Origin of the sequence: Asticcacaulis aquihabitans (assembly GCF_032490435.1) — a bacterium.
Lineage (GTDB): Bacteria > Pseudomonadota > Alphaproteobacteria > Caulobacterales > Caulobacteraceae > Asticcacaulis.
In genome coordinates this window covers 575,066-632,312 of record NZ_JAVGWM010000004.1, presented here as the reverse complement: position 1 = coordinate 632,312, position 57,247 = coordinate 575,066, and the positions used below count along the sequence as shown (strand labels likewise).

The 57,247-nt window shown below is 60.6% G+C and carries 56 protein-coding genes (2 of these 56 cut by a window edge); 28 read left to right on the top strand and 28 right to left on the bottom strand.

Going from position 1 to position 57,247, the window contains the following annotated elements; all coding sequences use genetic code 11:
• The 17 genes from RCJ00_RS17270 to dgcA all read left to right on the top strand — a co-directional run.
• Positions 1-636: the 3' portion of a TPM domain-containing protein gene (locus tag RCJ00_RS17270; RefSeq protein ID WP_316223501.1), read on the top strand. It extends 171 nt beyond the left edge of the window; 636 of the gene's 807 nt are visible here — the last part of the coding sequence; its start codon lies off the left edge, out of view; it ends in the stop codon at positions 634-636.
• Between the two features lie 2 nt (positions 637-638).
• Positions 639-1,340: a TPM domain-containing protein gene (locus RCJ00_RS17265; RefSeq protein WP_316223500.1), complete on the top strand. Its 702-nt coding sequence runs from the start codon at positions 639-641 to the stop codon at positions 1,338-1,340.
• A 113-nt stretch (positions 1,341-1,453) separates the two neighbouring features.
• A complete protein-coding gene (locus tag RCJ00_RS17260; protein WP_316223499.1) occupies positions 1,454-2,692 on the top strand; it encodes an Hsp70 family protein in 1,239 nt (412 codons plus the stop codon).
• Positions 2,693-2,749: 57 nt separating this feature from the next.
• Complete coding sequence (locus RCJ00_RS17255; RefSeq protein WP_316223498.1) at positions 2,750-3,322, top strand: YcxB family protein; 573 nt, start codon at positions 2,750-2,752, stop codon at positions 3,320-3,322.
• Between the two features lie 79 nt (positions 3,323-3,401).
• Complete coding sequence (locus RCJ00_RS17250) at positions 3,402-3,707, top strand: YerC/YecD family TrpR-related protein (RefSeq protein ID WP_316223496.1); 306 nt, start codon at positions 3,402-3,404, stop codon at positions 3,705-3,707.
• A complete protein-coding gene (gene hisG, locus RCJ00_RS17245) occupies positions 3,704-4,585 on the top strand; it encodes an ATP phosphoribosyltransferase (RefSeq protein WP_316223495.1) in 882 nt (293 codons plus the stop codon). The genes RCJ00_RS17250 and hisG overlap by 4 nt, the downstream gene beginning before the upstream one ends.
• A 29-nt stretch (positions 4,586-4,614) precedes the next feature.
• Entirely contained in the window at positions 4,615-5,913 is a 1,299-nt protein-coding gene (hisD, locus tag RCJ00_RS17240) for a histidinol dehydrogenase (RefSeq protein WP_316223494.1), read from the top strand.
• Position 5,914: 1 nt separating this feature from the next.
• Positions 5,915-7,399, top strand: a complete 1,485-nt coding sequence (gene hisB / locus RCJ00_RS17235) for an imidazoleglycerol-phosphate dehydratase HisB (RefSeq protein ID WP_316223493.1) — start codon at positions 5,915-5,917, stop codon at positions 7,397-7,399.
• Positions 7,396-7,983: an imidazole glycerol phosphate synthase subunit HisH gene (gene hisH, locus RCJ00_RS17230; RefSeq protein WP_316223492.1), complete on the top strand. Its 588-nt coding sequence runs from the start codon at positions 7,396-7,398 to the stop codon at positions 7,981-7,983. The genes hisB and hisH overlap by 4 nt, the downstream gene beginning before the upstream one ends.
• 39 nt (positions 7,984-8,022) lie before the next feature.
• Positions 8,023-8,754, top strand: coding sequence for a 1-(5-phosphoribosyl)-5-[(5-phosphoribosylamino)methylideneamino]imidazole-4-carboxamide isomerase (gene hisA, locus RCJ00_RS17225; protein ID WP_316223491.1), 732 nt, complete (start codon positions 8,023-8,025; stop codon positions 8,752-8,754).
• 26 nt (positions 8,755-8,780) lie between these two features.
• Positions 8,781-9,548 (top strand): imidazole glycerol phosphate synthase subunit HisF, encoded by a 768-nt coding sequence (hisF, locus tag RCJ00_RS17220; protein ID WP_316223490.1) that lies wholly within the window; start codon positions 8,781-8,783, stop codon positions 9,546-9,548.
• 115 nt (positions 9,549-9,663) lie between these two features.
• Positions 9,664-10,308 (top strand): bifunctional phosphoribosyl-AMP cyclohydrolase/phosphoribosyl-ATP diphosphatase HisIE, encoded by a 645-nt coding sequence (hisIE, locus tag RCJ00_RS17215; protein WP_316223489.1) that lies wholly within the window; start codon positions 9,664-9,666, stop codon positions 10,306-10,308.
• A 59-nt stretch (positions 10,309-10,367) separates the two neighbouring features.
• Complete coding sequence (locus RCJ00_RS17210; protein WP_316223488.1) at positions 10,368-10,898, top strand: DUF805 domain-containing protein; 531 nt, start codon at positions 10,368-10,370, stop codon at positions 10,896-10,898.
• Between the two features lie 83 nt (positions 10,899-10,981).
• Positions 10,982-11,446 (top strand): DUF805 domain-containing protein, encoded by a 465-nt coding sequence (locus tag RCJ00_RS17205; RefSeq protein WP_316223487.1) that lies wholly within the window; start codon positions 10,982-10,984, stop codon positions 11,444-11,446.
• A gap of 29 nt (positions 11,447-11,475) precedes the next feature.
• On the top strand, positions 11,476-11,739 hold the full coding sequence (locus tag RCJ00_RS17200) for a hypothetical protein (RefSeq protein ID WP_316223486.1): 264 nt from the start codon (positions 11,476-11,478) through the stop codon (positions 11,737-11,739).
• Between the two features lie 137 nt (positions 11,740-11,876).
• Positions 11,877-14,645: a tipN gene (locus RCJ00_RS17195; protein WP_316223485.1), complete on the top strand. Its 2,769-nt coding sequence runs from the start codon at positions 11,877-11,879 to the stop codon at positions 14,643-14,645.
• A gap of 144 nt (positions 14,646-14,789) precedes the next feature.
• Positions 14,790-15,767 (top strand): N-acetyl-D-Glu racemase DgcA, encoded by a 978-nt coding sequence (dgcA, locus tag RCJ00_RS17190; protein ID WP_316223484.1) that lies wholly within the window; start codon positions 14,790-14,792, stop codon positions 15,765-15,767.
• On the opposite strand, the gene RCJ00_RS17185 is transcribed toward dgcA, so the two are convergent.
• Complete coding sequence (locus tag RCJ00_RS17185) at positions 15,730-16,974, bottom strand: MFS transporter (RefSeq protein WP_316223482.1); 1,245 nt, start codon at positions 16,972-16,974, stop codon at positions 15,730-15,732. The two genes, dgcA and RCJ00_RS17185, sit on opposite strands and share 38 nt — an antisense overlap.
• 50 nt (positions 16,975-17,024) lie before the next feature.
• Here RCJ00_RS17185 and pip point away from each other — a divergent pair, with 50 nt between their 5' ends.
• Positions 17,025-18,029, top strand: coding sequence for a prolyl aminopeptidase (gene pip, locus RCJ00_RS17180; RefSeq protein ID WP_411267559.1), 1,005 nt, complete (start codon positions 17,025-17,027; stop codon positions 18,027-18,029).
• A gap of 23 nt (positions 18,030-18,052) precedes the next feature.
• Here the strand turns inward: pip and RCJ00_RS17175 are convergent, their stop codons facing one another.
• From RCJ00_RS17175 to RCJ00_RS17140, 8 genes are all read right to left on the bottom strand, one after another.
• Positions 18,053-18,274, bottom strand: a complete 222-nt coding sequence (locus RCJ00_RS17175) for a hypothetical protein (protein ID WP_316223478.1) — start codon at positions 18,272-18,274, stop codon at positions 18,053-18,055.
• 66 nt (positions 18,275-18,340) lie between these two features.
• The gene (rodA, locus tag RCJ00_RS17170; RefSeq protein ID WP_316223477.1) at positions 18,341-19,504 is read right to left on the bottom strand and encodes a rod shape-determining protein RodA; all 1,164 of its coding nucleotides are present in this window, start codon (positions 19,502-19,504) and stop codon (positions 18,341-18,343) included.
• A gap of 8 nt (positions 19,505-19,512) precedes the next feature.
• Complete coding sequence (gene mrdA / locus RCJ00_RS17165) at positions 19,513-21,516, bottom strand: penicillin-binding protein 2 (RefSeq protein ID WP_316223475.1); 2,004 nt, start codon at positions 21,514-21,516, stop codon at positions 19,513-19,515.
• 1 nt (position 21,517) lies between these two features.
• Complete coding sequence (gene mrdA / locus RCJ00_RS17160; RefSeq protein ID WP_316223474.1) at positions 21,518-23,509, bottom strand: penicillin-binding protein 2; 1,992 nt, start codon at positions 23,507-23,509, stop codon at positions 21,518-21,520.
• Between the two features lie 8 nt (positions 23,510-23,517).
• Positions 23,518-24,087: a hypothetical protein gene (locus RCJ00_RS17155; protein ID WP_316223473.1), complete on the bottom strand. Its 570-nt coding sequence runs from the start codon at positions 24,085-24,087 to the stop codon at positions 23,518-23,520.
• 14 nt (positions 24,088-24,101) lie between these two features.
• The gene (gene mreC, locus RCJ00_RS17150; RefSeq protein WP_316223472.1) at positions 24,102-25,298 is read right to left on the bottom strand and encodes a rod shape-determining protein MreC; all 1,197 of its coding nucleotides are present in this window, start codon (positions 25,296-25,298) and stop codon (positions 24,102-24,104) included.
• 77 nt (positions 25,299-25,375) lie between these two features.
• Complete coding sequence (locus RCJ00_RS17145) at positions 25,376-26,419, bottom strand: rod shape-determining protein (RefSeq protein WP_018081200.1); 1,044 nt, start codon at positions 26,417-26,419, stop codon at positions 25,376-25,378.
• Between the two features lie 308 nt (positions 26,420-26,727).
• The gene (locus tag RCJ00_RS17140; RefSeq protein WP_316223470.1) at positions 26,728-27,417 is read right to left on the bottom strand and encodes a TVP38/TMEM64 family protein; all 690 of its coding nucleotides are present in this window, start codon (positions 27,415-27,417) and stop codon (positions 26,728-26,730) included.
• A 294-nt stretch (positions 27,418-27,711) separates the two neighbouring features.
• Between RCJ00_RS17140 and RCJ00_RS17135 the strand changes: the two genes are divergently transcribed.
• Both RCJ00_RS17135 and RCJ00_RS17130 read left to right on the top strand, forming a co-directional pair.
• Entirely contained in the window at positions 27,712-28,920 is a 1,209-nt protein-coding gene (locus RCJ00_RS17135) for a pyridoxal phosphate-dependent aminotransferase (RefSeq protein ID WP_316223469.1), read from the top strand.
• Positions 28,921-29,081: 161 nt separating this feature from the next.
• Positions 29,082-30,221: a glycosyltransferase family 4 protein gene (locus RCJ00_RS17130; RefSeq protein WP_316223467.1), complete on the top strand. Its 1,140-nt coding sequence runs from the start codon at positions 29,082-29,084 to the stop codon at positions 30,219-30,221.
• Here the strand turns inward: RCJ00_RS17130 and RCJ00_RS17125 are convergent.
• The 5 genes from RCJ00_RS17125 to RCJ00_RS17110 form a co-directional block, all read right to left on the bottom strand.
• A complete protein-coding gene (locus tag RCJ00_RS17125) occupies positions 30,200-30,718 on the bottom strand; it encodes a GNAT family N-acetyltransferase (protein ID WP_316223466.1) in 519 nt (172 codons plus the stop codon). The two genes, RCJ00_RS17130 and RCJ00_RS17125, sit on opposite strands and share 22 nt — an antisense overlap.
• A complete protein-coding gene (gene arfB / locus RCJ00_RS17120; protein ID WP_316223465.1) occupies positions 30,708-31,139 on the bottom strand; it encodes an alternative ribosome rescue aminoacyl-tRNA hydrolase ArfB in 432 nt (143 codons plus the stop codon). The genes RCJ00_RS17125 and arfB overlap by 11 nt, the downstream gene beginning before the upstream one ends.
• 72 nt (positions 31,140-31,211) lie before the next feature.
• On the bottom strand, positions 31,212-31,394 hold the full coding sequence (locus RCJ00_RS20675) for a DUF2459 domain-containing protein (protein ID WP_411267558.1): 183 nt from the start codon (positions 31,392-31,394) through the stop codon (positions 31,212-31,214).
• A complete protein-coding gene (locus RCJ00_RS17115; RefSeq protein ID WP_316223464.1) occupies positions 31,366-31,917 on the bottom strand; it encodes a DUF2459 domain-containing protein in 552 nt (183 codons plus the stop codon). Before RCJ00_RS17115 ends, RCJ00_RS20675 begins: the two co-directional genes overlap by 29 nt.
• A gap of 85 nt (positions 31,918-32,002) precedes the next feature.
• A complete protein-coding gene (locus tag RCJ00_RS17110; RefSeq protein ID WP_316223462.1) occupies positions 32,003-32,464 on the bottom strand; it encodes a Dps family protein in 462 nt (153 codons plus the stop codon).
• A 282-nt stretch (positions 32,465-32,746) separates the two neighbouring features.
• On the opposite strand from RCJ00_RS17110, the gene nadA reads away from it, so the two are divergent.
• The 3 genes from nadA to nadC are packed head-to-tail and all read left to right on the top strand — an operon-like array spanning position 32,747 to position 36,286.
• A complete protein-coding gene (gene nadA / locus RCJ00_RS17105) occupies positions 32,747-33,850 on the top strand; it encodes a quinolinate synthase NadA (RefSeq protein WP_411267553.1) in 1,104 nt (367 codons plus the stop codon).
• 34 nt (positions 33,851-33,884) lie between these two features.
• Positions 33,885-35,453 carry an L-aspartate oxidase gene (locus tag RCJ00_RS17100; protein WP_316223459.1) on the top strand — a complete coding sequence of 523 codons (1,569 nt, stop codon included), beginning with the start codon at positions 33,885-33,887 and terminating at the stop codon, positions 35,451-35,453.
• Entirely contained in the window at positions 35,423-36,286 is an 864-nt protein-coding gene (nadC, locus tag RCJ00_RS17095) for a carboxylating nicotinate-nucleotide diphosphorylase (protein WP_316223458.1), read from the top strand. The genes RCJ00_RS17100 and nadC overlap by 31 nt, the downstream gene beginning before the upstream one ends.
• A 17-nt stretch (positions 36,287-36,303) precedes the next feature.
• On the opposite strand, the gene RCJ00_RS17090 is transcribed toward nadC, so the two are convergent.
• From RCJ00_RS17090 to uvrC, 6 genes are all read right to left on the bottom strand, one after another.
• Positions 36,304-37,428, bottom strand: coding sequence for an acyltransferase family protein (locus tag RCJ00_RS17090; protein ID WP_316223456.1), 1,125 nt, complete (start codon positions 37,426-37,428; stop codon positions 36,304-36,306).
• A gap of 59 nt (positions 37,429-37,487) precedes the next feature.
• Positions 37,488-38,480, bottom strand: coding sequence for an HlyD family secretion protein (locus tag RCJ00_RS17085; protein WP_316223454.1), 993 nt, complete (start codon positions 38,478-38,480; stop codon positions 37,488-37,490).
• Positions 38,481-38,502: 22 nt separating this feature from the next.
• Positions 38,503-39,219 carry an ABC transporter ATP-binding protein gene (locus RCJ00_RS17080; RefSeq protein ID WP_316223453.1) on the bottom strand — a complete coding sequence of 239 codons (717 nt, stop codon included), beginning with the start codon at positions 39,217-39,219 and terminating at the stop codon, positions 38,503-38,505.
• The gene (locus RCJ00_RS17075) at positions 39,216-40,352 is read right to left on the bottom strand and encodes an ABC transporter permease (RefSeq protein ID WP_316223452.1); all 1,137 of its coding nucleotides are present in this window, start codon (positions 40,350-40,352) and stop codon (positions 39,216-39,218) included. The genes RCJ00_RS17080 and RCJ00_RS17075 overlap by 4 nt, the downstream gene beginning before the upstream one ends.
• A 183-nt stretch (positions 40,353-40,535) precedes the next feature.
• Positions 40,536-41,156: a CDP-diacylglycerol--glycerol-3-phosphate 3-phosphatidyltransferase gene (gene pgsA / locus RCJ00_RS17070; RefSeq protein ID WP_316223450.1), complete on the bottom strand. Its 621-nt coding sequence runs from the start codon at positions 41,154-41,156 to the stop codon at positions 40,536-40,538.
• Between the two features lie 114 nt (positions 41,157-41,270).
• On the bottom strand, positions 41,271-43,193 hold the full coding sequence (gene uvrC, locus RCJ00_RS17065; protein WP_316223448.1) for an excinuclease ABC subunit UvrC: 1,923 nt from the start codon (positions 43,191-43,193) through the stop codon (positions 41,271-41,273).
• 250 nt (positions 43,194-43,443) lie between these two features.
• Here uvrC and RCJ00_RS17060 point away from each other — a divergent pair, with 250 nt between their 5' ends.
• Complete coding sequence (locus RCJ00_RS17060) at positions 43,444-44,631, top strand: acyltransferase family protein (protein WP_316223447.1); 1,188 nt, start codon at positions 43,444-43,446, stop codon at positions 44,629-44,631.
• Between the two features lie 23 nt (positions 44,632-44,654).
• Here the strand turns inward: RCJ00_RS17060 and RCJ00_RS17055 are convergent, their stop codons facing one another.
• Positions 44,655-45,128 carry an NUDIX domain-containing protein gene (locus tag RCJ00_RS17055; protein WP_316223446.1) on the bottom strand — a complete coding sequence of 158 codons (474 nt, stop codon included), beginning with the start codon at positions 45,126-45,128 and terminating at the stop codon, positions 44,655-44,657.
• Between the two features lie 210 nt (positions 45,129-45,338).
• Between RCJ00_RS17055 and RCJ00_RS17050 the strand changes: the two genes are divergently transcribed.
• Positions 45,339-46,091, top strand: a complete 753-nt coding sequence (locus tag RCJ00_RS17050; protein WP_316223445.1) for an SDR family oxidoreductase — start codon at positions 45,339-45,341, stop codon at positions 46,089-46,091.
• An 18-nt stretch (positions 46,092-46,109) separates the two neighbouring features.
• On the opposite strand, the gene RCJ00_RS17045 is transcribed toward RCJ00_RS17050, so the two are convergent.
• Genes RCJ00_RS17045 through RCJ00_RS17035 form a run of 3 tightly spaced genes read right to left on the bottom strand, consistent with a single transcriptional unit; the run spans position 46,110 to position 49,911 of the window.
• Positions 46,110-47,633, bottom strand: a complete 1,524-nt coding sequence (locus RCJ00_RS17045; protein WP_316223444.1) for a helicase HerA-like domain-containing protein — start codon at positions 47,631-47,633, stop codon at positions 46,110-46,112.
• Between the two features lie 34 nt (positions 47,634-47,667).
• Positions 47,668-48,858, bottom strand: coding sequence for an acyltransferase family protein (locus RCJ00_RS17040; RefSeq protein ID WP_316223443.1), 1,191 nt, complete (start codon positions 48,856-48,858; stop codon positions 47,668-47,670).
• A gap of 15 nt (positions 48,859-48,873) precedes the next feature.
• Entirely contained in the window at positions 48,874-49,911 is a 1,038-nt protein-coding gene (locus RCJ00_RS17035) for a polyprenyl synthetase family protein (RefSeq protein WP_316223441.1), read from the bottom strand.
• A gap of 210 nt (positions 49,912-50,121) precedes the next feature.
• Between RCJ00_RS17035 and RCJ00_RS17030 the strand changes: the two genes are divergently transcribed.
• Positions 50,122-50,883 (top strand): tRNA1(Val) (adenine(37)-N6)-methyltransferase, encoded by a 762-nt coding sequence (locus RCJ00_RS17030; protein WP_316223439.1) that lies wholly within the window; start codon positions 50,122-50,124, stop codon positions 50,881-50,883.
• On the opposite strand, the gene RCJ00_RS17025 is transcribed toward RCJ00_RS17030, so the two are convergent.
• Together RCJ00_RS17025 and ilvC are read right to left on the bottom strand one after the other, a co-directional pair.
• Positions 50,849-52,711 (bottom strand): acyltransferase family protein, encoded by a 1,863-nt coding sequence (locus RCJ00_RS17025; protein WP_316223438.1) that lies wholly within the window; start codon positions 52,709-52,711, stop codon positions 50,849-50,851. The two genes, RCJ00_RS17030 and RCJ00_RS17025, sit on opposite strands and share 35 nt — an antisense overlap.
• 72 nt (positions 52,712-52,783) lie before the next feature.
• Positions 52,784-53,779 carry a ketol-acid reductoisomerase gene (gene ilvC, locus RCJ00_RS17020; RefSeq protein WP_316223437.1) on the bottom strand — a complete coding sequence of 332 codons (996 nt, stop codon included), beginning with the start codon at positions 53,777-53,779 and terminating at the stop codon, positions 52,784-52,786.
• A gap of 58 nt (positions 53,780-53,837) precedes the next feature.
• Between ilvC and RCJ00_RS17015 the strand changes: the two genes are divergently transcribed.
• Positions 53,838-54,659, top strand: coding sequence for a thymidylate synthase (locus RCJ00_RS17015; protein ID WP_316223436.1), 822 nt, complete (start codon positions 53,838-53,840; stop codon positions 54,657-54,659).
• Positions 54,659-55,177 carry a dihydrofolate reductase gene (locus tag RCJ00_RS17010; RefSeq protein WP_316223633.1) on the top strand — a complete coding sequence of 173 codons (519 nt, stop codon included), beginning with the start codon at positions 54,659-54,661 and terminating at the stop codon, positions 55,175-55,177. Before RCJ00_RS17015 ends, RCJ00_RS17010 begins: the two co-directional genes overlap by 1 nt.
• 12 nt (positions 55,178-55,189) lie before the next feature.
• Here the strand turns inward: RCJ00_RS17010 and RCJ00_RS17005 are convergent, their stop codons facing one another.
• Together RCJ00_RS17005 and RCJ00_RS17000 are read right to left on the bottom strand one after the other, a co-directional pair.
• Complete coding sequence (locus RCJ00_RS17005) at positions 55,190-56,476, bottom strand: hypothetical protein (RefSeq protein ID WP_316223435.1); 1,287 nt, start codon at positions 56,474-56,476, stop codon at positions 55,190-55,192.
• A gap of 144 nt (positions 56,477-56,620) precedes the next feature.
• Positions 56,621-57,247, bottom strand: the 3' portion of a protein-coding gene (locus tag RCJ00_RS17000) for an NADH:flavin oxidoreductase (protein ID WP_316223433.1). Its footprint extends 468 nt past the window's final position; the window shows 627 of its 1,095 coding nt (coding positions 469-1,095); its start codon lies off the right edge, out of view; its stop codon occupies positions 56,621-56,623.

Here is a 57,247-nt window from a genome sequence, read left to right as displayed (position 1 = left end):
AAAGGCCTGGAGGACGCCACTACCGATCAGGTGGTTATCGTCACCGTGCCGGACCTTCAGGGCTATGAGATCTCCGACTACGGCTATCAGCTGGGCCGTCACTGGGCCATCGGCCAATCCGGCAAGGTTCAGGCCAGCAATGGCCAGACCTATAAGGACAACGGCATTCTGCTGATTGTCGCGCCGAACGAACGCAAGGTCCGGATCGAGGTGGGCTACGGCTTGGAACCGGTCATGACCGACGCCCTGTCGTCAATCATCATTCAACGGGCCATCCTGCCGCAATTCAAGACGGGAAACTACGAAGCCGGTATCGTTGCCGGTACGGACCAGATCATCGCCCAGTTGTCGCAGGATCGCGGCGTCGCCATCCAGAAGGCGCAGGCGGCACAGAGCGAGGTCAAAAAAGAGATCAAGGGCTTCCCCCTGCCCGTCATTATCTTCATCATTATCCTGATTGTCATGTTCTCGCGCGGCTGGCTGCCCTGGTTCCTGCTCGGCAGCCTCCTGGGCGGTGGTGGTCGCGGCGGCGGTGACTGGGGCGGTGGTGGTGGCTGGTCCGGCGGCGGTGGCGGTGGCGGTTTCAGTGGTGGCGGCGGCAGCTTCGGCGGCGGCGGCTCATCAGGAGGATGGTAGGCATGGGCACTTTGAAAATCGATCATGCGCGCATCAATGCGGCCATCGCGCGTGCTGAAGAAACCACCTCCGGCGAAATCACCTGCGTGATCAAAGCGAAATCGCTCGACTATGCCGAAACGCCTCTCGCCTGGGGTTTCGGTATCGCACTCGTGACCCCATTCATTTTGGCCCTGTTCGGCATAAATATCGAAGACACGATTTCCGCGCACCTGCCCTCGGCCATAGCCGGGTGGGAAGCGTCCCATGCCGGGTTGGCCGACTATAATCACCTCCAGGCCCTGGCCATCTACAGCCTGATCCAGGTCGCCATCTTCCTGATCGTCTATGCCATCATCCGGTTTTCGCCGCTAAAGCTGCTGCTTACGCCCAAGGCGACCAAGCACCGGCGCGCCCATGAAAAGGCGAAGGAGCAGTTCTATGCGCGCGGCCTCCATCTCACCACCGGCCAGACCGGCGTGATGATCTTCTGTGCGCTTGAAGAACATTTCGTAGAGGTCATCGCCGACCAAGGTATATACAGCAAGGTCGATCCGTCCGTCTGGAACGAAACCATCGACGTGCTGCTGAAACATATCCAGTCAGGCGATCTGACCACGGCCTTCGAAGCCGCCGTGGAAAAATGCGGCGCTGCCCTGTCCGCTCATTTTCCGCCGGATGAAAACAATCCCAACGAACTGCCGGACGTATTGATCGAGATTTAAAGCGCGAGGCGATCGAGCAGGCAGAGTCCCTGAACCTCATTTTGCGCGTTTTAACACTGGTGTTGCCGGCCAAAGGCGGTTAAAGACGCCGCCCCTCCCCGGAAAGCAGTCTTATGTCTCTCTATTGCGGTATCGATTTCGGTACGTCCAACTCCGCCGTATGCGTCGGCGATGGCGCGGATTTGCGCCTAGTGCCCATCGAAGGCGACGCCGTGACCCTGCCGTCGGCGGTATTCTTCAACTTCGAGACCGAAACCGTAAGCATTGGCCGCGAAGCCATCGCGCAATATCTCGACGGCTATGAGGGCCGGTTGATGCGCGCTCTGAAATCGATCCTGGGGTCGTCACTGATCAAGGAGACGACGCAGATTGGATCGGGGCGCAAGGACTTCCGCGCCATTATCGGCCTCTATATCGCCGAGCTGAAGCGCCGGGCCGACGCCTTTGCCGGCAGCCCGATCACCGAGGTCGTGTTGGGTCGCCCGGTGCACTTCGTCGATGGCGACCCGGATGCCGATGCCCGTGCCGAAGCCGAGTTGCGCGGCATCGCGCAGGCGCAAGGATTTAAGACCATATCGTTCGAGTTCGAGCCCCTGGCGGCGGCGCGCGACTATGCCGAAGGTCTGAACCGGGAGGATATCGTTCTGGTCGTCGATATCGGCGGCGGCACGTCGGATTTTTCCGTGCTGCGCCTGGGGCCTGGGACGCGCGAGATCCTTGCCAATGCCGGCGTTCATATCGGCGGGACCGATTTCGATACCCGCCTGAGCCTCGATACCGCCATGCGCGACCTGGGTTTCCGCGGCAAGTACAAGACCGGCCTGGAATTTCCGACTCAGCCCTATTTCCAGTTGGCGACCTGGCACCTGATCAATTTTCTCTATACCCAAAAATCCATGACCTCCCTGCGCCAGATTCATTATCTGTCAGGCGAGCGCGAAAAGACAGGCCGTCTTCTGGAGGTCATCGAAAAGCAGGCCGGTCACGACATCGCTAACCGCATCGAAAAGGCCAAGATTGCCTTGTCGGATGCATCAACTACCATTGCTGACTTCACCGCCATCGATCCTGACTGGCGGCTTGAGATCAGCCGCGACACCTTGACGGCCAGCGTTGAAAAGGACGTGTCGAAGGTGGTCGCTGTGGCGCTGGAAACCGTGACGACGCGCGCCGGTCTGGAGGCTGACGCGGTGCAGACCCTGTTCATGACCGGCGGGTCGACCGCCCTGCCCGGCTTCGAAGCCGCCATGCAAGCCGCCTTTCCCAAGGCACGCATGACCTATGGCGACCGCTTCTCGTCGGTAGCCAGTGGCCTGGGGCTGGCGGCGCGCGAACGACATAGCTCGACCTAGGCCATCGCGGCGGGCAAGACGATTGACGGTCGCGAAGCGCTGCCACACATAGACGATATGGATTTAAGCACAAACGATTTTCGTATCGGGTTTGGCGCCCAGTCGGCCTTTTTCGCCGCCTGGCTCAGAAAGAACGGATTCGGCAAGACCGCCCGCCGGCGGTTTCTCGCCTATACCGGGATCGTCACCCTGCTGATGGTGTTTGGCATCGGGGCCAATGTACCCGGCCTTCAGTCAATTACTTATACCGTCGTATTTGTATACATTCTCCTGTTTATCGTCAGCCTGATCATCGGCGCCCTGTTCGCCGCCATCATGATCTTCCTGATAGGGCCGATCGTTGTGTGGGTGTGGATGGCCGTCAGCTATCTGATCGGGCCGTGGCCGAAACGCACGCAGCGTCTGCGCCTGACGGACACCCGCGTCATCAAGCAGGTCGGCGAAAGCGAATACAGTCTGACCTGGAAAGAGGTGTTCGACCTGGTTGAAACGCGCAAGACGCTGCTGATCTTTACCCAGCGGAACTGCGCCCTGATTGTACCGAAACTGGCCTTCGATACGCCCGAAGCGAGTCAGGCCTTCGTGGCCTACGCCAAGGCGCGTTGGATGGACGCCAAAAGCGTCTTCTGACGAAAAACTTGAAAATCCGCCTTGCATCGCCACATGTGTTACTGTATCAGCACGATAACACACTACTACGGTAGAACAGATGGCGATCGACGGCAAAATCAGCAAGCAGGATTCCGACGCCCTGGCACAAGCCCTGCTGGGCCTGGAAACGATCGAGGAGGTCAAGGCCTTTCTCGACGACCTGTGCACCCCGTCGGAACTGCGCGCCTTTGCCGAACGGTTCAAGGTCGCGCGGTTGCTCGACGATGGCCAGTTGTCTTACCGCGACATTTCCGAACGCACCGGCGCTTCGACCACCACCGTCACCCGCGTCGCGCGTTTCCTGCGGGAAATGCCGCATCAAGGCTACCGGCTGGTGCTGGACAGATTGAAAGACAAGACATGACCGACCCCCGCCTTCGCATCGCCGTTCAAAAATCCGGCCGTCTGGCCGACCGCTCGCTCGAACTGATCGGCGGCGCGGGCCTGCGCGTCATGAAGGGCGCCAACGAATTGCTGTACCGGATCGAGAACCAGCCGATCGACCTGCTACGCGTGCGTGACGACGACATCCCGACCTTCGTCGCCGACGGCGTGGCCGAGTTGGGCATTGTCGGCTACAACGTTCTGGCTGAACACTTCCCGGATCGCGATCTGGAAGAGATGATCGTGATGCGCCTAGGCTTCGGGTCATGCACGCTGAAGATCGCCGTCCCCAACGAAGCGACCTATGACGGTCCGGCCTGGCTGAACGGTAAGCGGATCGCCACCTCCTACCCCAACATCCTTGGCAAGTGGCTGAAAGACAACGGCGTCCAGGCGGAAATCGTGGAAATGCGCGGCGCGGTCGAAGTCGCTCCCCGCATGAAGATCGCCCAGGCCATCTGCGACCTGGTGTCGACCGGCGCCACGCTTGAAGCCAATGGCATGAAGGCGACTGATCTGGTGCTGAAATCCGAAGCCGTGCTGATCAAGGCGCCGCATGCCCCGCCGGCCGAACTGGCCCACACCTATGACATGCTGCTGCGCCGTTTCGACGGGGTGACTGCCTCCACCGGCGCCAAATACGTCATGCTGAACGCGCCGCGCGTACACCTCGACGAAATCATCCAGATGATCCCCGGCGCCGATGCGCCGACCATCATGCAACTGGCTGGACGCGAAGATGTGGTGGCCGTCCATGCGGTCTGTCAGGAAAACGTCTTCTGGGACACGCTGGACAAACTCAAGGCGGCGGGCGCTTCGGCGATCCTGGTCCTGCCTATTGAAAAAATGATGAAATAAAGGACGCCCTGACGGGCAACTGTGCGTACATGAAAACCTTTGTCTGGAAAGAGTTGAGCGCGGCGGACCGCAAGCGCGCCCTGGCCCGGCCGGAAAACCGGCGCGACGCCCGCGTGATTGATACCGTCAAGGCGATCTTCGACGACGTGGCGGCACGCGGCTTTGCCGCCGTCTCAGATTGGGCCGTCAAGCTGGACGGTCACGCGCCGATCGAAATCGCGCTCGGTACCAAAACCGTAGACGCGGCCCGCGCGCAATTGAGCGCCGAAGACCTGGCCGCCATGGAACTGGCGGTTGAAAATGTCCGTGCCTTTCAACAGGCCGAACTGCCCCAGGCCGGACCGCAGATCGCGCCCAAGCCCGGCCTCAGCCTGCAACGGGTTTACCGTCCGATCACCACGGCGGGCCTATATGTGCCCGGCGGCACGGCCCCCCTGTTTTCGACCCTTATCATGACCGCCGTGCCTGCCTTGGTCGCCGGTGTGCCCAACCGCATCTGTGTCACCCCCCCGGCAAAGGACGGGTCACTGCACCCGATGATGATCGCGGCCGGTGGCGCGTCAGGGCTTGGCTCGATCTGGCGTGTCGGCGGGGCACATGCCATCGCCGCCTTAACCTTCGGGGTACTCGGTGACTATCCGGCCGCCGACAAGCTGTACGGCCCCGGCAATGCCTATGTCGCCGAGGCCAAGCGCTACGCCACCGAACTGTCGGGCGGGCCGGCCATCGACATGCCCGCCGGGCCATCTGAGCTGCTGGTCATCGCCGACGACACCGCCAATGCCAAGCTGGTCGCCGCCGACCTGCTCAGCCAGGCCGAGCACGACAAGGACGCTCAGGTCATCCTGGTTGCCCTGTCCGCCGCCATCGCCCAGCAGATCGCCACCGAGGTGGCCGCCCAGGTCGAACGTCTGCCGCGCGCGGCCATCGCCAAGGCGTCGTTGGAAGAGGCGCGCCTGTTTATCGTCCCCTCACTGGAAGAGGCCGCCGAGGTGTCGAACCTCTACGGTCCGGAACACCTGGCCATCCAGGTTGCCGACGTCGATGCCGTCATCCCGTTGTTGACCGCCGCCGGCACCATATTCGCCGGAACCTACGCCGCCGAAACCTTCGGCGACTATGCGGCGGGCCCCAGCCACGTCCTGCCAACCGACGGCGCCGCCCGCGCCTGGGATGGCATCACCGTCCGTTCCTTCCTCACCAGCTTCGTCGTCCAGCGCGCCACCCGCGAAGGCGCCGCCGCCATCGCTCCGGCCGCCGCCCGGCTGGCGCGGCTCGAAGGCCTTGAAGCCCACGCCCTGGCGGCCGATTTCCGATTGGAAGTTTAAGATGTTCAACTCACCCTTTTCGTCGCTGAATGCTTCGGGCGCGGGACTGGAATCCCTGCCGCCGTCGCTGGAACCGCTGCGGGAACGCATGGCGGATTTCTACGGCGTAGAGCCCCATCAGTTGATGGTGACCCGCGGCGCATCGCACGCCATGGAAATCCTCATGCGTCGCCTGCGCGTGCACGGCCACGAATTTTTGTGGGCCAATGGCGACCACTATCTGGAAGACCTGTGTTCGGTCTATAACCTGTCCATCCGCAAGCCCCCTGAAACCGGCCCCCTGACCAAGGGCGGCGGGTTCTATCTGGTGCACAACCCGCGCCAGACGGATGGCAAGGCCTGGGATGTCCAGGCGGCGCGCAGCCTGGCGGTCGATCTGTTTCCGACCCTTCTTGTTATCGACGAAAGCTATTTCGACGCCTGCACCGCGCAAAGCCTGGTCGAACTGGCGGTCAATGAACCCAATGTCGTTGTGCTGAAAAGCCTGTCCTATCTGTTCGGGATGGCCGGCGCGCGCGTAGGCGCCCTGATTTCCAATACCAAGACCTTGCAAGGACTGCTGAAATTCTGCGAGCCGCATCCGCTGCCGACCCCTAGCGTCCGTGCCGCCGAGGCCGCCCTGTCGCCGTCGCGCGCGCTCAGCGTCCAGTCGCGGGTTGATCTCATCCGCACCGAGCAGGCACGTCTGCGCGAGGCGCTCAGCCGGTCGAGACATCTCGACAGCTTCGATCTCAATGACGGGCCGTTCATGCTGTTGCGGCCAAAGGCCATGCTGCCAACCCAGACGGCGTTGAAACGGCTTGGGCTGTCCCCACAGGTCACGCCAACCGGGCTTTTGATCGCGCTCGGCGACATTGCCACCAACAACCGTATCCTGCGCGCGCTCGATGTCGCGCCCGCCGACAAGGCGCCGCGCGTCGGGGAAATCCTGCGCGACACCAAGGAAACGCGGATATCGGCGCTGGTCAATCTCGACCAGCCAAAGCCGGTCAAGGTCAATACCGGCATCGGTTTCTTCGACCATATGCTGGATCAGGTCGCGACGCACGGCGGCTTCTCGCTGCAATTGGCGTGTGAAGGCGATCTCGAAATCGATGGCCACCACACGGTCGAGGACTGCATGCTGGCCTTCGGTCAGGCGTTGAAAATCGCACTCGGCGACCGCGTTGGCATGGCGCGTTTCGGCTTCGTCCTGCCCATGGATGAAACCGAGGCCAAGGTCAGCGTCGATCTTGGCGGACGGCCCTTCTGCGTCTTCAAGGGCGAGTTCCAGTCCACGCACATCGGCGATTACCAGACCGAGATGACGGCGCACGCCTTCCGGTCGCTATCGGAAACCTTGGGCGCGTCGATCCATGTCGAGGTGACGGGTGGCAATGATCACCACAAGACGGAAGCCTGCTTCAAGGCCCTGGGCCGCGCCCTGCGTCAGGCGACGCGCATCGAAGGCGACGCCCTGCCGTCGACCAAGGGTATGCTGGCATGATCACCGTCATTGAAATCGGCTGCGCCAATACCGCGTCGGTCCTTTTCGCCCTGGAACGCCTGGGCGCGGATGCCCGCCTGTCGTCCGATCCGGCCGAAATCGCCGCGGCGTCGAAGGTGGTGCTGCCTGGCGTCGGGGCGGCGGGTTTCGCGATGTCGCGCATCCGCGAGCTGGATCTTTACGATGCCATTCGCGGCCTCACTGTGCCGCTTCTCGGCGTTTGCCTTGGCCAGCAACTCCTCTTCGAAGGGTCACAGGAAGGCGATGTCGAATGCCTGGGTTTGATCCCCGGACAGGTGACGCGCATGGAGGCCAGTCATGATCTGGTCGTGCCACACATGGGCTGGAACCAGCTTGAAGCAATCCGGGACGATGCCCTGACGGAGGGCGTGCGCGCCGGCGATTTCGCCTATTTCGTCCATAGCTTCGCCTGCCCGGTCAACGACTTCACCCTGGCGACCACCACCTATGGCCAGCCGTTCGCCGCCATGGTGCGCAAGGATAATGTCTGGGGCTGCCAGTTCCACCCGGAACGGTCGTCCATCGTCGGTGCCGACATATTGAAAAATTTCGTCACCCTGTAAATTTAGGCTTCCCCTTCGGGAGGTGAATTCGAGACTGCTATGATTTTGTACCCCGCCATCGACCTGATCAACGGCGAATGCGTCCGCCTCGCCCAGGGGCGTTTCGACGCCGTGACCAAATACGACTCCGATCCGTTCAAGCGGCTGGCCCTGTTCAATGAAGAATTCGCCCAATGGGTCCACATTGTCGATCTGGACGGCGCGAAGGCGGGGTCACCGCAGCAACATGAACTGATTGGGCGGCTGGCCCAGGCCTCGCGCGCCAAGATCCAGACCGGCGGCGGTGTACGCACACGCGCCCACGTCCAAACCCTGCTCGACGAAGGCGTATCGGCGGTGGTCGTCGGCTCTGCGGCGGTCAAGAACCCGGAAGAGGTGCGCGGCTGGCTTCGCGATTTCGGCAAGGACCGCATTACCCTGGCCATCGACGTCTTGCCGACCCCGGACGGCGATTTCGACGCCGCCCTGCATGGCTGGGTCGAAGGATCCGGTATTTCCCTATGGGATGTGCTGGACTATTACCCGTTCGGCACGGCGCAGCGCATATTGGTGACCGATGTATCGCGCGACGGCATGTTGATGGGTCCGAATATGGACCTGATGCGCGCCCTGAGGCAGAAACGGCCAGACCTCGAAATTCAAGCCTCCGGCGGCGTGCGTTCGGTGGAAGATCTCTATGACCTGAAGGCGCTGGGCGTGCACGGCGCCATTGTCGGCAAGGCCATCTATGAGGGCTTGATCGATCTGAAGGCGGCGCTCAATGTCGGATAATAACAGCCTCCTGGAAAGCTCCCCTTATGCTGGCTAGACGCATCATTCCCTGTCTCGACGTCAAGGACGGCAAGGTCGTCAAGGGCGTGCAATTCGTCGGCCATGAAGTCCTCGGCGATGCCGTCGATATGGCCCTGCGCTATCGCGATGAAGGCGCCGACGAACTGGTGCTATACGACATCACCGCATCGTCGGAAGGCCGCACCGTCGATTACAACTGGGTCAGTGAAATCGCCCGCGCGCTCGATATTCCGTTCTGCGTCGCCGGCGGGATCCGGTCGGCCGAACAGGCGGTGAAATGCCTGAATAGCGGCGCTGACAAGGTGTCGATCAATTCGCCGGCGCTGGAACGGCCAGACCTGATCAATGAACTGGCCGAAATGGCCGGGTCGCAATGCGTCGTCGTCGGCATCGACAGCCGCGAAATGGACGGCGACTACTATGTTCACCAGTATTCCGGCGATCCGGACAAGATCCGTCAGGCCGGACGCCGGACGCTGGACTGGGTGGTCGAAGCACGCAATCGCGGCGCCGGTGAGATCGTGCTCAACTGCATGAACCAGGACGGGGTGCGCAAGGGCTACGACCTTCACCAGCTTCGATTGGTACGCGATCTGCTTGATATTCCGCTGGTCGCCTCCGGCGGCGCCGGGGCGCCCGAGCATTTCACGGAGGTGTTTACCGAAGCCGATGTGTCCGGTGCGCTGGCCGCTAGCGTTTTTCACAAGAAAATCATTGCTATCCCCGACCTGAAGCGTGATCTTCAGCGGGCGGGTATCGCTGTCAGAATTTAGGCCTGCCAGATTTAGGGCCATTAGACCTTAGCATTGTAAAAAACCGCCGCCATCATCGCCGCCTTGGCCTTCCGTGGAAGTGTAGAGCGGCACTCAAGTCCACAATGAGATGTAAATGCCCGAAGACCACAAATTGCCCAACGCCTTGACCGTCAAGGACATCGACCAGATCGATTTCGCGAAGGACAATGGCCTGGTCCCGGCTATCGTCCAACATGCAGACACCCTGCAGGTGCTAATGCTAGGCTATATGAACGCGGACGCTCTCAAGGCCACCTTACAGGGTGGATTGGTGACCTTCTGGTCGCGGTCGAAGAACCGCCTCTGGCGAAAGGGCGAGACCTCCGGCGACACGCTGGAGTTGGTCAGCGTAACCACCGACTGTGACGAAGATGCGCTGCTTGTCATGGCACGCCCGAACGGACCGACGTGCCATACCAAGACGACGTCATGCTTTGGCATGGAAACGGCGCCGGGCATCGGTTTCCTGGGCCAGCTGGCCGGTGTGGTGCGTGACCGCGCCAAGGAGTCGCCGGCGGACAGCTATACGGCCCGCCTGATGCACAAGGGCATCGCCAAGATCGCTCAGAAGGTCGGCGAAGAGGGACTGGAAACCGCTTTGGCCGGTCGCGCCGGCGATCTCGATGAACTGCATAACGAAGCTGCCGACCTGTTGTACCATCTGGAAGTCCTGCTGATGGCGCGCGACACCCGGCTTGAAAACGTGCTGGACATCCTGCGCGAACGGCATAAAGGCTGATTTACAGATCACGCATTTTGTGATCAGCTAGACCGCATATATTTCGGGATGTTTAGGCCGTGGCTAAAAACAAATTCCTTGTCGGCGCCAATGCCTTGTTTTCACCTCACGGCCGGATCAACCGTCTTCAATTTTCCCTCAATTTCTGGGTCTGCCAGGTCCTGACCTTTTTGCTGTTGCTCGGCGTCGTAATGCTGGCCGATGTTTTGAGTGACGATCTCATGGCCCATATTGACGGTCCGGTCACCTGGCTGACCATGGTGCTGATCGTCCTCATCTATTACGCGTGTTTTTGCCTGATGGCGCAACGGCTGCACGACACCGGCCTAACGGCGTGGCTGGCCTTGGTGCTTTTTGCCGGTATCGTTCCCAATCTGATTGCTTTTGTCGGCCGTGACACCATCGACTACGACCCCTTCCTCGCAGACACGCTGAGCCTGGTCGCCGGCCTGGGGAACATCCTGACCCTGTTCATGGGAATCGGCCTGAGCGTGTGGCCAGGCCAGGCGGGGGACAATAAATACGGGCCGTCGCCCAACGCCCTGCCACAATCCGATGCGCCACAATCCGAAACATCAAGAGATGTGTAGCCCTTGTCTCATTCTGATTGGATCTGATCGGCGCTCTAAGTCTGTTGCTTTAATGCGTTTTAATCCGCTCCGGGGACGTTTCAATGATCGCTTCTCTGTTTTCACCCCGCGGGCGCATCAGCGGTACGCAGTTCTTTAGCTATATCGCCATCGACATGCTCGCCATGCTGGTGATCGGTTTTGGCTTGGGAACGGTACCGTCGCTCGACGCGCCGCTGGTCCTTAGCGTTATATGGGCGCTCCAGGCGTGGCCGCTCGCCTGCCTGTTCATCCGACGTCTGCACGATACGGGTCGTTCGGCGGCCTGGCTGTGGCTGCTGGCGCCGCAGGCCGCCATGGCGGTCACCTCGCTTATCATGGGCGGCTACATGCCGGGCTTTATTCTTCAGGTCATGAACGCGGTGGGCATAGTAGCCAACCTGCTGTGCTGGGCTCTCATCTTCTTTCTGGCGCTGAAGACAGGTCAGTTGGACGACAACCGCTATGGGCCGGACCCGCACGGGAAACGTGGCGATTTTGCCGCAAAGACCGATGAATTTGCCCGCTGAGCCGCGTTTCGTTTGCAACAGAGACGCGAATGCATCATGGTTACTTTGCCGCGTTTTTGGCGAGTGTCGTCTGTTCCGCCATCTGTCCGAAAGCCCGTCCCGTGTCCGTGTTGCTCGACATGCTCACAAGCTTGATCGCCGCCCTGATTTCGGCGGCCTTTCTGCACTTCGGCGGCGCACAGGAAACCACCCCGCGTGACCGGGCGGATTTCACCCAGGACCGGTCAGATCCGGCCAAGGCTACACCGGACGACGCCGCCCCCCCTTCGAAAGCGCCCCGCGAGACAGAGTGAAATTCTCCGTCGTCCGACAAAAAGCTTTGCTATAAGCGTAAGTTGGCGATAACTTTCTCCTGCTGGGAGAAAGCCTAGACCTCTCTCACAACTCATGCCGTCTGGCCGTAGAAAACCGGCTTCAGGATACCTGTTGAATGAAACCACGCCGCCCCCCGCTGAATCTGTCCGAGCCGCGTCTCAAAGCCCTGAGCCGCAAGATCGAAGAGTCGTCGGACAAGGAAGACGCGGTCGACGTACCCGCAGCCCCGGTTGACGACATTCTGGAAGCCCCGCTGACCACGGCAGTTCCCGTCATGGAAACCGCCACGCCCGAGCGCGAACCAGAACCACAACCCGAAACGGCAGCAGAATCGATGCCCGAATCGGCGATCGAAGCCGACCCGAAGGCAGCCCCTGTGGCCGAGGTTCCCGACGACGTGCCGGAAGACGTCTTAGCCGAATTGACCCTGCCGCCCGACCCCACCCCGCCCGTCAAGTTCGGCACCTATAATCCCAAGGCGCGCGAGGCCGTCGAAGGCGTAGAAAAAAAGGATCACAAGGCGGGCAAACAGGTCAGGAAAACCGAGGTCAAGGCCGAAAAAATCCAGACGCGCCGGGGTATGCCACCCGTCCTATTTTGGGGCCTGACGGCGTTCATCTCGCTTCTGTGGGCCTGCGGCCTTATTGCCTTCTCGCTCGGGGCACAGAGCGGTTTGACCGCGATGATCTATGAGCCTTTCAAGCTCGTCGTGCTTGTGTTTCTCGGCCTGTTTCCGGCAGGTCTCGTCTTCGCCTCCGCCTATGCGCTGCGCAATGCCGCTGCCCTGTCGCGTCAGGCTCAGCGCACCGCCGAGCTGGCTGACGCCATGCTGGCACCGGCGTCAGCCGCTGCGTCCCAGACCGGTGAACTGGTCGATTCGCTACGCGCTCAGGTCGATCACGCCGTCCGGGCCGTGCGTCTGGCGCACGCCGACATCACCGAGTTGTCGGCCCGCCTGAAGGCGGAAACCGACCGTCTGCACGACGCGGCTGGTGTCGCCCGCGCCACGACGCAGAGTGTTACGCAGTCATTGCAGGGCGAACGCGAAGCCCTGGCTGCCCTCAGCCATAGCCTGGGCCAGCAAGCGAGCGGCATCGTTGACGCCGTTGATCGCCAGGCGCGCATGGTGGCCGACGCCTCCGATCTGGCCCAGACGCAATTGCGCGAAGCCGAAGCCAGCCTGGCCGCCAGCACCGGTGCCATGGTCAATGCCGCCGCCGATATTTCCGATGCGGCCAAGACCGCCAGTGAAGATCTCGACCGCCAGACCATCCGTCTGGAGACTGCCGGTTCCGGCGTGTCCGACCAGATCCGCACGGTCGAAGAAAGCCTGTCGCAACAACGCGCCGGCCTTGTTTCGGCGGCCCTGTCCCTGCGCGCCGATCAGGAAGACTTCGCTGTCCACATCGAAAACCAGCGCGCGCAATTGACCGAAGCCTTGTCGATCACTCGCGTCGCCACTGTCGATCTTGGCGAAACCTCGGCGCGCGGTATCGACGTGCTGCGCGACATCGTCGTGTCGGCCCAGGAACATTTCCGCGCCATCAATGGGGCCGCGGAAAATGAGCGCACTGTTTTCGAAACGCGTATCCATGCCACATTGTCGAACATATCGATGATGGCGGCGGATGCCCGTGACGATCTGGTTGAGGAAACCAAGCGGTCACTGGAACAGCTTAATACCGCCGCCACGGAAGCCAAGCGCGCCGCCGATCAGGCCGCCCAGACGGCGCAAATGCGCGTCGATCGTCTCAATGAATCGATTTTTGAGGCCAGCAAGAAGGCCGACGAGGTGTTCGATGCCCGCTTTGCGGCCGCCCGCCGGCTGATCGAAGAATCGTCCGACCTCATCGGCGAAGCCGGCGACAAGACGGCACAAAAGCTTGATGCCAGTTTCGAGCATACCCGCGCCACCATCGCCGAGGTGAACAATGCCCTTAACGAGCTGACCAGCGGGGCCGAGCAGCTTCCCGCCATAGCCCAGGCGCGCCTGGTGGAAATCCGCAAGAGCGTCGAAGACGGCATCAGCGCCATGATGGACGCTGCCCGCCGTGCCGCGCAGGAAACCGAAGCTGTCGATACGGCCTTCCAGGAACGGGTAAAGCGCAATTACGATATGCTGACCGAAGCCGTGCGGCTGATGGGCGTTATTTCCGGCGACCAGCCCCTGCCGCCGCATGTCCAACCCACGCCACCACCGGCCCCGCGCTATGGTGAGCGCGACCGCAGCGCCTATGCGCGTGAAACCCCGTCCCCGACGCCCGCTCCGGCGCCGCAAACCGTCTCTCAGCCCGCGCCCACACCGCGCTTGCGCCTGACGCCGCTCAATGCCCAGACCAGCGAAACGCGGCCCTCCCCCGGGCCGATCACACCGCCGGCGCCGCCTCCGGCAAAGCCCGCGCGCGCACCGGCAAACGAAGGCTGGTCGTGGCGCGATCTGCTCAACGGCATGGAAGGCCGCGAAGTCCCGCCGACGCAGGTAACCGCCAGTGCCGCCACCATCCAGCCGCCGTCCGACCCGGAGTTCGATAGCCTGGATGACCTTATGGTGGCCGAAGTGAACGCCATGGGGGTTGACGCCACCTCCCTGCTCAGCCGCACCCGGATCGAAGAAACCATCGGCGCCATCATGGCCGAGGACAATGAAGGCGCGCGCATGGTCGTCCGACGCGTCGCGCCCGCCGCCATCCGCCGTCTCAGCCGCCGGCTGTTGTCCGACGCCCAGTTGCGTCAGCAGGCCAACGACTTCGCAACCTTCTATGACCAGCAGATCAATATGGCGCTGATGTCCAAGGATGTGACCCGGGCCTTGAACGAGGTCTTGTCCACCGATTCCGGTCGCGCCTACTTGTTGATCGACGCCGCGATCAGCGACCTGATTTAGTAGATGTTTTCAGCTCAAATGCCGCATGGCTAGCGCAAACGCGCGCGGCGGGCGGTCGCCCTCTGCCAACGGCCAATGAGGCAGACTCAATGGCCGTTGGTATAATTTTTTGTTTTAACGCACTTTCAGAAAGCGCCCTGCCCCATGCACCTGTCGGTACGCGAAGACGTCTTTCCGATCGCCGGGCGCTTTACCATCGCGCGCGGTTCCAAGACTGAGGCGCATGTCATCTATGCCGAACTGCGGGACCAGGGCCGGACAGGCCACGGGGAGAGCGTGCCTTACGCCCGTTACGGCGAAAGCATCGTGCAGGCGCTGGCCGATATAGAGCAGGTGCGCCCGCGCATCGAGGGGGGCTTGAGTTTCAGCGACCTCCATGACCTCCTGCCGGCGGGAGCGGCACGCAACGCCATAGACTGCGCGCTATGGGATCTCAATGCCAAACTGACCGGTATTCCGGCGTGGAAAACGGCCGGCCTGCGACGATTGGATCCCCTGAAGACCGCCTATACACTCAGCCTGGACACACCCGAAGCCATGGGGGCGCAGGCCGCCGCCAATGCGCGCCGCCCCTTGCTCAAGCTGAAGATCGGTGGCCCCGACGACATCGACCGCGTAGAGGCCGTGCGCCAACACGCCCCGAAGGCGCGCCTGATCGTCGACGGTAATGAAGGGCTGTCGTTCGACGATCTCACAAGGCTGGCGCCGGACCTAAAGGCGCTTGGGGTCCAGTTGATCGAACAGCCGCTGAAGGTGTCGGAAGACGAACAACTGCTTGGCTATACGTCACCGGTCGCCTTGTGCGCCGACGAAAGCCTGCATACGCGCATGGACCTGGATCGGTGCGCCCGGCTGTACAGTTGCGTCAATATCAAGCTGGACAAGACCGGCGGGCTGACCGAAGCCTTGGCGCTCAAGGCGGAGGCTCAGGCCGCGGGGCTGGGGATTATGGTCGGCTGCATGGTCGCCACGTCGCTATCCATGGCCCCGGCCATGCTGGTGGCGCAGGGCGCAGATTTCGTTGATCTGGATGGACCTCTGCTCCTGGCCAGGGACCGCGAACATGGCCTGGAGATTACCGGCTCTATCCTGCATCCCCCGGCGCCGGAACTGTGGGGTTGATCGCCATTAGCCGGTCTCGCTGGCTGTACATCCATAGGGCGCTGAGCAATCCGATGCCAGCGACCCCGGCCATGACGCCATATCCGCGCGCGGCAAACACCTGATAGATGGCGCCGGACGCCAGGGTGCCGATCCCCATCATGACCCCGCTGGCGTAGGCGGCGTTCATCGTCTGGGCCAGGCCTTCATATCCCTTTGGCGTCAGGCGGTGAATCAACTCTAGCCCGGCCAAATATGTCGCGGCGAACGACAGGGCGTGCAGCGCCTGGAGCGGATATAGCACCCAAAGCGGCGGCGACATCGCCATGATGCCCCAGCGCATGACGGCAAACAGGCCCGCCAGCACCAGCATCCGCCACGGCCCTACCTGGCGGCGGATGCCTTCGCCCAGCCACATGAAGGCGACTTCGGCCACCACGCCGACGGCCCATAGGTAGCCACAGGTTCCGGAAGACAAGCCCCGTTCCTTCCAAATGATGGTCGAAAAGGCATAATAGAAGCTATGTGACGCCTGAAGGCAGCCAACGGCGATCATCAGCCAGAGAAACCCTTCGTCGCGCATCAGGACGCGTAACCGCTGCCAACCGGTCTGGCGTGGCGTATCGACATGATGGATGTCAGGCCGCACCTGATCGCCCAGGAGATAACGCCCGCCGATGGCTGTGAGCGTGGCCGCAACGACGATCCAGACCAGGATGCTGTCCGGCGGCAAGATCAATAGGACATAGCCCAGGACGATATTGGTTAAGATAAAGGCGGAAGACCCTACGGCGCGCGGTATGGCATAGGTGAAGTGTTCCCGCCGCGACAATTGCAGGGTCATGGCGTCGATGAGCGGCGACACACTGGCCATGCAGGTATAGCCCAGCGTGAACAGGACGAGATAGGCGGCAAACCGCATGGGCGGCACCAACGTGCCTAGGCTCATCAGGGCGTAGAAACAGGCCCCACTCAGGGCCAGAACGACCAGGGGCGTCCGGTACAAGCGAAAGCTGTCGGCCCACAGACCGCTGATCGGCCCGGACAAGGCGCGCAACAACAGGGGAACGGCCAGTATGATGCCGATTTGCCCGGCCGACATGCCATGCGTTTTCAGCCACAGGGGCATGAACGGCAGGGACGCACCCGTTCCGGCATACAGCAAGGCGTAGAACACCGCCTGACGGCGTGGCGTGCTCAGTGTTAAGGGGGTTGTGAGCGGGGGCATTTTAAGTCTTAGTATTAGACGACATTTTTTGCCATTCGAACTCACTTATGATGACCGATTCTGTACTTTCAGCGAAACTGGCACCGGCACGCGGCCTATACCCGGATATCGAGCCCTATGATAGCGGCCATATGCCGACCGGTGGCAAACATCGCATCTATTATGAACAATCGGGCAATCCGGCGGGTATTCCCGTCGTCGTTCTGCATGGCGGCCCCGGTGGCGGCTGTTCCCCGAACCTGCGGTGTTATTTCAATCCCGACGGTTACCGCATTATCCTGTTCGATCAGCGGGGTTGCGGAAAATCGACGCCGCACGCGTCGCAGGATATCTCTCTGGAAGACAACACCACCTGGCATCTGGTCGATGATATCGAAGCCTTGCGACAAAAGCTCGGTATCGAAAAATGGGTTGTCTTCGGCGGCTCGTGGGGTTCCACCCTGTCCCTCGCCTACGCGCTCACGCACCCGCAACGGGTGATGGGGCTTATCCTGCGCGGCATCTTCCTGGTCCGCCAGACGGAGCTCGACTGGTTCTACCAAGACGGCGCCAGCCACATCTATCCCGATATCTGGGAACGCTTTGTCGCGCCGATTCCGGCTGAGGAACGCGGCAATCTGCTGAACGCCTACATCAAGCGGCTCAATGGCGCGGACCGTGCGACCCAAGTGCGCTGCGCCCTGGCGTGGAGCGGTTGGGAGGGCGATACCCTCTCCATAGAAGGGCCGAGCGACAGCGCCACCAAGTTTTCAGATCCCGAATTCGCGCTGGCCTTTGCCCGCATCGAAAGCTGGTATTTCAAGAATGGCGGATTCTTCGAGCATGAAAACTGGGTGATCGACAATATCGATCGTATCCGCGACATTCCCGGCTGGATCGTCCAGGGCCGTTTCGACGTTGTGACCCCCATGGCGACGGCGTGGGAATTGCATCGCGCCTGGCCGGAAGCCCGCTTCAATCTGGTCAAGAAGGCCGGACATTCGTCCAGCGATCCTGGCATTCTGGAAGGTCTGGTGGCCGCCGCCGATGATGCGCTGGCCGTGTTAGGACGCTAATACTCTGGGCTTTAACCGGTGAATTAGGGTGTAACCGCCGGTGCCGTACGGCCGTTGAGCGCACCATTGGCGACACCATCGGCGGCCACCGGCTTGTCTCCATCCGCGCCCGGGCGATCATGCGGTCCTTGCGGGCTCAGGAAAAAAACGGCGCACGCGACGACGAGCAAGACGAGCAGAACGACCGCAGCCCACAGGGAGCGTCGGCTTTCCGTCTTGCTGACCGGGGGTTCGCGCGTCGTCATGAACCAAATATACCAAGCCGGAAATAAGAAATCGGCATGGGAATGCCCTGGATCGCCTATGCGCCCCTATTCGAAGCGTTGGAAGATGGACGCCTGACGCGGCAGTTCCTGATAGCGGTGCACCTTGACACCAAGCACGAGACCGAAGCCCGTCATAACCATCAGCATGGCCGACCCGCCATAGGACACCAGAGGCATCGGCACACCGACGACCGGAAACAACCCCATAACCATCGCGCCATTGATCAAGACGTACAGGGCGAAGGTGGCCGTGGCCCCCGCCGCCGCCAGCCGACCGAAATGCGAATGCGACAAGGAGGCCATGCGCAGCGCCATCAGGATGATCGCGCCGTAGAGCAGGAAAATCATAAAACCGCCCGCGAACCCGAGTTCTTCGCATACGGCCGCCATGATGAAGTCGGTATGCTTTTCCGGCAGGAAGTTAAGCTGGGATTGCGAGCCCAGCCCCAGCCCCTTGCCCAACAGGCCGCCCGACCCCATCGCGATCTTCGACTGCAGGATGTGATAACCGGAACCGGACGGGTCTTCTTCGGGATTGAGGAAGGTCAGGATGCGTTGACGCTGATATTCATGCAGCACGAATTCGAACGCCAGAGGAATAGCGACCGCCGCCGCAGCCGCACCCGCGGCGATAACTTTCCAGTTCAGGCCGGCCAGGATCATGACCGCCAGGCCCGTCAACGAAATCAGAACCGCCGTGCCAAGGTCGGGTTGGTGCATGACCAGCACCGCCGGCACGCCGATCATGGCGGCGGGAATCAATAGCTTCCAAGACCAATTGGCGTCCTTCGCCGAACATTCATGGTAAAAACGCGCCAATGCCAAAACAATGGCCAGCTTCATGAACTCAGACGGCTGAAAACCAAATCCGCCAACGGATAGCCAACGCTGGGCGCCCATGCGGACATCACCGACCGCTTCGACCGCGACCAGTAAAAGCAGGGAGGCGCCATAAAACCAATAGGCCCCCATCAGCCAGACGCGCAGGTCAACCAGGGCCAGCAACAGCATAAAGGCCATGCAGGCGCAGAAGGTGACAAGCTGCTTAAACGCCCACGGTTCCCATTTCATGCCGCCAACGCTGTAAAGCAGCAGAATGCCAATACCGGTCAGAGTGGCCAGCAGGCCAACAAAGACCCAGTCGATCTGCGCCAGCTTGCTGTCGTAGCGTTCGCGTTGTCCGGGACGTGAAAGGGCGGAATCGACCATGCCTATACCTAAACGCTTTTGTGGCCGGTAGCGGCCGGCGACGGCACCACATCCGGATTGCCATTGGGGGGAATGCCGTCGGTCGATGTATCCGCCGGCAGCGGCTTATCGACCAGGTCGGCGGGATTTATGCTGACGATACGCTTCTGGGTTTCGGGGTCCTTGAGCAGAGCCAGCCGCATGATTTCACGCGCTTTGGGTGCAGCGGAGGCGGCACCGAAGCCGCCATGCTGCACCAAGACACTCATGGCGAAACGCGGCGCGTCGGCCGGGGCAAAAGCGACGAACCAGGCATGGTCGCGCAATTTCCAATCGCCCACGGCGCCGTGCGCCCCGCGACCGCCTTTGTAATCATAGGCCTGGGCCGTGCCGGTCTTACCGGCCATCATGATCGGTCCCAAATCAAGCTTGCCGGTGCGAGCGGCGGTGCCGCTAGTGACCACGTCGGCCATGGCGGCACGGACGAAATCGATGTGCGCCGGATCGGCCGGCAGGTCGGGAAATTCCTTGACCACGCGGTCAACGCCCCCCACCGACTTGACCAATTGCGGCGTCAAGGCCTTGCGGCCGTTGGCCAGGCGCGCCACCATGACGCATAGTTGCAAAGGATTGAGGTTGGTATAGCCCTGCCCGATGCCCATCGACGGCGTTTCACCGGGGAACCATTTGGTGTTGGCCGGATTGCGCTTGGCGAAATACTTTTTCTTCCACGCCGAGTCAGGGACTATGCCCGCCTTCTGACCGGAAATGCCGATATCGAAGATGTCGCCTAAGCCGAACTTGCGCGCCATGGCGGCAATCTTGTCCGGCCCTACGCTCAGCGCGCACTGATAGAAATAGATGTCGCACGAGGTGACGATCGCCTGATGCAGGTTGAGCGCCCCATGAGCGTCGTCACAGCCCCAGACGCGCCCGCCCCACGGCCAGTGCCGGTTACAGACATGGATGGTATTGGGGTCGTAACCATTTTCGAGCGCCGCCAGGGCGACCATGGTCTTGAAGGTCGAGCCCGGCGGAAAGGTCGAGGAGAGCGCCTTATCGAGCAACGGGATATGATCGTAATCGGCCAACAGCTTATAGGCCTTGGACGAAATGCCCGAAACGAACAGATTGGGGTCGAAACCGGGAGACGACGTCATGCACAGGACTTCGCCGGTGCGCACATCCATCATCACGGCCGAGCCGGATTCCTGGCCGAAGACCTCGACCGCGCGCGACTGAATATCGGCGTCCAAGGTCAGGACGATATCCTTGCCAGGGACGGGTGCTATATTCCCTTCCTCGTCATCAGCAACCACCTTGCCGCGGGAATCGACCTCGACCTTGCGTCCGCCGGGCGTGCCGCGCAGGTCTTTGTCGAACGCCTTTTCGATCCCCTGCTTGCCGATGCGGAAGCTGGGGTGGTGCAGCAGGTTGAAATCGGTCTGGCTGACGCCGGTTTCATCGGTCAGATCCCTCTGCGAAATCTTCGACACGTAGCCCACGACATGCGAAAACGCACCGCCATAATAGTAGGCGCGCACTTCATCCATGTCCGCCACAATTCCCGGAATATCGTTGGCGTACAGGCTGACGTGAGAAAAATCCTCCCAGCTCAGATCGGAGGCGATGACTGTCGGCACCGAGCGCTGATTCTGGTTGATATCGCGCAGGATACGGCGGCGCGAGGACAGGGTCTGCGGCAGGACATAGGACACTTCGTCCAGCGTATCGTCGATGTTCTTGACCTCGTTGGTCTCGATCATCACGCGAAATGAGGGACGGTTGCCGGCGATCAGCTTGCCGTTACGGTCGTAGATATTGCCGCGCGGCGGCGGGATCAGGCGAAAATTGAACTGGTTGGCAGCCGCCAGCTTCGAATACTTGCTGCCCTGCAAAATCTGAAGATGCGCCAGACGACCGGTCAGGGCGAACATGCCGAAAGCGACAAATCCGCCCATGAGGAAGACCCGCCGGGTAAACATACCCTGGCGTTCGTTCACATCGGTAAATACTAGGGAGGGCTCGGCCATGTCAGTCCGACCTTATATTGTCGGCCAGAGGCTCCGGCGCAAGGGCGTCGACCTCGGGATCTACGGCGCCAGCCTTGAGCGCTGCCGTATCGACGGCCGTGCTGACCGGGCCGATGATGCGTTTCTGAATTTCCGGGTCCTTCATCAGCGCCAGTCGCATGATCTCACGCGCCTTGGGTGCGGCGAACTTGCCGCCGGCGACGCCGTGTTCGACCACCACGGCCAGGGCATATTTCGGCGCATCGGACGGCGCGAAACAAACGAAAAGCCCGTGATCCTTATACTTCCATTCCGCCGCCTTGCGCGTGCCGGATCCGTATGACCGGACTTGGGCAGTGCCGGTCTTGCCCGACATCTTGATATTGGGGCCAAGATCGAGCTGTGATTGCCGGAAGGCCGTGCCGTCGCTGTCATTGGACACCATATACATACCGTCGCGCGCGATCTGGATATGCGATTCCGGAATCCCCAGATCGCGGAAGCGGCTCATATGGTCTTCGAGTTCGCTGCCGACCTTACGGACCAGATAGGGTTCCACCGCCTTCTTGCCGTTGGCGATGCGCGCGATATAGGTGGCCAGTTGAATGGCTGAGACGTTGACATAGCCTTGCCCGATCGACACCGACACGGTTTCGCCGGGGTGCCAGGTCGGGTCCTTTTTGAAGGCACGCGCCTTGTAGGCCGTATCGGGGATAAGGCCCTTCTTCTGCCCTTCGATGCCAAGATCGGGAAAGGTCTGTTCGAAACCGAGCATACGCGCCGTCCGCGCGATACCGTTGACGCCGGCGCGATTGCACAGGGTATAGAAGTAGACGTCGCAGGAATGTTTCAGCGCGCCCCTCATATCGACGGAGCCGTGCCCGCCCGGCTTCCAGCAACGGAAACTGCTGTTACCCATGCGGTACACGCCGGTGCAGGTCACACGTTCGGACGGATTGACACCCGCGGCCAATAAGGCAATCGCCGTATTCATCTTGAACGTCGAGCCCGGTGCATAGGTCGAGCCGACCGCCTTGTCCAGCAAGGGCAGGCGTTCATATTCGGCCAGCAGGCGATAGGCCGGGCCGGAAATGCCGGAAACGAACAGGTTGGGGTCGAAACCGGGCGACGATGTCATGCACAGGACTTCGCCCGTATGGCAGTTCATCATAATCGCTGAGCCGGAGTCTTCGCCGAACACCTCGACGGCGCGGCTCTGGATGTCGGCATCGAGCGTGAGCACAATATCCTTGCCCTCTACGGCCGGGCGCGAGCCTTCATTGTCTTCTGCCACCACCTTGCCGCGCGCGTCGACTTCGATCTTCTTGCCGCCCGCCTGGCCGCGCAACTGCACGTCATAGGTCTTTTCAATGCCGCTCTTGCCGATACGAAACCCGGGATGCAGAAGCAGCTTGTCGGGTTTTCCGCCTGTCTGTTCGACTTCGCGTGCCAATTCCTTGGCGTTGATCTTGTTGACGTAGCCGACGACATGGGAAAAGGCACCGCCATAATAATAGGTGCGCATTTCGTCCATGTCCGCCACCACGCCGGGGATATCATTGGCGTAGAGGCTGATCTTGGCGAAATCCTCCCAGGCCAGATCGGCGGCGACAATGGTGGGTACGAACCGCTGGGACTGGTTTATGTCACGCAGGATGCGGCGGCGCTGTGACAGGGTCTGCGGTAGAACGTAAGCAATCTGATCGAGCGTATCGTCGATATTCTTGATCAGGTTGGCTTCGATCATGACACGGAACGACGGGCGGTTGCCGGCAATGACCTTGCCATTGCGATCGAGGATTTCGCCACGCGGCGGCGGCTCGATGCGGTAATTGTACTGGTTGGCGGCGGCCAGCATCTTGTACTTTTCACCCTGCACCCCTTGAAGGTGAACCAGACGACCGGTCAGTGCGAATAGCCCAAACGCCGTCACCCCGCCCATCAGGAAGATGCGGCGGTGGAAGGCCCCTTGACGTTCATTGACATCCGTAAAGACGATAGACGGGTCGGCCATCTTTCACCTCACTGGAACCTGACATCGGCATGGACATATTTTTCCAGCAGATACAGGACGAAGGGGAAAAGCAGCGTGGTTGCGAAGGCCTGTTCGACGACGCCCCACAGACGCGGCCAAACGCCGGTGTCGACCAAGGTCAGCAGGACGCACAGGCTGAAAAAGAGACCTTCCGTCAACAGGAAGATGCCGAAGACGACGATCCATTCCTGGCCGACAATATAGGTTCGCGCCGTTACCAGTGCGCCATAGACCAGCATCAGGCTGATCGTCCAGAAGCCGAGGGACGCACCCCAAAACATATCCAGAAAAAGGCCAAGCACGCCGAGCACCAGGGGCGCGAAGTAGGAGGGGCGGATCAGAGGCCAGGCAAAGGCCAGAATTAGCGGCGACACCGGCTCAGGCAAATAAAAACCAAAGGGTTGAAACGCCGCCGCCAAGGCCAGGGTAAGGCCGATGCTCATCAGAGCGGGCGCCAGAATCCAGTCCCAGGGGCCGACAATCTTGGACGCCATGCCACTGCGCAGGCCGCGATTGATAGCCGCGCCGCTGATGCCGCGTCTCTTAGGGCCCAGCATGCCGGGGACCTTCATTATTGTTGCCCTTCGGCGGCCGGACTCGTGGTCTGAGTCGTGGCCGGCGGAACGAACGGCCTGAGCTCCGGCGTCGGCGCGGCGCTGTTGCTTGCGCCAGCTGGTTTGGGGGCAGCAGGCTTCGGCGCCGCTGGTTTCGGTGCGACGGGCTTGGGCTTGGTGGCCGACGCCGCACTGCTTGAGGCGGCGCCCGTGGTTGTCACGGCGGCCGAAGACGACGCGGATGATCCAGAAGCGGAGGACGATCCGGAAGCCGAGGATGCCGGGGCCGACGCACCCACCGGCTGAGCGGGCGGCGGCAGAACATCGCTGACCGCCGGGGTGCGCAGCAGGGTGTCGCCGTTAGGCAGTTGTGAGAAGTCCTTGAACAACAGGACCTTGACGAAATCGATCGGGGCACGGTTCGAATAAAGACGCACACGCCAGACGCCATCGACCCCCTTGACCGCTTCGCCCACCGGCAGTCCGCGTGGGAAGATACCGCCGTCGCCGGACGACAGGATCTGATCCCCCACCTTCACCGAATCCTTGCCGCGCACGAAATCGAGCTTGGGGTAGCCGCCGCCATCGCCATTCATCATGGCGCGCGCATCGGAACGCAAAATCATTACAGGTACGTGGCTGGTCACATCGGTGACCATCAATACGCGGCTGACATCGGCGGAAACACCGACAATGCGCCCGACCAGACCGTGTTCGGTGATGACCGGGTTGCCGAAACCGATCTTCTTGTTCGAGCCGGCGTCAATCAGGCGATTATTGGCGAACGGCCCACGCGAAACGGCGACCGAACGGGCGGCGACGGTTTCGACGGGGGGCTCGGTGCGCAGGTTGAGCAGTTTTTCATAGCGGGCATTGATATCCGCCAGTTCAACCATGCGGTCATGGTCCTGCTGAAGCTGGGCCACCTTCTTTTTCAGGCTGCGGTTTTCGCGCACAGCGAAGAAGTAGTCGTCCAGCCAGTTGGTGCCATCGCCGATTTTGTGCACCGGATAGGACAACGCCTTGTCCGGCAGGCTGGCAACCGTATCGAAACCCGCGCGGTTCGTGTATGCGCCCGGCTCGACATCGTCACGACGGTCACCCAGGAACATAAGCGCGGCGACGATACAGACAACCGCAACAACACCCATCACGGCCCAGGTCATGGGCAGTTTCAGGTGTTCGAAGTGCTTGTTGTTGTCTCCGTAGGGCACGCTACAATTTCCTCAGAGCCATCGAGCCTGTGTAAATATGGTGATCGGTCCGCTTTTAGAACCCTATTACAACTCGATTACGACATGGTCGCGTCAAGAATGCCCTTCATCCAGCGCGGATGCTCAAGCACCCGGCCACAACCGATGGCGACACAGGACAGGGGGTCTTCGGCCACGGAGACCGGCAGGCCGGTCTGGTCGCGGATTTCAATGTCAAGGCCGCGCAGCAGAGCGCCACCACCGGTCAGCATGATGCCCTTGTCGGCGATGTCGGCGGCCAGTTCCGGCGGCGTGGCTTCCAGCGCCACTTTCACCGCATCGATGATTTGGGCGACCGGTTCAGCCAGGGCTTCCGCCGCCTGGCGTTCGGAGATACGGACTTCGCGCGGCACGCCCTGCATCAGGTCGCGGCCCTTGACGTCGATGGCCAAGCCTTCGCCGTCGTGCGGAACGCGGGCTGTGCCAATGTCCTTCTTGATGCGTTCAGCGGTGGTTTCACCGATCAGCAGGTTGTGATTGCGGCGCATGAAATTGGTGATGGCTTCGTCCATCTTGTCGCCGCCAACGCGAACCGACTTGGAATAGACGATGCCCGACAGCGAGAGAACCGCCACTTCGGTCGTGCCGCCGCCGATATCGACGACCATAGAGCCGGTCGGTTCGTGGATCGGCAGGCCCGCGCCTATGGCGGCGGCCATAGGCTCATCCAACAGACCGACGCGGCGGGCCGAAGCGTTCAGGCAGCTGTCATTGATGGCGCGACGCTCAACCGCAGTGGCACCCGACGGCACGCACACAATGACCTTCGGATTGACGAAGCCCTTGCGGTTATGAACCTTGCGGATGAAGTACTTGATCATTTCCTCGGCGACTTCGAAGTCGGCGATGACGCCGTCACGCATCGGGCGGATGGCTTCCATGTGGCCGGGCGTGCGGCCCAGCATCTGCTTGGCTTCGATGCCCACGGCGTGCACCAGCTTGCGACCACCGACATTACGCAATGCCACCACCGACGGTTCGTTGAGCACGATCCCGCGCCCCTTCATGTAGATCAGTGTATTGGCCGTACCAAGGTCGATGGCGATGTCGTTGGAAAATCCGCCGAAGAAGGACTTGAACATTGAGATAAACTACCTTGGTGCTTAGAGGGCTTTTTAGAGGGGGCGAACCCATTAGAGTGTAAGGAAGGCATTTTGGGGGCAATCCGGATAGCCCGTCGCCGGATCAAGGCCAAATGCCCTTGAATCAACAGGTTCCAACTCCCGGAAAGCCCTCACTTGCCCTTATCTGATTCATATTTCAAGAGGGTTCAGAAAAAAGATAGTTTCACCCTACAAGCGAATTGGTTAATGCCTTGTATTCAATGGGAATGCTGCTTTTTTAAGGTTCGACGATCACACAAAATGTCATCTGATAACGGCCGGTGATTTCATTCTGTATTCTGATGCCGGTTTCGCGCCACTTCGTAGACCTTGCGAGCCACCAGCATCAGGCCCAGCCAAACGATGGCGATGCCCGCCATCAACAGCGCCATTCGCCAGTTGCCGCCCTGGGTGACTGAGGCATAGGACTGGCCAAACAGGGCCACCAACGCGGTTTTGGGGATGATGCCCAGCGCGCACCCTGAGATGAAACCGAGGAATGACGCGCGCGAGGCACCGAAGGCCATGTTGACAACGATAAACGGCGCAGACGGAATGTTGCGCACAATGAAGGAGGCGGAAAAGGCGTTCTTGCCGATATAGTCACTCAGGCGTCCAACATGGTTTCCGCCCAGCCGCGCCAGCACGCCCGCACCGGCATACCGGCCCATGTAAAAGGTCATGATCGCGGAAATGACGGTTGCGGCCCAGCTGTAAAACCCGCCCCAAATCGGTCCGAAGACGACGACACAGGCGGCGATCAGCACAAATTGCGGTGCGCCGAACAGCGCGGACACACAAAACACCAGGGTGACGATGACAATGGCCAGGGGCGAATGGCGGTACTGAGCCATCCAGTGCTCCAGATCGAGCAGCAGTTCCTGGCCCCAAGGCGATTTGCCGACCAGAAACACGACGACGACAAGCGCCAGCAGCAGCAGGCTCATGCCCAGCGCGCGCAGGTTTTTTCCGTCCATGTGCAGGAAAAAGCCTGTTACGGTTCGCCATAAATGTTGAAATCGATTGTGCATTGCAGGCTGTATGTCGTCAAAGCTATGGTTTGCACAAGTAAAATTGCAGCAAAAGCGGCAATTTGGAAACCTTTGTAACTAACCGTGCCGCAACGCCGCAGTTGAGAAAGATTTTGAGCCATGATGGACGATGACAGTTGGACAAACGAGCGCGTGCGAGTAAAGAGAGGCCTGCATTTTTCCCTCTCCACGGATGGCGCTCCGCCAATGGTGGACCTGTCTCAAACCGCGAGCACTCTCATGGCCCCCTTCTCTGAATCGGACACGCTCAAGCGCGTCAAGCCTTCCCCTACCCTGGCTGTCACGGCAAAGGCGCGCGAACTGGCGCGCGCCGGACGCAAGGTGATTTCGCTCGGTGCCGGCGAACCCGACTTCGACACGCCGGAAAACATCTGCGACGCCGCCATCAAGGCGATCAAGCGCGGTGAAACCCGCTATACCGACGTCGACGGCATCCCTGAGCTGAAGGCCGCCATTGTCGCCAAGTTCAAGCGCGAAAATGGCCTGGATTACAAGACGACCCAAGTATCGGTGTCGCCGGGCGGTAAGCCGGTCATCTACAATGCCATGATGGCGTCTCTGAACGCCGGCGACGAAGTCATCGTGCCCGCGCCTTACTGGGTGTCCTATCCGGACATGGTGCTGCTGGCTGGCGGCACGCCGGTCTTCGCCGTGGCCGGAATGGAAACCGGCTTCAAGCTGACACCGGAAACCCTCGAAGCCGCCATCACGCCCAAGACGAAGTGGCTGATCCTCAACTCACCCTCGAACCCGACCGGCGCGGTTTACACGGCCGACGACCTGAAGGCGCTGGGCGAAGTCCTGAAGCGTCATCCCCAGGTCTGGATCCTGACGGACGACATGTATGAGCACCTGTTGTTCGACGGCTTCAAATACGCCACCATCGCCCAGGTCGTGCCGGAACTGTACGACCGCACCCTGACCATGAACGGCGTCTCCAAGGCCTATTCGATGACTGGCTGGCGCATCGGCTATTGCGCGGGTCCCGAGCCGCTGATCAAGGCGATGTCGAAGATCATTTCGCAATCGACCTCCAACGCCTGCTCGATCGCCCAATGGGCGGCTGTCGAAGCGCTCAACGGCACCCAGGATTTCATCGCCCCGCGCGCCGAGGTCTTCCAGAAGCGCCGCGACCTGGTCGTCGCCATGCTCAATAACGCCAAGGGCATTACCTGCCCGACGCCGGAGGGCGCCTTTTACGTCTACCCGTCGATCGCCGGCTGCATTGGCAAGCAGGCCCCGTCGGGCAAGATCATCACCAATGACGAAGACTTTGCCGGTGAACTGCTGCAAACCGAAGAAGTCGCGGTTGTACACGGCGCTGCCTTCGGTCTGTCGCCCTTCTTCCGCATTTCCTACGCCACGTCGGAGTCGGTTCTGACCGAGGCCTGTTCGCGCATCCAGCGCTTCTGCGCCAGCCTGAAGTAAACACGCCGAGAGGGCGGAACCCCGTCGGGGGACAAGGGTTCCGTCCATCTCCGTGTTTGCGTTAGTCAGATTTTCTATTTTTTGTTGATAAGCGTTTGGGGGGATTTCGCTTTGTCGCAAGACTCTTGCTCTCGGCAAAAAAAGAGAGCAGTCACAGCCTTATGGTAACGCCCTGGCACATAACCTGGTTGATTCCGCCTGCCCTTCTGGTTGGCGGGCTTGTCCTGTCTGCCGCCGCTGCCGCCCTGTTTAGCCTGCTGGTGCTGAAGGGCGGGCCAATCGATATTCCCCGTGACCGCGGTGCCCACACCAACCCGACGCCGACCTCCGGCGGCCTGGCCATAATGGCAGCGTCCGCTCTGGTCATCGGCCTCATCATCACCTTTTTCGGCCGCGACATACCCGGCAGCTGGCATGACGGCCTGATCCTGTTCGGCTTTGCGTGCCTCATGGGCCTATCGGGCGCCGTTGACGACGTTATCGACCTGCCGGCACGGCTGAGGCTCGGTTTTCAAGTGCTGCTGTGCTTGGCCTTCGCGTGGTTCTACCGCGTGACCTCCCTGGATTTCGGGCCCGGCCTTTCCTTGGACGTCTGGTGGCCGATCGGTCTGCTCGGCAGCGCGGCGTGGCTGATCCTGGCCATAAACGCCATCAATTTTATGGATGGATCGAACGGACTGGCGATTGGCACCCAGACCATCTCCCTGCTCATGTTCGCAGGGCTGATCCTGGCAATGGCGCCGTTCAGCGATATGGGCGCCTATCTGGGCGGCGTTTTGCTGGTTTGCGTCTGCGTCGCCGGCGCTCACCTCGGGTTCGCGCCGTTCAACCTGCCGCCGGGTCATCCGCAAAAAGCCAGGGCATTCCAGGGCGATGCCGGGTCCATGTTCGCTGGCGCGCTGATCGGCGGCGCGACTCTGGTTTGCAAGGCCTACGGCGTGGGCTCAGTATGGTTCGGGGGCTTCCTGCTGGCGCCACTGCTGGTTGATGTCGTCCTGACCCTGATTACGCGCACGCGAAAGAAGCTGGACGTTTTCAAGCCGCACAAGGAACATCTCTATCAGATTTGGTTGCAGCGCCGGGACGGATCGCACTGGCGTCTGGCGGTCCGCGTCTGGCTGCTTTGCCTGTTATCCAGCCTGGTTGGCGTGTGCGCGCGGCTTTTCGATCAGATATATCACAACGATATCCGCTTTCTGGCGCTTGCGGCTTTGATCCTGGTCTACAGTATCGGCTGGGTGGTCCTGCGCAAACGGCTGCTCAAGCGTCCACTGTTACGTCAAACGTCCGTGGACAGGTAAAGCGCCATAAGCAGGTCATCGAGATAGGGCTTGCCCTCGCCCTGCCAGACCCGTCCCTTCAAACGTCCTTCGAAAACAAACCCCATCTTCTGATACAGGTCGATGGCGCGTTTATTATCCTCGCGGCAATAGAGCTCGATGATACGCAAACGCGGGTCTAGGTTCGCCACCTCGATCAGTCGTGTGAACAGGGCCTGGCCCACGCCACGCCCCTGGGCCGCCGGGTCGACCGCAAGAGTCAGGTTGGTCAGGCAATGCCCCAATTGCCGAGTCGGCGATGGCCAGCCGTGAATCTCCCCCAAGATGCGCCCATCGTCCGTTTCGGCCACCAGCGTGATGCCAGTATCGAGGCTGTGTTTGAGGTTGTTCCACACATAGTCATGCGTGATTTCATCTTCGCGGCGCAGCAGACCACCGCCCTGCGCTGCGGCGGCGCGATAGACTTCGTGGATACCCGCTTCGTCGGCGGTAGTTGACGGTCGGATATTATAGCTCATCAGGATCATCCGGCCTTTTTCGATTGGATTTGACGGTGGATCGAATGGCCTTTCCAACCAGCCGCCGTTTGACCGCACCACGCGTCGGTTTTGTCGCGATACGCGGCGGTGGTGGCGGAACGGCCGCCTTCTGGACAAGCTCGACGAAACGGTCTGAAGCCGCCTTTCGGTTCATGTCCTGGGTCCGGTGCGTCTGAACGAACAGGACCAGCACGCCTTCCTGCGTGACCCGCCGCCCGCCCAGACGGATAAGGCGCATTTTCACATCATAGGGAATGGTCTGGTTTTCAAAAATGGAAAAGCGCAGTTCGACCGCTGTCGAGACTTTGTTGACATTCTGCCCGCCAGCCCCCGACGCCCGCACGAAACTTTCGTGCAGTTCCTCATCGGGCACGGAAATGCGGGGCGTAATGAAAACCATGCGGTCTTTTGCGGCAAAACACCGCCGGCTTCAAGCGCGGGCAACCGTCATTTCCATAAGAACCGTAAGAAATCAGCCGGGTCGGCGCAAACCTGCCCGCCACCGCAGATCAAGCCCGAACAGAAGTGCGCTGCCATCCAACATCGGCGCCGTCGGCAAGCCGGCCGCGGCCAATTGATCGGACGTCCAGTTATTACAGACACGGACAATCGAGAAATATTCGCGGCTAGCGAAAAAGGATTCCGCCGTCGGCACATCGACACGCACCGGCGCGCCTGTCTTCACGACAAAGGAGGCTTCGATATAGACGGGCCATGGCCTCGAACCCTTCCGGTGATATTCGGGTGGAAGAGGCTATCGGATCGGCGAACGCCTTATCCGGAGACGCGTTCAGGCTGAAAACCCGGATAACGGAGGGATTGCTCGGCATGAACAAGGCGCGCAGACCGTCAATGGCGCGAGTAAAGGATACGCCTTTGGCCGTGTAGAAGCCGGCATCGCCCCAGCCATAGACAAGCCAGTTGCCAGGCCCCGCCGCTCGGCCGGCTTGCGCCAGCACACCTCCGCGTTTCATCACCACGTCCATGGGAACAGCGATGTCCGTATGGAAGCCATTATTGATGACATAGATAGGAATGCTTTGCGACCGCGCAGGATAAAGCGCGGGATCGGCCGGGCGCGTCGTTATGATCGCCAGTAAGACATACAGACCCAGGATAACAGCCAAAGCCGTTGCCATCTGTCGCCGGCGCGATGCTGGTATGCGTAAAAAAGCCATGATGTCATCCCCGTTTCGGGGCATGACATCATGGCTTTTGAACATTGTCCAATCACATTATCACGAAACCGTGATCTCGTGACTCTTAGGCCGAGAGGCTTGCCTTTAGCATCCAGCGGTGCTTTTCGTGGGCGGTGATGCGCACGGTGCACAGATCCGCGGTCGAAAGGTCGCCAGCGTCATCCGCCACCTTGGCCGCCGCCTTCAGGGTCTCTATGGCGGTTTCATGCCCGTCGACCAGATCCTTGAGCATATCGGGCGCGGACAGGGTCGGATCGCCATCCTTGATCGAGGTCAGGTTGCCAAGCGCGCCATTGCCCATCGGGGCAAATTGATCGAGGGCGCGGATGCGTTCGGCGATTTCATCGATCGACGTCCAGATTTCGTTATATTGCTCTTCAAGCAGCAGGTGCAGGCCACGGAAGTTCGGGCCGCGGACATTCCAATGATAGCCGTGTGTCTTTTGATAGACGGTGAAGCTGTCGGCCAGAACCTTGGACAGTTCGTGGGCCACCTTCTTGCTGGTGTCTACGCCGGATTCGCTCATAATAGTCTCCTCAGATAGGTCTCAAACGCGATGGCTCACATATGAGAATACCGCCATAAAGATACAATGAGGGAAAGAGGTCCAGTCGAATATTTCCGCTATTTTCCCCAATGCCGCCGCCGTGTCCTGCTTGCCGCGCCCCTCAGGGCCGACCTGTTCATGCACACGCGCCGTCATAAATCGTGATCGTTTGTTACCATCAACCATATTGCATTCATCCGCGACAGGATTATCTTATGCCTACCTTATGCTGAAAGTGAGCATAAGGGTCCCATAAAGGGAATGTGGAGAGAGACGATGGCCGATACGGCTGCACCCATGGAATTCACGCCGGCAATCGAAGCCGAGACGGCCAGTATATATGCCCGTCTAAAGGACAAGGTCTCGCCGCTGGAATGGCAAATTCAGGCCCCGTTGATCGCGCAGATCAATCGCCTGAAAAAAGAGATGAACGCCGTCATCCTGGCCCACAACTACATGACACCCGACATTTTCCACGGTGTCGGGGACTATGTCGGCGACAGCCTGGGGCTGGCGCGCGAAGCCGCCAAATCGGATGCCGACATCATTGTCCAGGGCGGCGTGCACTTCATGGCCGAAACCTCCAAGATCCTGGCACCGCAAAAGACTGTCCTTATCCCCGATCTGCGTGCCGGCTGTTCGCTGGCCTCGTCGCTGACCGGCGAGCAGGTGCGGCTGATCAAGCAGCGTTATCCCGGCCTGCCCGTCGTCACCTATGTCAACACCACCGCCGATGTGAAGGCCGAGACCGACATCTGCTGTACCTCGGCCAATGCCGTTCAGGTGGTCGAGCATATCGCCCGCGAATGGGGTGTCGACAGCGTCATTCTCATCCCTGACCAGTTCCTGGCGCGTAACGTCGCCCGCCAGACCGATATCAAGATCATTGCCTGGGCCGGCGCCTGCGAAGTGCACGAACGCTTCAACGCGGACGACATTGCCGAGGTTCGCGCCACCCATCCGGGCGTGACCGTGCTGGCGCACCCGGAATGTCCGCCAGACGTCATTGCTGCGTCCGATTTCACCGGCTCGACCACGGCCATGAGCGACTATGTCACCAAGAACCGGCCAAAACAGGTCGTGCTGATCACCGAATGTTCGATGGCCGACAATGTGACCAGCGATGCCCCCGGCGTCGAATTCCTGCGCCCGTGCAACCTGTGCCCGCACATGAAGCGCATTACGCTACAAGGCATCTACGACAGCCTGCGCTTCCATCAGTACGAAGTAACGGTCGATCCGGACCTGATCCCGCGCGCCGCCCTGGCCGTACAGCGCATGATCGACATGCCGCCGCTGACGGTTCCGGCCCGCTACGACATGGTCAAGGCGCGCCACCACGTCGATGTCGAAATGATCAGCTAACCGCGTCCAAGGGCGAGAGGCAAAGGAGGCCGACATGGCCACTGAAATTCATATTCATCATGGCCCCCTGGTCATCGGCGCCGGTCTGGCCGGGCTAAGCGTGGCGTTGAACACAGCGCCGCACGCTACCCTCGTGCTGGCACCCGTCGCTCTAGGCGTCGCCTGCTCTTCGGCATGGGCGCAGGGCGGTATCGCCGCGGCCTTGTCGCCGGAAGATTCGCCCAAAGACCATGAAACCGACACCATCAATGCCGGGGCCGGTATCGTCGATGAGCTGGCGGCCAAGACCCTGACCGAAATGGGCCCCGGCACGGTGCACAAACTGAATGCCATGGGCGCGCCCTTCGATCACAAGGCGGACGGCTCTTTCGTCCTCAACCGCGAAGCCGCTCACGGTCTGGCCCGCGTCGCCCGGGTCGGCGGCGACCTGGCCGGAAAGGCCATTTTGGAAGCCGTGGTCAATACCGCGCTTGCCGCCCCGCATATCGAAATCTGGGAGCCGGCCTTCGCCCTGGGCTTGATCAAGTCCGACGACCAGACCGTCATCGGCGCGGTCGTCGACTATGGCGGTCGCCGTATCGAAGTCTATGCGCCGGTTGTTATCATGGCCAGCGGCGGCTCCGGCGGACTGTTCGCCGTGACCACAAATCCGGCCAATCTGCGCGGCGAAGGCATGGCGATGGCCGCCCTGGCCGGTGCGGTGATCGCCGATCCTGAATTCGTCCAATTCCACCCAACCGCGCTGAAATTCGGGCTCGACCCAGCGCCGCTGGCCACGGAGGCCCTACGCGGCGAAGGGGCAACCCTGATTGACAAGACCGGCCACCGCTTCGTCTTCGACGACCACCCCGATGGCGAATTGGCGCCGCGCGATATCGTGGCGCGGGCCGTTCACAAGGCCGACCTGAACGGCGGGGCCTTCCTGGATGCGCGCGCGGCCATCGGCGATCATTTTCCGGCCGAATTCCCGACCGTCTTCGCCTCCTGCATGGCGCAAGGTCTCGACCCGCGCGTCCAGCCCATGCCGGTCGCCCCCGCGGCCCACTACCACATGGGCGGCATCCGCACCGACATTGACGGCCGTACCTCCTTGAAGAACCTGTTTGCGGTCGGGGAATGCGCCTCCACGGGCGTGCATGGCGCCAATCGCCTGGCGTCGAACAGCCTGCTTGAAGCCGCCGCCTTCGGGGAGCGCATCGGCATAGCCGCGACGACCGACCTGCACACCGCCGCCTTCGCGCCGGATAGCGACGCGGCGATCCGCCCGCTTCTACCGCCCGTCCTGGCGCCCGCCGATCTTCAAGCCCTGCGCGATAAAATGAGCCATCAGGCGGGTGTGGTCCGCAACGAAGCGGGGTTGACCGCCCTGCTCGGTCTCGTCGATACGCTCGATCTGCGCTATCCCGGTGCGCTAGCCCTCGTCAATGCGCGCCTGATCGCCACTTGCGCCTTGCATCGCCGCGAGAGTCGCGGTTCTCATTATCGCAGCGACTACCCCCAGACCGATGTCGAGGGCAAGCGCACCTATATAACATGGGCGGAAGTCCAAAACAGAGCTGGGGAAACGACAGAATGTTCATCACAGGATTGCCTGACCTCCTGATCGAACCGATCATCCGCGACGCCCTGCGTGAAGACCTGGGGCTGGCTGGCGATGTGACCGCCCAGGCGGTCATCCCGCCGAATGCGCGCTTCAAGGCGGAATTCAAAGCCCGCAAGGCCGGTATATCGGCCGGCATCGACTGCGCTCGTTTGGCCATGAGCCTGATGGACCCGCAAATCCGCTTTGAAATTCTGCTGCCGGACAGCAGTGCCGTCAATCCCGGCGACGTCATCGCCCGAGTCGAAGGCAAGGCGCGCGCCATATTGGCGGGGGAGCGTGTCGCGCTCAACCTGTTGTGCCATCTGTCCGGTGTCGCCACCCTGACGTCGCAGTATGTCCGGACGGTCGAGGGGTTGAAGACTCGCATCGCCTGCACGCGCAAGACCATGCCCATGCTGCGCGGTCTGCAGAAGCACGCCGTCAAATGCGGCGGCGGCTACAATCACCGCTATGGGCTGGATGATGCCATCCTGATCAAGGACAACCACATCGCCATCTGCGGCGGCGTCGGCCCGGCCATGGAACGCGCCAAGGCCGATGTCGGCCATACCATGAAGATCGAAATCGAAGTGGACAGCATCGCCCAGCTTAAGCAGGCCCTGCCCTACGGACCAGACGTACTGCTGCTCGATAACTTCAGCCTGGATATGTATGCCGAAGCGGTTGCCCTGGCGCATGATCCGTCCTTGGGGGGCAAGACTATTCTGGAAGCCTCTGGCGGGGTCAACCTGGACACGGTTCGCGCGATCGCCGAAACCGGGGTGGATGTCATTTCGGTTGGCGCTCTTACCCATTCCGCACCGAACTTCGACATCGGTCTGGACGCGGTTTAAGCATTACGCCGATTACTTTAAATACCGCCCTTGATGAATGACAGCTTCGAGACGCGCTGACTCAGCGGCTTGTCGACCCATGCGTCGAACAGGAAGGCCGTGACGAGGGCCGCAAGGACGCCTGCGCCCCACAGCAGCCATTGTTCTGGCTGGGACAGACCGAAATGGGCGATAAGCCGGGGACTGAGGCCGAACCAGACCGCACCGACCAGGGAATGGGTAAGGAACAGGGCAAACGATGCGCGCCCCATACGGTGAGTAGCTGTTGTCTCGTGAAACGCGACACCGCCCGACACCGCCAGGACAAGGGCCAGAAGCATAAGCACCAGGCTATCGCAGATAGTGCCGCGCGGCAGCGCACACAGGACCGCAATACCGGCCATCGCTACACAGATGCCTAACAAGTACCCCGCCTTAGAAACAGTCATACCGGCCGTCAGGCGTTCGATCAGATTGCCCAATACGAACAAGGGGATAGCACGCAGAAGCCCCCAGGCGAAGGGCAGGTCGACAAAGGCATGATGCGCCAGGCCGGCTGCCAGCCCCTGGGCCGCCAACACAACCGCGCAGGCCATTATCGCCAGAACCCGCCGAGACCTTCCGTAGAGGAGCGGTACATACAGACTGAAAAGAGCGTAGCAGACCAGTAGCGCCGAAAGGGTCCAGGTCGGCACATTCCACGCCGCATTGTGCGAGATACCCCAGCCATGCACCAGAAAGGCCTGGGCAATAAAATCCCAAAGGCGGTATTTGTCCGGATGATTTGGCGGAAACCCGGCCGCCGACGATGCCCATATGAACAGGCCGAAGACCAACAGGACCAGGATGTGCGACGGCCATAGGCGCGCAAACCGGCGCAGGAAAAAATGCGTGCGCCGCATATGCGACGTCACCAGCCGCTGCCCATAGGCGCGCGACAGGATATAGCCGGACAGCAGAAGGAAGAAATCGGTCGCCAGCCAACCTTCGCTGAAGACCGGCATCAAGGTGCCCAGATTGACCGGTGCGTTCGATCCGTAGTGAAACAACAGAATGAAACCGGCGGCCAGGAAGCGCAGGACATCGAGACTGGCACCACCGGCGCGCGGCACGGAAGCGACAGTGTCGGCAGGCTTGAAGACGGCAAAAGAGACAGGTTTCACCCTGTCTCTCTAGCATTCAAGCGTAAATTTTTTAACCGTCAGCGCTCCTAGTGATGGAGCTACTTCTTCGCAGGTGTGACGGGCTTGGGCGCCTCACGCTTGGCGCCCGCATGTTCACCCGGCTTCATGAACTTGACCAGTACGCGCTGACCGATCAGGAACGGCGTGTTGTCAGCCGATACGACGACCTCGACCACGCGCTCATCTGAGGCTTCGTTGCCTCCGTCGGATTTCAGCTTGCGCGCGCCAAACGTAGCGGCGACGCGTATGACCTTGCCGACGTATAACTTGCTCGGATCCGCTTCCGGAACGATTTCCGCTTCCTGACCAACCGACACAGACGGAATAGCACTTTCGACGATTTCAGACCGGATAATGTGCGGAATGGCGGGTTCCAGGTCGAACATGGTCGAAACGTTCAGAGTCGAAGCGCCGGCACCCGGATTTGCGTAACGGCGGATAATTTTCCCGTCCATCGGCGCGCGGATGATGGTGAGGTCCTGCTGATATTCCGCCTGGGCCAACTGCGCGCGGGCAGTCGCTACGGCGGCCTGCTGGGCTTCCAGGGTCGCCTTGGCGGTGTCGATAGCGTCACGGGCCTGATCCAGCTTCTGCTGCGCGACGAAATTGGTCGGGGCCAGCTTGGCGAGGCGTTCATACTCGCGCTGAGCCGTGCGGATCTGCACCTGGATCAGAGCGAGTTGGCTCTGGGCCTGGTTGACGGCGGCGCGCGAGTTATTGACGGCCAGAAGGGTGTCTTCGTCTTCCTGACGCGCCAGAACCTGGCCCTTGGTAACGACATCGCCTTCCTGGACATAGACCTGTTCGACGATACCGGCGCGGCGGGCGGCCACCTCGACGACCCCACCATCGACATCGACCTTACCGGCGGCGATGGCAGCGTAGGGCGACGGCGGCGCCTTGACGGCGGCGGTTGCGTCACCGGGCTTGCCGCCAGGCGCGCCCGGCGGCTGGCAAGCGGTCATGGAAACGGCGCCCAGGGCCAGCAGGCCGAAAAGGAGAGTGGTGGAGGTGGCGAATTTACGAGACATATGGTTTCTCTGGCTCTTTAAATTAGGCGTGGACGGTCGGTTCGGCGATCAGGGTATCGCTCAGAATTTTTCCGTCTTCCATGTGAATGACGCGGTCGGCATAGGCTTCCAGGCGCGGGTCGTGGGTCACGACGACAACCGCAGCCCCCCGTTCCCTGGCCGCCTGATGAAGAAGTTTGATGACCACCTGGCCGCTGACCGAATCGAGGGCCGATGTCGGTTCGTCGGCGAAGATAAGTTGCGGCTCCTTGGCCAGAGCCCGGGCGATGGCGACGCGCTGCTTTTCACCACCGGACAGTTCCGCCGGATATTGCTTGAGCCGGTGACCGAGGCCAACGGACTCCAGAACTTCCTTGGCGCGGCGGCGGGATTCCGCTTGCGGCACCTTGCAGTACTTAAGCACCTGTTCGACCTGCTCGGTCGCGCTTAGGGCCGGGAACAGGTTGAACCCCTGGAAAATGAAGCCGCAGTGATCGAGGCGGAACTTGTCGATCTTGCCCCGCTTCTTCTTCCACAGGCTTTCGCCCAAGGCCATGACCTCACCTTCGTCGGGCTTCATCAGGCCGGACAGAGCTGCGATCAGGGTGGATTTACCCGAACCCGATGGCCCCATCACCATGGTGACCTGACCGTGATAGGCGTTGAAATCGACGTTTTTCAGCACGGCCTGCTTCAGCTTGCCGATCTTGTAGCTTTTTGACAGCCCTTTTGCGTCCAGCGCAAGTGTACCAATAGTCATCGTAACAAATCCGCGGGCTGGCTTTTCTTGAGGACGCCGAGCGAGAAGAGGCCCGACAGGATGGCGATGATCATCAGCATGATCCCAACAGGAATGTCGATGAACAACGGGAAGTCCATGGGCACGCCGCCCATCTTGGCCAGAGCAGCCACGCCGGCCACGAGGGCTACGGTGAGGAAAAGCCCCGCCACCCCGACCCAGAAGCTGAGTTCCATGATGATCAGGCGCAGGCTCCCCATGGAGACGCCGAGCGCACGCAGGGAGGCGAACTCCTTGATATTGGCCATGATGGCGCCTTGCAGGGTTTGCCAGGTGATGACAATGCCGATGAAGACGCCGACAACCGCCATGAAGCCGAGGATGACCGCAATGCCGCCTTCCTTGAGCATACCGACCTGGGACGTCTTGGCCAGCTCCTCACGCGTCCAGGCCTTGTACTGGCCGGCACCCATGGTGTTCAGTTCGGCGGCAACCGCTATGGAGCGGGTTGGGTCGCGCAACTTGACCAGCAGTGGGCCGACGCGGGGGCCATCACTGGCGACATAGAGCAGCTTTGCCGTCTGGTACGAGGTGAAGACCTGGGTGTTGAACATGTTCGGATAGCCATCGACCACGCCGGCCACCGTTACGGTACGTCCGTTCATCTTGGCCTTGTCACCGACCTGAACGCCCAGTTTACCCAAGCTCGAGCGGTCGAGGATAACCGCGAAGGGTTCCTTCAAGGCGTCGATCGTGGCGTCGGAAAAATCGCTCGGCATGGTTACCGCGCCCCGGACCGGGTCCACCACGACCACCCTGACGCCATCACTTTTCGACGGCTGGCCGTCCCTGGGGAAGTTGGACCAGTTCGCCCAGTTCATGACCATGGGCTGGACTTCAGCAACATCCGGGTGCTGATAAACCATGGGGATCAGGCGACGGGCCTGACCGGTATCGCCGAATATGCCATCGGCCTGCGGCGGCAGGATCAAGATCTGGGCCGGTGACCGTTCAATCGTGGCGGTAAACGATTTAGCCATGCCCATGAACATGCCGGTCATCGCCAGGACGAGGAGTCCGGCGACGGCAAGGGCGATGACGGCGCCGAAATATCGACGCCACTCATACAGTATGGTGGAGAGAGCGAGGGACATATTACCACTTTTGAGACAAGGCTTCCAAGCGGCAACATCTATAAGTTTTCGATAAAGGTCTAATTAAATCGGCGTAACATAGGTTGCACTGTCGAAATATGCTTCCAAAGCACCGGCCGATTTGTCCGTTTCCGAACACAAACCTATCGGTCGCGTCCTTGTACCTTCCTTATAGTGCTCCCCTTACAAGTCTTTCTGGGCCGCGATGAAATAGGCTATGCCTGTCCACAGTGAAATAATCGCCGCAATCCAAACAAGCGCATAGGCGGTCATCAGAACCGCAGTAGAACCATCCGGTTGCAGCCCGAAGGCCGACCAGGCGTCGGCGAACAAAAGCAGGCCAAGCGCCACCAGTTGCACGGTCGTCTTGATCTTGCCCAGGAAACTGACCGGCACCTTGACCCCCTTCGCTGCGGCGGCTTCCCGCAGCGCGCTGACGGCAAATTCCCGGAACAGGATGAAGGCGGCCGGAAGGGCAAAGAACGGATCGCCCGAATGGATGGCGAACACGCCCAGAATGGTGCCGCAGACAAGGATCTTGTCGGCAATCGGATCCAGAATGGCGCCCAACCGGCTTTCGGCCTTGAGCTTGCGCGCCAGAACGCCATCGAACAGGTCGGTCAGGGCGGCGATGACAAATACGTAGACGCCCCAACGCTGCATACTGAACAAAACGTCGGATTGCGCCTGGATGAAGGGGATGCCGCCGGCCATGCCCGCCAGCAAAACAAAGATGACGACGCCGAAAACGAGCCGGATTCCGGTGAGCAAATTAGGTATCGGATTGACTTTTTCGCCGGTCATGAATGCGTCGTTTCTCAGGGTTGCAGAGGTTTAGCGGCATTCTAACCAAGAAAAATCAGGCACCAAGTGTTTTATCCGGTTTGCCACGGTTTGCGGTCGTTTTTGGTCATGCACCTACGTTCCGACGTGAAAGAAGTCGTAGATTTTCTGGGCCAGGGCCGCGCTGACGCCTTCGATCTTCATCAATTCATCGACTGTGGCGCGGCCAACCTCACGCCCGGATCCGAAGGCCGCCAGCAGCGCGCGCTTGCGCTTGGCGCCGATGCCGTCAATTTCATCCAGCGGATTCTTGGTAATGGCGGCGTCGCGCTTTTGCCGGTTGGCGCCGATGGCATAGCGGTGCGCTTCGTCGCGCAGGCGTTGCAGGTAATAGAGAACCGGTGACTTCGGCTCCATCATGAACGGCAGACGCCCCGGCATGAAGAAGCGCTCCATGCCGGCGTCGCGGTCCGGCCCCTTGGCAACGCCGACAATCCGGATATCGGTCATGCCGAGTTCCTGCATCACCGTCATGACCGCATCCAATTGCCCCTGGCCACCGTCGACAAGCACCAGATCGGGCCTTCCAAACCCTTCGGCGGCGGCGGGATCGTCTTTGGCCCTGACCAGGCGCATGAAACGACGGCGGAACACTTCGGCCATCATGGCGTAATCGTCGCCCGGCACGGTATCGAGATCGCGGATGGTGAACTTGCGGTACTGGCTTTTCAGGAACCCTTCCGGTCCGGCGACAATCATGCCCCCCACCGCATGGATGCCGCCCAGGTGGGAGTTATCGTACACCTCAATCCGTGTCGGCGGCGCATCTAAGCCGAACGCCTGGCAGACACCCTGAAGCAGTTTCGATTGCGCACTGGTTTCGGCCAGTTTGCGTCCGAGGGCGGCGCGGGCATTATTCAGAGCGCTCTGGACGACCTCGCACTTGCCGCCGCGTCTTGGCCGCAGCACCTGCACTTTCCGATCCGCCTTGAGCGACAAGGCCTCCATCATCAAATCAGGCTCATGCAGGTCATGCGACACCAGAACCAGGCGCGGCACCTGGCGGTCCTGGTAAAACTGTCCCAGAAAGGCGTCGAGAATACCTCCGGCATCGTCTTCCTGGTCGATGCGCGGGAAATAGGCGCGATCACCCCAGTTCTGGCCGGCGCGATAGAAGACGACCTGAACGCAGGCCGCCCCCCCTTCGTTGAAGACGGCAAAGACATCGGCTTCTTCATCACCCAGATCGACAGAGGATGACAGCGAGACGTGATTCAAAGCCCGCACCCGATCACGCAGGTGGGCGGCCCGTTCGAAATCCATGTCGTCGGAGGCCTGCATCATCTCTTTCGACAGGCGTTCGATGACGGCACGGCTTTTGCCGCGCAGGAAATCATGCGCCTGACGCGCCAGATCGTTATAGTCGGGCAAACTGATCACGCCCGTGCACGGTGCTGAGCAGCGCTTGATCTGGTGCAACATGCAGGGGCGCGTGCGGGCGGTGTAGACACTGTCGGTGCAGGTGCGCAGCAGAAACGCCTTTTGCAAGGTGTCCAGCGTCTGGTTGACGGCATTGGTCGAGGCGAACGGACCGAAATAATCGCCCGGAATTGAATGGGCGCCGCGATGCTTGGTAATTTGCGGCGCTTCGTGGTCCTTGCGCACCAGGATTTCGGCGAACATCTTGTCGTCGCGCAGCAGAACATTGTACCGCGGCTTGAGCGCCTTGATCAGACGGGCTTCGAGCAGAAGCGCCTCGCCTTCGGTGTCGGTGCGCAGCAGGACCATTTCGCGCGTCAAGGCGACCATGCGGGCGATGCGCTGGGTATGGAAACGGCCTTGCGCGTATTGCAGAACGCGCTTCTTCAGCGACTTCGCCTTACCGACGTATAGCACTTCGCCATCGGCGCCCAGCATCCGGTATACGCCTGGCTTGTCAGGCGCCAGGGCCGCTTCGCGCCGGATCAGTTCCGCACCGATCAGCGGCGCGTCTTCCGGGCTGTCCGGAAAGCCGGTAGGTGTCGCGATGATGATTTCGGTGTCGTCGGATTCGGGCATTACACAAGAGACTTAACATGAATCGCGCCCGTGACCGGGGTCGTGAGATATAAAAACGCGCGCGGCAAAACAAGGAAACAGGCAATAGCGGGTGGGCGCCATAGTCTATATGGGAGAGTTTAGCGCAGATTCCCACGCTGTTCTGTCAGCGTAGTGTAACAAAAGTTCAATCACGCGGACGTGATTGTGAATTGGTATTCTACCCACAATAGCCTATATAGGGCGTCTTCCGGAGCAGTATCGAGCTTTCATGACGCCCGCCGCCATCCCGACGACCGCGCGAAAATCCCGCGAGATAAAAGCCCTGACCGGCCTGCGTGGCGTAGCTGCGCTCTATGTCGTCTTTTTCCACGCCAACGGTTTGGTGGCCTTTCCGTCGCTGATCAAGCCCTTCATCCGCCACGGCTATATGGCGGTGGACCTGTTTTTCATCCTGTCCGGTTTCGTCATGGCGATCACCTATGCCGACTGGTTCCGCGATGGGTTTTCCCTGAAGAATTTCAAACAGTTCCTGCTGGTCCGGCTGGCGCGAATATATCCGCTGTACATTCTCATGACGCTGATCACCGCCGTGGCCATCACCACCGTGCTCAGCGATACCTACCGATTTGACGACAACGTCCTGCGTGCCCTGCCCTTCAACATCACCATGACCCACGTCTGGGGCTTGGCCTATTCTATCGTGCCACCGTCCTGGTCGATCAGCACCGAATGGGCGGCCTACCTGCTCTTTCCGTTCAGCATCATGCTGGCCATGTGGATGCCGCGCCGTTATGCGTTGATCGGCACCGCGGTTGCCTTCGCCGTCCTGACCTGGGTCGCCTTTGGGCCGTTCTGGATGACCCATACCCATCATCATGCCGGGCAACTGGATGTCGTACATTCCTACGCGCCCGGCACGCTTCTGCGCTGCCTGGCGTCCTTTTACATCGGTCTGGTCGCTTTCCGCTTCAAAGACCTGATCCCGGCGCGAGCGTCGGGTCTGTTCCTGCTGATCGCTCTGGTCCTGCTCTGCTACAAGGCGACCGACCTGTGGCTGATCGCGGTATTCGCCGGGCTCATCATGAGCCTGAGCCATGACGAAGGCCTGGTCGCGCGTCTGCTGCAAAGCCGTATCGCCTACTGGCTGGGCGTCATATCGTTTGCCCTCTACCTGGTGCACGACCTGACCCAGAAGATTATTCTCAAGTCTCTACCGGCCTGGGGACTGGCTGGCGACATTTCGCGACTGAACTGGGCGCTGATTTCGATCGCCCTGTCCGTCGGGATTGCCGCGATAACCCACTATTATTATGAAAAGCCGTCACGCACCTGGGCGCGCAACCTGATCAAGAGGCTGGAAAACCGTAAGCCGGTCTTCACGCGGGAAAACTACGGCAAGCTCGTCGGTTTCGTTCGCGACCTGGCCGTTCGCCCCAGCCCACCACCGGCGGAGTAGCCGCCAGTCTACCAGAGCGACCTCTACCAGAGCGGATCTGGTGGAAAGCCCTGCAAGGCCTCCTGTATGCGCCGCAAGCTGCCGCCATTGATATTTTCCGGCAAGGCGTCTAGCGAAAAAAAGCCGACATTCTTGATCTCGGCGTGCGAGGTCATCGGCACGTTTTCGAAGGCATCGACACGGAACAGAAGGACGTGATCGCCGGGGAAAAACTGTTCGTTGCTATGCACCGATAGCAGGCGGGGAAGTTCGAGCGGATTGACACCGGCTTCTTCGCGCAATTCGCGCGCCACCGCCGCGTGGGCGGTTTCCCCCGCATCGACCCCACCACCGGGCAACCACCAGCCAGGCAGATAGGTATGCTCGATCAGCAGCACCTCGCCCTTGGGGTTGACCACCAATCCACGCACGCCCAGCGTCTTGCCACGCGTCGCCCGGGAATAGGCGAAAAACAGCGGGCGCGAATAGGGTTCAACGACACGTTTCCAATCTTCCATAGGCTAAGCATGGCTCCAATATATGACATGCGCAATACGCCAAACTCAGGCATCTGGATTAAATATCCGTGATGAGGCTCTTGTCTCGGCGCGTGCGAGCGTGTAACCGAAATGCCATATAGTCGCGGAGTCCTTCCATGCTTGCCATCGCTATTCTCGCTTCTTTCCTGATCTTCATGTGCGTGATGAACGTCATCGACTTCGGTCGCATTGACTAACAAGACCGCACTTGTCACTGGCGCCGCCAAGCGTATTGGCCGCGCCATCGCCATCGCCCTGGCCAAGGCCGGCTATGATATAGGCGTCCATTACGGCCGTTCGCAGGATGACGCCGTGGCGCTTGTCGCCGAACTGGAAGGTTTGGGTGTGCGCGCTCACCCTATCCAAGGTGACCTGTCGGATGTCGCCACGGTGCCCGGCTTGATCGGCAAGGCCCGCGATGCGCTTGGCCCCGTCGATGTGCTTGTCAATAATGCGTCGGTATTCGCCGACGATCGCGCCCGCACGCTGACTATCGACAGCTGGCAGACCCATATGGACACCAATCTGCTGGCGCCGGTTCTGTTGGCACAGGCTTTTGCCCAGCAGCCCGACATCCGGCCAGGCGCGTCGATTATCAATATGATCGACCAACGGGTCTTGAAACCATCGCCGCCCTTTTTCAGCTACAGCATGTCGAAGGCCGGCCTCTGGCACGCGACGCGCACCCTGGCACAGGCCTTGGCGCCGCATATTCGCGTCAATGCCGTCGGTCCCGGCCCGACCCTGAAATCGATTCACCAGAGCGAGAAGGATTTCGACCGCGAGGCGCGATCGACCCTGCTGCAAAAGCCGACCTCGCCCGAGGAGGTCGCCGCCGCCGTTTTGTACCTGCTTAACGCGCCCAGCGTGACGGGTCAGATGATCTGCGTCGACTCCGGCCAGCATCTGGTCTGGAAAACCGTGGACATGCTGGACCTCTAGATTTGATGCTCTAAGGGCTCAGCGCCGTTTGCTGTTGCCCATCAGACCGCGCAGCAATTCACGGCCCAGGGCTATTCCCATCGACCGGATAATCGGCACGGCGACTGATGTGACCGATTTCATGGTCTGGGCCGCCGCCTTCTGGCGCGCCTTTTCTTCGGCGGCCTTCTGACGTTCTTCTTCTTTCGCCGCCTGGAGCGCGGCCTTGGCCGCCGCCTTTTCCTCAGCGGATGGCGGGGGTGGCGGCGCGTCGGCCTGGGCCTTGGCAATCCGCGCCGTCAGGATTTCGTAGGCCGACTCGCGGTCCTTGGCCGTATCGTAAACGCCACCGACCGGTGATTTGGCCATAAGATCGGCGCGTTCCTGATCGGTCACCGGCCCCAGGCGCGAGGCCGGCGGGCGGATGAGAGTCCTGTCGCAGACGGCCGGAATGCCCTTCACGTCCAGCAACGAGACGAGCGCCTCCCCCGTCCCCAGCGCCTGCAGGACCTCCAGGGTGTCGAAGGCGGGATTGGCGCGGAACGAATCGGCCGCTGCCTTTAGCCCCTTCTGTTCCGATGGGGTATAGGCGCGCAGGGCATGTTGAACCCGGTTGCCCAGTTGCCCCAGCACGGTGTCCGGAACATCGGCCGGATTCTGCGTAATGAAATAAATTCCCACGCCTTTCGAGCGGATCAGGCGGACGACCTGCTCGATTTTTTGCAGCAAGGCCTTGGACGCCTCATTGAACAAAAGGTGAGCTTCGTCGAAGAAAAAGACCAGGCGTGGCTTTTCCGGGTCGCCCACTTCCGGCAGTTCCTCGAAGAGCTCCGACATCAGCCACAGCAGAAAGGTCGAATAGAGCTTCGGATTTTGCATCAGGCGGTCGGACGCCAGGATGTTGATATAGCCTTTTCCGGAGATATTGGTGCGCATCAGGTCTTCGAGACGCAGGGCGGGTTCCCCGAAGAACTGCGCCGCCCCCTGATTTTCCAGGGTCAGCAATTGCCGCAGGATGGTGGCGACCGTCGTGGGTGACACCTGGCCGTAGACCTGGCTCAACGCCTTGGCGTTGTCGGAGATATGGCTCAGTATGGCGCGCAGGTCGTTAAGATCGAGCAGGAGCAGGCCTTCCTTGTCCGCGACCGCAAAGGCAATGTTGAGCACGCCTTCCTGCACATCGTTCAGTTCCAGGAGCCGGGCGAGCAGCAAAGGTCCCATCTCGGAGATGGTGGCGCGGATGGGGTGTCCCTTCTGGCCATAGAGGTCCCAGAAGATAACCGGTGCGGCGGCGGGCGTCAGTTCGAGATTCATCTGCTGGGCGCGCGCCAGCAGTTTGTCATTGGGCTGGCCGGGTTGCGATACGCCCGACAAATCCCCCTTGATGTCTGCCGCGAACACCGGCACGCCGGCGTCGGAAAAGGCCTGGGCCAGGACCTGCAAGGTCACGGTCTTGCCGGTGCCGGTCGCACCTGCGATCAGGCCGTGCCGGTTGGCGCGGCTATAGAGCAGGATTTCCGGTTGAGTGGCCTGGCCGACAAAGGCCCCTGTGGTATCCGCCATGATCTGCTCCCGATATTAAGTCCAAGGATTCGTTTTAGCCCACGGCCTTTGGCTTATCCAGATGTTCACCCATCCAGCCACGTAAAAAGCGCTGCATCGGCATTTCAAAATAGCGATGGCTCAGCCAGGCCAGTCCGCAGGCGGTCGCCAGGAAGCCGACGAGGGTCAGGGGCGAACTGAAAATTGCCAATCGGGTAGCGGCGCCCCCGGCTGACAAGATAAGCATCATTGCCAGTTGCAGAGGGAAATGGATCAAATAAACCGCGTAGCTGATATCGCCGATCCATGACCATCGATGCAGGGTCTCGCGACTCATTAGCGAGACCTTCCAATGCCCCTGCATCAGGCCAACCTGCAAAAGGAAGAGCGGCAGAAAAATGTAGATGAAACTGTCAACGCTAAAAACGCTGGTGACAAGGTCATTCCCATGCAGTTGCCCAGGCACCCATCCCCGCACGAAACTAATCACGGCCAGTACCGGCAAGACTATTCCCAAACCGATGGCAACCGCCTTGCGTGTTTTTTCCCGCCCATCAGCGCGCAGCCATTGCACAAGATAGAAGATCAGCCCCCCAATGAAAAAATGCGGCATGCCCCGGGCGAAATCACTCAAGGAGTCCATCTCCTTGATCTTGAGGCCAATGACAATCAGGAGCATCAGAACCAAGAATGACGTCCGCCTCAGATAACAGATCAGGAAAAATACGGCGTAGAGGAAGACTTCGACCGAAATCGACCAGGCGGGACCATTGAAGGTTTGAACGGCCCCAGGCAACCACTGCTGCACCATGAACAGGCTGAGAATGAAATTGAACGGCGTGTTGTCGGAATAGATAAAGCTCGCGCCGGAAACGTGCGTATAGGCGATCTGAAGCACAGCCGCCGCGATAAGCGTTACAAAGTAGAGCGGATAAAGCCGGGCGAAGCGGGCAATAAAAAAACGTGTCGGGCCAGTGTGCCGGGTTTTGATGGCATCCGCGTAAAGCCAAAAGAAGACGTAACCGGAAATGGCGAAGAACAGCTCAACGAAAAACTGGCCGTACAGGTACAACGGCATAAGGATATCTTGGAACGGCAGGTCGGCATAGTCGAAACCAGCGGTTTCGCTTATCAACAGGAAGTGCTTGTAATGATAAAACACAACCATGATCGCCGCTACACCGCGCAGAATATCCAGCTCGTAAAAACGGGCCTTGCTCGGGTGAAGAGGCGGCAGGTCTGACAAAACTACGCCAATGCCCTAGGTCTGCCGATCGACACTGTAGACGGCGAGATTTTCCAACGCCTGCCGCCACGGACCGGCGTCGAAAATCGACAGGGCGGCGCGTGCCTTTTCGGCGTAGGCGCGCGCCACGGCGCGGGCTTCGTCGAGCGCGCCCGAAGATGCCATCAAGGCCTGGGCGCGTTCGAAATCGCCCGGCGCCTGCTCACGCTTGCCGATGGTGCGATCCCAGAAGGCGGCATCGGTGTCGCGGCTGGCACGCATGGCCAGGATCAACGGCAGGGTAGACTTGCCCTCGGCGAAATCGTCTCCGGCATTCTTGCCCAGATCGGCAGCCGAGCCTTGGTAATCGAGCACGTCATCCTGAATCTGGAAGGCCAGGCCGAGATTGAGGCCGTAGCTGTACAGGGCCTGGATCCTGTCTTCCGAAGCGCCCGCCGCTACGGCGCCGCTTTCCGACGCGGCTGAGAACAGGGCGGCAGTCTTGGACGATATGATTTCGATGTAGTCTGCCTGCGTCAGGTTCAGATCGAAGGCCTTCATCAGTTGCAGGACTTCACCCTGGGTAATGATGGCCGATGCCTTTGACAGGATATCGAGCGCCCGCAGGCTGCCCGTCTCAACCATCAGCTCAAAGGCGCGGGCAAACAGGAAATCACCGACGAGAACCGAAGACGGCGCACCCCAGATGAGATGTGCGGCGACCTTGCCGCGACGCAGTTGCGAGGAATCGACGACATCGTCGTGCAAGAGTGTGGCAGTGTGAATGAATTCGACGGCGGCGGACAGATTGTAGTGGTGTGTATTGTCCGTGCCGCACAGCCGGGCAGCAGCAACGCACAACAGGGGCCGCAAACGCTTACCACCAGCGGCGATCAGATGAGCGGCCAAGGCGGGAATGACGGCCACTTCGGATTGCATGCGCTCGGTGATCAGGGCGTTGACCGCGACCATGTCCGGATCGCAAAGAGTGACCAGCGCCTTGACGTCGGCCTTGGGAGCGGTTTTTGCCGCCTCCGGTGCGGGGCGCACGGTATCAATATTGGCCGAATCCAAGTTACTAACTCCTGACTTTAACCTTTAGGCCATAAACCGCCTTGACGGCTCAGGCAATGCCCCGCGATATTATTTAGGAACGAAAAGAGCTACAGTTTCCGCCGGGTCACGGTTTGGCCGCCTGGAGCATGTTATGTCCTGACGGTATCAGGTTGGCGCTCCGGTTTTTTTTATATTTGCGGAAACATGGCGTTAGAAAACAATTTGGATATGAACAGCGAAACACCTGCCCATTCTGACACGAATGGTGTCCTGACGCATCTGCTGGAAGGGCGCGTCAAAGTGATGCAGCCCACCAAGGGCTATCGCATCGGCATGGACGGCGCACTTTTGGCCGCAGGCTGCGCGACGATCCCAAAAATCAAGACGGCGCTGGAACTGGGCTGCGGTGTTGGCGGTGCGCTCTTTTCGCTTAAGGCGCGGTGTCCGGGGCTCACCCTGACCGGTATCGAGCGCGAGGCGGCCTATGTCGCCCTGGCGCGGGAAAATATCGCGTTGAATGAGGGCGACGTCGCCATCGTACGCGGTGATATCGGCAAGGGCTTCAAATCCTTCGATCTACCGCGCGTCGACCTGGTGTTCAGCAATCCCCCCTATTTCGACGATCCGGACCTGCTGCGCCCGCCGCATGAGACCAAACGCGCCGCCTGGATCGCCGACGATGGGCTGGAGGCCTGGCTCGACTTCGCGCAGGCCGCCGTAAACGATGGCGGCCACATTGTCTTCATTCACCGCGCTGATCGCCTCGCTGACATTTTAACTGGCCTGGGCAAGAAGTGCGGCACCTTCGTCGTCCGCCCGATCCTGCCTTTTGCCGACAAGGATGCCAAGCGCGTGCTGGTCAAGGCGCAACGCCTGGGCAAGGCGCCTCTGCGCCTCCTGCCGCCCCTCGTCCTGCATGACGATGGTGAACGCAAACACACGCCGACGGTGGAAGCTATTCTCCGCGGGGAAACGGCGCTTGGCTGGTAAATAGCGTCGCCAGCCGCTTTGCGCCCGCCATGCTCAAATGCTGGCCGTTGAAATAAAGGACACCGTCATCTGGGCCATAGACCCGGCATCGCGCAGCATCGCACAGCGAATCCGACGGCCTGATGGCGGCGAGATTATGCGCCGAAACGAACCGGTCCAGTTGCGCGATGACCTGGGCGTTATCGCGATCGAATTGCGCGCGGCTCATCCCAACGGCGCGCGGATCGCGCCCCAGGTGCATGGCCAATCCCACCTGAGATGGCGGATCGAAGTCATAGACGGGTACGGGATAGACGATCACCACACGTTTGCCGGCGCGGCTCAAATCCAGCGCGTTCAGTTCCAGCCCGCCCAGTACGGCCGGCAGGTTTTCGTCGGCATAGCGATGGTAGTTGGCCGTCAGCACGACCGTCTCTATGCGCCGGTCGTGCATCAGGTGCAAAAGCATGTCGGCATTGTGGGCGCGGCAAGCGGGATTATAGGCGATGGTATAGCCAATGCTTGGCGGGCAGGCCGAGGCAGTGATCTGGCGCACGCCCAATTCAGGCAGACGCGTACCCAGCGCCCGGGCCAATTCCACGCCTTCGCTATCGCCCCATACCGCGACCGACGGCGCGACGCCGGGCGCTCCATAAACGCAGGTATCGGCGTAGGCCACACGCGCCTCACGCGCCAGGTGACACCGCTTGCGATCGGGGTTGTAGTCGTCCGCCGCGGCGAAGGCTGCCCGTTCGGCAGTGTTAAACCGTTGCGGCAGCCCCTTGGCATTGAAGACCAGCAGGGCCGCCGCAATCGATACCGCAATGGCGCCCCCGGCCATCGCCAATGGGCGACGCGGGCGCCTGGCCAGAAATGGTTGTTCGATATAGCGCCAGGACAGGACCGCCAGCCCGAAGGCCAGGATCGCAGCGGCAAGGCTTGGCCAGAGCGCATCGCCGAACAGCAGGCGCGCAAAGACCAAAAGCGGCCAGTGCCAGAGATACAAGGAATAGGAGATGTCGCCGCTCCAGACGAGGGGCGGTGCACTGATCAACCGGTTGCCCCAGCCATCCCGGGTCACAAGCAAAAGGGCCGCGCCCAGACACGGCGGCAAGGCCCACAGCCCCGGAAACGGCAGGCGATCATTCAGACAAATCAGGCTCAAGACAATCAGCCCAATACCCGCCAGGGACAGCGCCCGCTTCATCGCGACGCTTAAGTCGAGGCGAATAGCCACACACAGTGCTCCTATCAAAAGTTCGAAGGCGCGCGTCGTGGGGAGATAAAAAGCCGCTTCCGGTCTGGCAGACCACTGGGCGGCTGCCAGCGACAGCAAGGCCAGCAGCCCGATGATCGGCCACAAAAACCGTGCAGCGAAGCGGCGAACAGCCAGCAGAATGACCGGATAGATAAGGTAAAACTGCTCCTCGACCGCCAAAGACCAGGTGTGCAGCAAGGGCTTGAGCCCCGCGCCGCTGTCAAAGTAATCGGTCAGGCGGGCAAAGGCGAAATTGGACAGGAACAGGGTAGTAAAGAACTGGGTGTAGACCAATTCGCTCAGCAGAGCCGGTGGCAGGATCAGCAAGCCCGCACCCAGTGTAAATGCCAAAACAGCGTAGAGTGCCGGGAACAGCCGCCTCACCCGCCGGACATAGAAGTCGCGCAGACGCAGGTCGTCTTTCAGCAGGATTTGGGTAATCAGATAGCCGGAAATGACGAAGAAGATATCGACGCCGGCAAATCCGCCCGGCAAGGCCGAAGGGTTGAGGTGGAACAGCACCACCGCCAGCACGGCGACCCCGCGCAGGCCTTGAATATCGGCGCGTTTTGGCTGTGCATCCGCGGTCATAAGCCCCTCACCAATGGGTCATGGGGCGAAGGGAGGGATATTCGGTCCCACACGGAATGACGGAAAGGAGCCTTAGCTAGCCGCATTCGCCACGCCATCGAGATACCGCTGGGTTTCATCGAGCGGGTTGTCTTTCAAAGCCGCGCGCCGGCCAAGCAAGTCTGGACTGCCCGCATTGTAATCGCGCATCAACTGACGGACAAAATCACCCGACTGGACGTCTTTCAAAACGCCTTGCATCGCCTCGCGGCTGGTGGCGTTGATCACGCGCGGACCGGTCAGATAGGCGCCGTATTCCGCCGTATTGCTAATCTTCTCGAACCCGCCCGACATGCCCAATTCCCAAAGCAGATCGACGACCAGCTTGAGCTCGTAACAGGTTTCGAACCAGGCCACCTCAGCCGGATAGCCGGCATCGACCAGGGTCTGAAAGCCCGTGGTGACCAGTTCGCGCGTACCGCCGCACAGCACCACCTGCTCCCCAAACAGGTCGCTTTCGCATTCGGCCTTCATGGTGGTCTCGAATATGCCCTTGCGCCCGCAACCCAGCGCCGCGGCAAAGCTGAGGCCCAGCCCCTTGGCCTTACCCGTGGCATCCTGCTGAACGGCGAACAGGCAAAACACCCCGTCGCCCGCCACATAGATGTCGCGGATGCGCGGGCCGATCCCCTTGGGCGACACCAGCAGGACATCGACATCGGCGGGCGGGCTGACCAGCCCGAAATTGCACGACAGACCATGGGCGAAGATCAGGGCCTGACCGGCGCGCAGATGCGGCGACATCTCTTCAGCAAACAGCTTCTGGTGCGCCTCGTCCGAGGTCAGAACCACCATTACATCGGCCCATGCCACGCCGTCGGCCACCGTCACAACCTCGAAACCGTCGGCCTCCGCCTTTGTCCGCGTTTTCGACTCCGGCTTCAGCGCCACCTTGATCTGGCTTACGCCCGAATCGCGGGCATTAAGCGCCTGGGTACGGCCCTGGCTGCCATAACCGATGACCAGCACCTTGGCGGCGCGGATAATAGAGAGATCGCAATCGCGATCATGATATACGGGTAATGGCATTGGCATTGGTGACTGACCTTAGCTATACTCGAACAGAATCGTAAGGTCGGTATAATCCATGTTTGATCACCCCGAATACCAGTATCTCAATCTTGTCCGCGATATCATGGATAATGGTGTGACGCGGACGGACCGCACAGGAACGGGGACGACCGGGCTGTTCGGGCGGCAAATCCGCTTCGATCTGTCCAAGGGCTTTCCGCTTCTCACGACAAAAAAGGTACATTTCAAATCGATCGCGGTCGAGCTTTTGTGGTTCCTGCGGGGCGACACCAATGTCAAATACCTGCATGATCACGGAGTAACCATCTGGGATGAATGGGCCGATGAAAACGGCGACCTGGGCCCGGTCTATGGCAAGCAGTGGCGGTCATGGGCTGCGCCCGACGGCCGCAGCATCGACCAGATGAAAGCGCTGCTGGAAAATCTGAAAACCAATCCCTATTCGCGCCGCCACGTCATTTCAGCCTGGAATCCGGCCGAGGTGGACGACATGGCCTTGCCGCCCTGCCACTGCCTGTTCCAATTTTTCGTTGCCCCCGGCGACAACGGAAAGGGCCGGCTGTCGTGCCAGCTTTACCAGCGTTCAGCCGATATCTTCCTGGGGGTACCGTTCAACATCGCCTCCTATGCGCTGCTGACCCACATGGTAGCGCAGGCGGCGGGACTGGAGGTCGGTGATTTCGTCCATAGTTTCGGCGACGTCCATCTCTATGCCAACCATGTCGAACAGGCCAAGACGCAGCTGGAACGCACGCCCTTCGCTTTCCCGAAACTGGTTATGGCGCCAAAGACCGATCTGTTCGGCTTTGACTATGCTGATTTCGCTATCGAAAACTATCAGTCGCACGGTGCGTTGAAAGCGCCGGTCGCCGTATGATGGCGCAGGTCAGGCTGGCCATCGTCGTGGCCATGAGCGACAATGGCGTGATCGGCAAGGCGGGCGGACTGCCGTGGCATCTGCGCTCGGATCTGAAGCGCTTCAAGGAAATAACTCAGTTCAAGCCGATCATCATGGGATCGACCACCTGGGATTCCCTGCCGAAGAAGCCCCTGCCCGGCCGATTGAACATTGTGCTTAGCCGTGACCCAAAGATGGAAGCGGTCGGCGGAATTATCTGCGAAACGTTATTTGAGGCGCTCGACATTGCGCGCGAACATGCGGCGGACGACGGGGCAGACGAAGTCTGCGTCATCGGCGGAGCCAATGTCTATGAACAGACCCTGGCCAAGGCCGACCGCCTCTATGTCAGCCATGTCCATGCCGATGTAGAGGGCGATGCCCATTTCCCTGCTATCGACCCCGCCGTCTGGCGCGTCACATCGCAAGAGGCTTTCCAAAAGACGGAAAACGACGATTTCGACTTCACGCTGACAATTTACGACCGCGTGAAATAGGCCGTAGCAGGCTTACGGGATAAGACCGCCAACCCCTTGTTTGACGATTTCGCCCATCAGGGAGCGCTTCTTCTTTTTCGGTTTGTCGCCGTTCGCCGGCGTCACCTCACTGCTATCATTGGCCGCCGTGCCACCCAGGCTCTGGCCCAGCATCCCGCCGGTCGAACTGCGGTAACGCACCTTGGTTTCCCACTGGATATTCCAGGCAAGCTTCGGATCCGCCGGGCGCTGCGGATAGACCAGGTTGACCTCCTGACCATAGGCCGTGATGCCATATATGCCGGTGCTCATCGCCTTCACCGCTTCGGCCGGCACAGTGCAGGTGGTCGCTTCGCCCGGCAGCAGGGCCTTGTTCGCCAGTAACCGGCTAATGTCATTCGGGGTGAGGTAATCCGGCGACACGAACCAATCGGTCTGCATGGCGGCCGAAGTCCACAACACCACGGTATCCTGACCTCCACCAATGGCCGTCGCGACAATTCCCTTGGCGCCATTTATCGGCGCCCAGGTCAGGGTATTGGCACCGCTGGCTGTTGCCGCATTGCCGGTAACATCGATGGCCGGCATGAAATCCTGATTGGCATCCAGGGTAAAGTCGATCTGCGGCCCATAATTGCTTTTGACGGAATGCGCGCCAACCAGGGACGAATCGCCCTTGATGTCCTTTGGCTTGAACTTCGGATTGGGCCATTCGGCATAGGTCTTCCAATTGCTCGGTAGTGGCCCGACAGCGCCGTCCAGGGTCAAATGCGCCGATAGCTTCTTGAACTCGGCGCCCCGGGCGCTCGGATCGGTGATTTTCGACAGATCAACCACAACGGGCTGATTGGCGGGCACGTGTTCGCCGCACCCCCAGAATATGAGAATCTTGCCTTTCGGTGGCTCGTAGGCCTTCTGCTCATGCTCCTCAACCGGGGTCGCCGGTCCTGTCGGCGTCGCCTGCCAGTACAGGGGCAATTCCTTGACCTTCAACCCCGGAGGCGGCAGATGCGTAGCGGCGGGTTCGCCGCTGGCCGCCTGGCTGGAGCCCAGCCGCAAATTGAGGGTATGGCTCACCGTGTCGCCACCACCCAGCATGTTCATCATGGTCCCCATGGATGGCTTGCCGGCCCCAAGCCCCATACCCGATGTCGTCGCGCTGCTGACCCAGTATTTTTCGACCGGCCCGGTCACCACCTGCTTCACAGCCGCCGGGGCGGGCTTGGCGTCCGTCTTCTTGGCGGGCGCGGCAAGTGCCGGCGCCAGCACGACGGATGCGAACATGCTACCAAATACCAGAATGGGCTTAATCTGGGCCATGACCATTTCCCCGCTGTACGAAGCGTTTCCAAAAATTCGCAAATTACGAGAATTAATTCACGCTTTGGATACGCCTTTCCGGCGCGGCTGGCAATGTGAGATAATGGCGTTATGCGACCAAGATGGTAGCCGGCGCGCCTCCGATCAGAACAGTTCGCCCAGTAGCGAGCGGCTAAAGCCCCGTGCGTCTTCGCCACGACCGCTGCGGATCTTTTCCACCCATTCCGGATCGGACAGGATGGCACGGCCAACGGCCACCAGATCGAAATCACCGCGATCGAGGCGTCTCAGCACCTCATCGATGGCAACGGAATGGGACGCTTCGCCGCCGAAACCGGCAATGAATTCACCCGACAGGCCGACACTGCCAACCGTGATGGTGGGCACGCCCGTCAACTTCTTGGCCCAGCCGGCGAAGTTCAGGTCCGAACCATCGAATTCCGGCTCCCAGAAACGACGTTGCGAGCAGTGCAGGATGTCCGCGCCGGCATCGACCAACGGTTTCAGCCAAGCTTCCATTTCGGCGGGCGTGTAGGCGATCTTGGCGTCGAAAGCGCCGCCCTTCCATTGCGACAGACGGATAATGATTGGAAAGTCCGGACCGACGGCGGCACGGCACGCCTTCAGGATGGCGGCCGCGAAGCGTGTACGCTCACCGACCGTTTCACCACCCCAGGCGTCGTCGCGTTTGTTGGTCAGGGCCCAGAAGAATTCGTCGATCAGATAGCCGTGCGCGCCATGCAATTCGATGGCGTCGAAGCCCAGGCGCTT

Coding starts and splice junctions, on each gene's coding strand:
- RCJ00_RS17265 (WP_316223500.1), top strand. CDS start 639: ATGGGCACTTTGAAAATCGATCATGCGCGCATCAATGCGGCCATCGCG.
- RCJ00_RS17260 (WP_316223499.1), top strand. CDS start 1,454: ATGTCTCTCTATTGCGGTATCGATTTCGGTACGTCCAACTCCGCCGTA.
- RCJ00_RS17255 (WP_316223498.1), top strand. CDS start 2,750: ATGGATTTAAGCACAAACGATTTTCGTATCGGGTTTGGCGCCCAGTCG.
- RCJ00_RS17250 (WP_316223496.1), top strand. CDS start 3,402: ATGGCGATCGACGGCAAAATCAGCAAGCAGGATTCCGACGCCCTGGCA.
- hisG (WP_316223495.1), top strand. CDS start 3,704: ATGACCGACCCCCGCCTTCGCATCGCCGTTCAAAAATCCGGCCGTCTG.
- hisD (WP_316223494.1), top strand. CDS start 4,615: ATGAAAACCTTTGTCTGGAAAGAGTTGAGCGCGGCGGACCGCAAGCGC.
- hisB (WP_316223493.1), top strand. CDS start 5,915: ATGTTCAACTCACCCTTTTCGTCGCTGAATGCTTCGGGCGCGGGACTG.
- hisH (WP_316223492.1), top strand. CDS start 7,396: ATGATCACCGTCATTGAAATCGGCTGCGCCAATACCGCGTCGGTCCTT.
- hisA (WP_316223491.1), top strand. CDS start 8,023: ATGATTTTGTACCCCGCCATCGACCTGATCAACGGCGAATGCGTCCGC.
- hisF (WP_316223490.1), top strand. CDS start 8,781: ATGCTGGCTAGACGCATCATTCCCTGTCTCGACGTCAAGGACGGCAAG.
- hisIE (WP_316223489.1), top strand. CDS start 9,664: ATGCCCGAAGACCACAAATTGCCCAACGCCTTGACCGTCAAGGACATC.
- RCJ00_RS17205 (WP_316223487.1), top strand. CDS start 10,982: ATGATCGCTTCTCTGTTTTCACCCCGCGGGCGCATCAGCGGTACGCAG.
- RCJ00_RS17200 (WP_316223486.1), top strand. CDS start 11,476: ATGCATCATGGTTACTTTGCCGCGTTTTTGGCGAGTGTCGTCTGTTCC.
- RCJ00_RS17195 (WP_316223485.1), top strand. CDS start 11,877: ATGAAACCACGCCGCCCCCCGCTGAATCTGTCCGAGCCGCGTCTCAAA.
- dgcA (WP_316223484.1), top strand. CDS start 14,790: ATGCACCTGTCGGTACGCGAAGACGTCTTTCCGATCGCCGGGCGCTTT.
- RCJ00_RS17185 (WP_316223482.1), bottom strand. CDS start 16,974: ATGCCCCCGCTCACAACCCCCTTAACACTGAGCACGCCACGCCGTCAG.
- pip (WP_411267559.1), top strand. CDS start 17,025: ATGACCGATTCTGTACTTTCAGCGAAACTGGCACCGGCACGCGGCCTA.
- RCJ00_RS17175 (WP_316223478.1), bottom strand. CDS start 18,274: ATGACGACGCGCGAACCCCCGGTCAGCAAGACGGAAAGCCGACGCTCC.
- rodA (WP_316223477.1), bottom strand. CDS start 19,504: ATGGTCGATTCCGCCCTTTCACGTCCCGGACAACGCGAACGCTACGAC.
- mrdA (WP_316223475.1), bottom strand. CDS start 21,516: ATGGCCGAGCCCTCCCTAGTATTTACCGATGTGAACGAACGCCAGGGT.
- mrdA (WP_316223474.1), bottom strand. CDS start 23,509: ATGGCCGACCCGTCTATCGTCTTTACGGATGTCAATGAACGTCAAGGG.
- RCJ00_RS17155 (WP_316223473.1), bottom strand. CDS start 24,087: ATGCTGGGCCCTAAGAGACGCGGCATCAGCGGCGCGGCTATCAATCGC.
- RCJ00_RS17145 (WP_018081200.1), bottom strand. CDS start 26,419: ATGTTCAAGTCCTTCTTCGGCGGATTTTCCAACGACATCGCCATCGAC.
- RCJ00_RS17140 (WP_316223470.1), bottom strand. CDS start 27,417: ATGGACGGAAAAAACCTGCGCGCGCTGGGCATGAGCCTGCTGCTGCTG.
- RCJ00_RS17135 (WP_316223469.1), top strand. CDS start 27,712: ATGGCCCCCTTCTCTGAATCGGACACGCTCAAGCGCGTCAAGCCTTCC.
- RCJ00_RS17130 (WP_316223467.1), top strand. CDS start 29,082: ATGGTAACGCCCTGGCACATAACCTGGTTGATTCCGCCTGCCCTTCTG.
- RCJ00_RS17125 (WP_316223466.1), bottom strand. CDS start 30,718: ATGAGCTATAATATCCGACCGTCAACTACCGCCGACGAAGCGGGTATC.
- arfB (WP_316223465.1), bottom strand. CDS start 31,139: ATGGTTTTCATTACGCCCCGCATTTCCGTGCCCGATGAGGAACTGCAC.
- RCJ00_RS17115 (WP_316223464.1), bottom strand. CDS start 31,917: ATGGCTTTTTTACGCATACCAGCATCGCGCCGGCGACAGATGGCAACG.
- RCJ00_RS17110 (WP_316223462.1), bottom strand. CDS start 32,464: ATGAGCGAATCCGGCGTAGACACCAGCAAGAAGGTGGCCCACGAACTG.
- nadA (WP_411267553.1), top strand. CDS start 32,747: ATGTGGAGAGAGACGATGGCCGATACGGCTGCACCCATGGAATTCACG.
- RCJ00_RS17100 (WP_316223459.1), top strand. CDS start 33,885: ATGGCCACTGAAATTCATATTCATCATGGCCCCCTGGTCATCGGCGCC.
- nadC (WP_316223458.1), top strand. CDS start 35,423: ATGTTCATCACAGGATTGCCTGACCTCCTGATCGAACCGATCATCCGC.
- RCJ00_RS17085 (WP_316223454.1), bottom strand. CDS start 38,480: ATGTCTCGTAAATTCGCCACCTCCACCACTCTCCTTTTCGGCCTGCTG.
- RCJ00_RS17080 (WP_316223453.1), bottom strand. CDS start 39,219: ATGACTATTGGTACACTTGCGCTGGACGCAAAAGGGCTGTCAAAAAGC.
- RCJ00_RS17075 (WP_316223452.1), bottom strand. CDS start 40,352: ATGTCCCTCGCTCTCTCCACCATACTGTATGAGTGGCGTCGATATTTC.
- pgsA (WP_316223450.1), bottom strand. CDS start 41,156: ATGACCGGCGAAAAAGTCAATCCGATACCTAATTTGCTCACCGGAATC.
- uvrC (WP_316223448.1), bottom strand. CDS start 43,193: ATGCCCGAATCCGACGACACCGAAATCATCATCGCGACACCTACCGGC.
- RCJ00_RS17060 (WP_316223447.1), top strand. CDS start 43,444: ATGACGCCCGCCGCCATCCCGACGACCGCGCGAAAATCCCGCGAGATA.
- RCJ00_RS17055 (WP_316223446.1), bottom strand. CDS start 45,128: ATGGAAGATTGGAAACGTGTCGTTGAACCCTATTCGCGCCCGCTGTTT.
- RCJ00_RS17045 (WP_316223444.1), bottom strand. CDS start 47,633: ATGGCGGATACCACAGGGGCCTTTGTCGGCCAGGCCACTCAACCGGAA.
- RCJ00_RS17030 (WP_316223439.1), top strand. CDS start 50,122: ATGAACAGCGAAACACCTGCCCATTCTGACACGAATGGTGTCCTGACG.
- RCJ00_RS17025 (WP_316223438.1), bottom strand. CDS start 52,711: ATGACCGCGGATGCACAGCCAAAACGCGCCGATATTCAAGGCCTGCGC.
- ilvC (WP_316223437.1), bottom strand. CDS start 53,779: ATGCCATTACCCGTATATCATGATCGCGATTGCGATCTCTCTATTATC.
- RCJ00_RS17015 (WP_316223436.1), top strand. CDS start 53,838: ATGTTTGATCACCCCGAATACCAGTATCTCAATCTTGTCCGCGATATC.
- RCJ00_RS17010 (WP_316223633.1), top strand. CDS start 54,659: ATGGCGCAGGTCAGGCTGGCCATCGTCGTGGCCATGAGCGACAATGGC.
- RCJ00_RS17005 (WP_316223435.1), bottom strand. CDS start 56,476: ATGGCCCAGATTAAGCCCATTCTGGTATTTGGTAGCATGTTCGCATCC.